Raw genomic sequence first — 56,646 nt, 5'->3', positions numbered from 1 at the left:
CGTTTGAAACGAGACCTGAACGACAAGACCCCGCCCCCCGACGCCACGCCGCAACGGCACCGCCCGTTCGACGAGGAAGAGCCGCACGCCGAAGCGGACGTGCACGCGCACGAGCCGCTCGGCCCCGACGATCAACTGTCGCCGCTGCCGCCGAACCCGTACAAGCGCCATCGCGGCATCACGCGCGCGTGGTTCGCCCTCAAGCATTCGCTGAACGGCTTTCGCGTCGCGATCCGCGAGGAAAGCGCATTTCGCCAGGAGCTCACGCTGGCCGCGCTGATGCTCCCGATCGGCGCATTCGCGCCGGTGCCGGTCGCGTCGCGCGCGCTGCTGATCGGCTCGGTGCTGCTCGTGCTGATCGTCGAGCTGCTGAACTCGAGCGTCGAAGCCGCGATCGACCGCATCTCGCTCGAGCGCCACGAACTCTCCAAGCGCGCGAAGGACCTCGGCAGCGCGGCCGTGACGGTCGCGCTGTTCGCGTGCGTGACGACGTGGGGCTTCGTGCTCGGCCCGGTCGTCGCACGCTGGCTCGGCTTCTAGCCGACGACCGCCCGGCAAACGCCTTTCGCCCCGCCCGCGTGCGGCGCTGCACCATGCGCCGCGCGGGGCCGCGATCACGAAATGCGCCCGATGTGGCGAAACCCCGGTTTATAATCGTCCGCTAGACATAGAACAGCAACCCGCGCCGGACGAATCACGCAGCATCGATTGCAGCGCCCGCCAGTCCGGCACACACAGGGCCGGACGACATGGAAGCGAAACCTCCCCGCCGCACCCGCGAACGGATTCTCGAGTTGTCGTTGAAACTCTTCAACGAGATCGGCGAGCCGAACGTCACGACCACGACGATCGCCGAGGAAATGGAAATCAGTCCAGGCAACCTGTACTACCATTTCCGCAACAAGGACGACATCATCAACAGCATCTTCGCGCAGTTCGAGCAGCAGATCGAACGGCGGCTGCGCTTTCCCGAAGATCATCGTCCGACGATCGACGAAACCTGGTCGTACCTGCAGTACATGGCCGATTTCATGTGGACCTACCGGTTCCTGTATCGCGACCTCAACGACCTGCTCGCCCGTAACCGCACGCTCGAGACGCACTTCAAGCAGATCATCAGCCACAAGGTGCGCTTCGCGCACGACATGTGCGAGCTGCTCGTGTCCGACGCGGAAATGGTCGCGACGCCCACCGAGATCGAAGTCATCGCGACCAACATGGCCGTCATCTCGACCTACTGGCTGTCGTATCAGTACGTGATGCATCCGCGCAAATACAACGACCAGGACGCGATCCGCGAGGAACTGCACCAGGTCAGCATGCACGTGATCTCCGTGATGGCGCCGTACCTGCGCGGCCGTTCGCGCCAGCTGTTCGACGACCTGGTCTCCGGCAAGCTGCCCAAGCGCCAGTTCACCGACTACCTGCCGCCGCGCGACGGCTCGCCGCGCCCGGCCGGCAGCCCGGTCACCACCGGGCAGCCCCCCGCCAAGGATTCCAAGCAATGAAGGCAGTCTGTGTTTACTGCGGCTCGTCGCCCGGCGTGCGGCCCGTCTATGCCGACGCCGCGCGCGCCTTCGGCCGCGCGCTCGTCGATGCGGGCCTCACGCTCGTCTACGGCGGCGGCCGCGTCGGCCTGATGGGCGTGATCGCCGACGAAGTGATGGCGGCCGGCGGCCGTGCGGTCGGCGTGATCCCCGAACTGCTCGTCGACAAGGAAGTCGGCCATACGGGGCTGTCGGAACTGCACGTCGTGCCTGACATGCACCACCGCAAGAAAATGATGGCCGACCTCTCCGACGCGTTCGTCGCGATGCCCGGCGGCGCCGGCACGCTCGAAGAGCTCTTCGAGGTCTACACGTGGGCGCAGCTCGGCTATCACCGCAAGCCCGTCGCGGTCTACAACATCGATTCGTTCTACGATCCGTTGATCTCGCTCTTGCGTCATACGGTCGACGAGGGCTTCATGCGTCCGGCCTATTTCGATGCACTGTGCGTCGAATCCGATCCCGTCGAGCTGATCGAACGGCTGCGCAGCTACCAGCCGCCCGCCCACGACAAGTGGGCGCCCGACGCAGCAAAGTAACCGTCACCCGAACCCGCGCACCATGACCGCACCGTCCGATCGCAAGGCAGTCCTCATCACCGGCGCAAGTCGCGGCATCGGCCGCGCGACCGCCGTGCTCGCGGCCGAACGCGGCTGGGACGTCGGCATCAACTATGCGCGCGACGCGGCAGCGGCCGAACTGACCGCGCAAGCCGTCCGCGACGCGGGCGGCCGCGCGTGCATCGTCGCGGGCGATGTCGCGAACGAGGCGGACGTCGTCGCGATGTTCGATACCGTTGCCGCCGAGTTCGGCCGTCTCGACGCGCTCGTCAACAATGCGGGTATCGTCGCGCCGTCGCTGCCGCTCGCCGAGATGCCGGTCGACCGGCTGCGCCGGATGTTCGACACCAACGTGCTCGGCGCGTATCTGTGCGCACGCGAAGCCGCACGCCGGCTGTCCACCGACCGCGGCGGCCACGGCGGCGCGATCGTCAACGTGTCGTCGATCGCGTCCCGGCTCGGTTCGCCGAACGAGTACGTCGACTACGCGGGGTCGAAAGGTGCGGTCGACTCGTTGACGATCGGTCTTGCGAAGGAACTCGGCCCGCACGGCGTGCGCGTCAACGCGGTGCGCCCCGGACTGATCGAGACCGAAATTCACGCGAGCGGCGGCCAGCCGGGCCGCGCGGCCCGCCTCGGCGCGCAAACGCCGCTCGGCCGCGCCGGCGACGCGCAGGAGATCGCCGAGGCGATCGTCTGGCTGCTCGGCGACGCGGCGTCCTACACGACGGGCGCCCTGCTCGACGTCGGCGGCGGCCGCTAACCTGACGCACGGCGCAACAAATTCGCCGCGGAAAACAATCTGTCGTCACGGCACCACAAATCTCCACAATTTCGTGACGGTTTCAGTAAACATCCGTAATAGTTCCGTGCTCTACTAGCGACCAGTCAGACAGGCGTCATAAACGTCTGTTCTTTGCCGCCTTGATGCGGCCCTTAATGGTCCGACCCATGTCGCCGGACCACCTCGACTCGACCCGAGATCTTTTCCATGCCTGGAACCGCAGCGCCCAGCCGGCGACGCACGCCCGTGCCCGCCTCGGCCGCGCACACCCGCTCGACCGCCGACACCGACGTCACCGCGACGCTCGACGCCGCCGGCACGCCCGTCGTGGCCTCGACCACCTCCGCCAGCACCGCGCGCGACCGCTCGCTCCTGCTCGGCTGGCGGGCCTGGCTGTTCGTCGCTGCGCTGGTGTGTGCGTATACGCTGCCGGGCGTGCTCGGCCACGATCCGTGGAAACAGGACGAAACCTACACGTTCGGCATCATCCAGCACATGCTCGAGACCGGCGACTTCGTCGTGCCGACCAATGCCGGCCTGCCGTTCATGGAAAAGCCGCCGCTTTATGCGTGGGTCGCGACCAGCCTCGCCTGGCTGCTGCAGCGCGTGATGCCGCTGCACGACGCGGCGCGGCTCGCGAGCGCGCTGTTCGCCGCGCTCGCATTCGGCTGCATCGCGCGCGCGGCGCGCGTGGCCAGCCGCGCGGACTCCTGGTTCGACCTGCGCGTGATCGGGCCGGTCGTGCTGAGCGCAGGCACGCTCGTCGTCATCAAGCACGTGCACGACATGATGACGGACGTCGCGTTGTTCGCGGGCACGGCGATGGGGTTCTGCGGGCTGCTCGAACTCGTGATGCAGCAGGTCGCGCGCGCGCAGCAGATGCGGCACGGGCTGCCGGTACGCCCGTCGGCCCGCTGGGCCGCGCCGATCTTCGGCGCGGGCGTCGGCATCGCGCTGATGACAAAGGGGTTGTTCGTCCCGCTCGTGTTCGCGGCCACGCTCGTCTGCACCCTGCTGCTCTACCCGGCCTGCCGCACGCGCTCGTTCGCACGCAGCCTCGGCATCGCCGCGCTCGTGTTCGCGCCGTTCGCGCTGATCTGGCCGACCGCGCTGTTCCTGCGCTCCGAACCGCTGTTCATGACGTGGTTCTGGGATAACAACGTCGGCCGCTTCTTCGGGTTCTCCGTTCCCGAACTGGGCGCGGAAAACGACAAGCCGTTCTTCATCCTGCGCGCGTTCCTGCTCGTCGGCTTCCCGGTCGCACCGCTCGCGATCGTCGCGCTGGCCCGCGGCGCATGGCGCGACTGGCGCACGCCGCGCATCGCGCTGCCCGTACTGTTCACCAGCATCGGGCTCGTGGTGCTGCAAGTGTCCGCGACGTCGCGCCAGCTCTACATCCTGCCGTTCTTCGCGCCGCTCGCGCTGGTCGCCGCGCAGGCGATCGAACGCCTGCCGCGCCGGCTGCATCTCGCGTGGGATTACTTCAGCCGCGTGCTGTTCGGCACGACCGTCGCACTCGCGTGGGCGATCTGGGCCGTCATGGCCGATCCGGCCGCGTCGCGTGCGGATCTCGCGTGGCTCGGCCGCTGGCTGCCGCTCGACTGGACGATGCCGATCCAGCCCGCGCTCGTGATCGGCGCGCTCGCGCTGACCGTCGGCTGGCTGACGCTGCTGCCGAAGTTGCGCACGACGGGCATGTGGCGCGGCGCGCTGTCGTGGGGCGCCGGCGCGCTCGTCGCATGGGGCCTCGTCTATACGCTGCTGCTGCCGTGGCTCGACGTCGCGAAGAGCTATCGTTCGGTGTTCGACGACCTGAACGCGCATCTCGCACTCGAATGGAACGACGGCGATTGCATGGCGAGCCTGCACGGGCTCGGCGAATCGGAAGCGCCGATGCTGTACTACTTCTCCGGCATCCAGCACACGCCGATCGACGACGCAAAGTCGACGCGCTGCACGTGGATGATCGTCCAGGGTGTGCGGGCCGTCGATCCGGCGCCCGGCAGCGAATGGAAACTGTTCTGGACGGGCGCCCGCCCCGGCGACAACGAGGAACTGCTGCGCGTGTACGTGCGTACGCCCGAACAGCACCTGCAGTGACGCAGGACGGCGCGATGCGCCGTCCTGCTTGCCTTCGACTTTCGCCGCGGTAGCCCGCTCCCGTCCGACCGGTGCGCAACCCTTGCGCGATACCCGTCCTTGAGGCACCCGCGTCAATCCGCGGGTTCGCTCCCCTCTTTAGACCACTGCCCGAATCGTCAGAACGACGAACCGGGCTCGCGCAGAAACGCGGTTTCCTCGTCGGTCGATGCACGACCGAGAATCGCGTTCCGGTGCGGAAATCGTCCAAAGCGCTCGACGACGGCCGCGTGCAGCAGCGCGAAGCGGTGATAGCTCTCGCACCCGGCCTCGTCGCGAATGCCTGCGCACAGGCGCACGGCTTCACTTTGGCTCTCGACCGATTCATCGTGCTCGAACGGCAGATACGCGAACGCGCGGTGATGCCCGCCCGGCAACTGCGCATCCCAGCCGGCCGCGACGACGCGGCGCGCGAGCGCCAGCGCCTTCGGATCGGCGGCAAACGCGCGCGGCGTGCCGCGATGGATGTTGCGCGAGAACTGGTCGAGCACGACGATCAACGCCAGCGCACCCGACGGCGACCCGGCCCAGTGATCGCACGCGCCGTCGCACGCAGCGTCGAGCAGCGCGCCGTAGCGCGTGCGCAGCACGTCGTCGAACGCCGCGCCGCCGTTGAACCACACCTTGCGTTCCTGCCCGAATTCGGCCGAACCCGGCTCGCCGAACCAGAAATCCAGAATCTCCCGTGCTTGCGGATCGAGCGCTGCCGCGCCCGTTTTCCCGGTATCGATCGTCATGCAAACTCCAGTACGAGGCGCCGTGTACGCGCACTCTTCTTTTCCAGTTTCGCGACCCGCAGCCCGCCGATTTCGGACGTGTTGCGCACATGCGTGCCGCCGCACGGCTGCAGGTCGACGCTTTCGATGCGCAACAGCCGCACGCGGCCGAGGCCCATCGGCGGCTTCACGCTCATCGTGCGCACGAGTTCGGGCCGCTCGGCCATCTCGTCGTCGGTAATCCATTCGGTCGTGACCGGATGCGCGCCGCCGACCAGGCCGGCGAGACGCCGCTCGACGTCGTCGCGGTCGATCGAATCGGACGTCGCGAAATCCAGCCGCACGTAGTCGGCCGTCACGCTGCAGCCGTCGACCGCGTACGGCAGCACCGCGCACATCAGGTGCGCGGCCGTGTGCAGGCGCATGTGCCGGTAGCGGCGCAGCCAGTCGATCTCCGCGACCACCCGCGTGCCGGGCGCGAGCGTCGCGACGCTCGCTTCCTGCCCCGGCGCCGGCACGTGCACGGCGTCGTCGGGCGTCGCGCCGTCGAACTTCGCCTTGCGCGTATCGGCGATCGCGATCGTGCTGCCGTCGGGCAGCGTCAGCGTGCCGGTGTCGCCGGCCTGGCCGCCGCCGAGCGGATAGAACACCGTGCGGTCGAGCCGGATGCCGTCTTCGCCGACGGCCTGGACGACCGCGTCGCATTGCGTGAGGTACGCGTCTTCGCGAAACAGCGCTTGTGTCGTCATCGGGCGAGCCTCGTATCGATTGGGGAAAACGGCCAGTGTCGCGCCGGGCTGCACGCGCGCCCAGACGCAGATCGTCCCGCGTACGGGCAGCGGCGTACCGGTCGATCAACCGGGCCGGTTGCGCATCCAGTCGGCCGTGTCGTAGAACGAATGCATCAGCCGCTCGCGCAGCGGCTCGGGCAACCCGACATCCTCCATCGCCCACGCCATGCAGCGCAGCCACTGGTCGCGCTCGACCGACGCGATCGGGAACGGCAGGTGCCGCGCGCGCAGCCGCGGATGGCCGAACCGGCTGATGTAGTGGTCGGGGCCGCCAAGCCAGCCGCACAAGAACCAGAACAGCTTGTCGCGCGAGCCGTCGAGCGACTGCGGATGCAGCGCGCGAATCTCCGCGAACTCGGGCTCGAGGTCCATCAGGTCGTAGAAGCGGTCCACCATTTCGCGCACGCGGGCTTCGCCGCCCACGAGCTCGAACGCCGTCGGCTGGGACGGCGCATCGTCATTCACATCGGTCATACGGATAGTCGGAAAACAGGATCGTCGGGGCCGCCGGCGACGCTCATGCGTCGCGCAGCGACTGCAGCGCGGGGCGCCGCAACACATTATGCAGGCTCAGCCAGCCGGCCGCACCGGCGCAGGCAACGCCGGCCGCGATGCCGGCCGGCACGAGCCACGGATCGACGGCAAGCTGGAAGTCGAATACGCGCGACGCAAGCACCCAGCCGACCGCGATCGCGCCCGCCGATGCGAGCACGCCGGCCAGCGCGCCGACCACGACGAATTCCGCGCGCTGCACCGCATTGACCTGCGCGCGCGACGCGCCGAGCGCGCGCAGCAGCGCGGCCTCGCGTACGCGCTCGTCGCGCGAGCCGGCGAGCGCCGTGTACAGCACGAGCACGCCGGCCGCGAGCGTGAACGCGAACAGGAACTGCACCGCGCCGACCACCTGCAACATCATCCGCTGCAATTGCGCGAGGATCGGCGCGACGTCGATGGCGGTCAGGTTCGGATAGCGCGCGATCAGCGGATCGAGCAGCGCGGCATTCGATGCAGGCAAATGGAAGCTCGTCAGGTAGACGGCCGGGAAATCCTTCAGCACCGGCGGCGGCATCAGCACGAAGAAATTGACGCGGAACGAGCCCCAGTCGAGCTTGCGCACGCTCGTGACCGGCGCATCGACCGTCAGCCCCGTCACGTCGAAGCGCAACGTGTCGCCCGGCTTCACGTTCAGCGTCTTCGCGAGGCCGGCCTCGATCGAGATCTGCGGCGTGGCCGCGGTGCCGAACCAGTCGCCTTCGACGATCCGGTTGTCGGACGGCAATTCGGTCGTATACGACAGGTTGAACTCGCGGTCGACGAGCCGGCGCGCCTCCTCGGACGGATACGCATCCGGATTCACCGGCTTGCCGTTGATCGCGACGAGGCGGCCGCGCACCATCGGCGCGGGCACCGCGTCGCGCACGCCGTGCGCGGCCAGATAGGCGGCAACGTCGTCGCGCTGGTCGGGCTGGATGTCGATCAGGAACTGGTTCGGTGCGTCGGGCGGCGTCGACTGCCGCCAGCCCGCGACGAGATCGTTGCGCGTGATCGCGATCAGCAGCAGGCACATCAGGCCGAGCGCCAGCGCGGTGATCTGCAGCGCGCTGGCCGTGCCGCGCCGGTGCAGCGACGCGAGCGCGTAGCGCCAGCCGACGCCGGCGGCCACACGCGCGTTGCGTACCGCACGGGCGGCCGCGAACAGTACGAGCCGCGCGATCAGCGCAAAGCCGACCAGCGCGCCGGCGAAGCCGCCCGCGACGATCAGGCCAAGCTTCAGGTTGCCGGCCGCGACGATCAGCAGCCCCGCGAACAGCACGACGCCGATCGCATACGCAGCCCACGCGGTGCGCGACGCATCGCCCCACTCGCGTCGCAGCACACGCACCGGCGGCACGCGCGTGAGCGGCACGAGCGGCGGCAGCGCGAAGCCGAGCAGCAGCACGAGCGCGGCGCCCATGCCGATCAGCGCCGGCCACAGCGTGGGCGGCGGCAGCGCGACGTCGATCAGGCTGCCGAGTGCGGCCAGCAACGCCCAGTGGCCGCCGTAGCCGAGCACCGCGCCCGCCGCGCCCGATACGATGCCGATCCCGGCGAATTCGAGTGCAAACAGCGCGCCGAGCGTGCGGCGGCTCACGCCGAGGCAGCGCATCGTCGCGCAGCCGTCGAGATGGCGCCGCATGTAGCGTTGCGCGGCCATCGCAATCGCGACCGCCGCGAGCAGCGCGGTCAGCAGCGCGACGAGCGTCAGGAAATGGCGTGCGCGATCCAGCGTCTGCCGCACCTGCGGCTGGCCTTCCTGCAACGACTCCAGCCCGACGCCGCGCAGTTTCCCGCCGTCGACGCGTGCATGCGCAAACGCTTCGAAACGCGCGACGGCCGGTGCGTCGCCGGCGACCAGCAGCCGGTAGGTGACGCGGCTGCCATAACCGGTGAGCCCCGTCGCAGCGAGGTCGTCCGCGCGCATCATCAGCCGCGGCGAAAAATTGACGAACGAAAAGCCGCGATCGAGCTCGCGGGAAATCGACGCGGCGACCGTGAACGTGCGTAACCCGACGCGCACCGTATCGCCCGCCTTCAGGTGTAGCGCATCCAGCAGCGCGGGGTCGGCCCACACGGTGCCGGGCGCGGGAATTGCCGCGGCCTTCTGCGCGACGGTGGCGCCGGCCGGCACGATGTCCACCGCACCGCGCAGCGGATAGCCGGGCGACACGGCCTTCACGGCCGCAAGACGCGACGGTGCGGCATCGGCTGCCTGCCCGCCCGCGGCGGCCGCGATCATGCTGGGGAAAATGGCGGTCGTCGCGGTACGCAGGCCGAGCGCCTGGGCCTGCCGGCCGAACGATGGATCGACGGGGCGATCGGCGCGCACGACGAAATCGGCGCCGAGCATCTGGCGCGCATCGCGTTCGAGCCCCTGACGCAGCCGGTCGGCGAGAAAACCGACGCTCGTGAGCGCCGCGACCGCGAGCACCAGCGCGAGGACGAGCAGCGTCAACTCGCCCGCGCGCCAGTCGCGTGCGGTCATCCGGACAGCCTGGCGGATCAGGTCGCGCAGGCCGAAGCGGCCGGCCTGCGCGCGCCCGTCATGGCCGGATTGTCCGGCCGGCGGCTGCGCCGCGTGTTGCGGCCCCTTCAATCGCGCTTCCCTCCGATCGAATTGAGCCGCGACACCATGTGGTTCGCCATCCCGCGAAAACCGCCCGACACGCCGCGCCACAGGCGCGGCAGCGCCCACGCCGACGCGGCGATGAACGCGGCGAGCAGTACGAGGAACGCGAGCGGAACGAAGAATGCGAGGACAAGCCCGCCGACCACGAGGCCGTCCTCGGTCGACGACGCGACCCAGTTCGAAATCGGTTCGGGAGACAGGTTGATCAAGGCGCGCGTACCGGCCTTCGCGACGTGCGCGGCGCCGGCCAACGAGCCGCCGGCGAGCCCCGCGACCGCGAGCACGGTCGGATCGGCATGGCCGAGTGCACCGGCTGCCAGTACGGCGCCGGCCGGAATGCGGATGAAGGTATGCACGGCATCCCACAGCGAGTCGAACGCGGGGATCTTGTCGGCCAGGAATTCGGTGAGGGTGAGCACGGCCGCCGCGCCGATGACCCACGGCGACATCAGGACGGCCAGCGTATCGGGCAGATGGAGCCAGCCGACCCGCGCGAGCACGCCGGCGATCAGCACCGTCAGGTACAGGCGCAGCCCGCTCGCCCACGCGAGCCCCGCGCCGAGCGAAATGGCTTCGATCATCGCCCTCTCCTTGCACTTTCCGTGCGTTTTGCCGATTGACCGGATCGGGTCGGACAGACCGGCCGCGCGGCGCGTGGCGACCGGCACCGTGTGCCGCGAGAAGCACGACGGTATTCAGGCCCGAATGCGTTCCATTATAGACAGGCTATCCGGGTGACCGGCGCAATTCCGCGGTGCGGCACCCGGGGGCGCATGCGCGCCCGGGATGCCGATACCCGGATGCCGGCGTCAGGCGGCCGACGACAGCTTGAGGCCGATCAGCCCTGCGACGATCAGCGCGGCGCTCGCGACGCGCGCGGCGGTCAGCGCCTCGCCCATCATCACGATGCCGAACACGAACGCGCCGACCGCGCCGATGCCCGTCCACACCGCGTACGCGGTGCCGAGCGGCAACTGGCGCATCGCCACCGCGAGCAGCCCGAAGCTGGCCAGCGCCGTCACGATCGTAAATACCGACGGACCGAGCTTCGTGAAGCCATCCGACGATTTCAAGCCGGCCGCCCAGGCCACTTCCAGCAAACCGGCGATCAACAACCATACCCACGCCATCTCGACGTACTCCGTATCGGATGGGGCCGTCCCCGTTGAAACGAATGACCCGGGGTCGTCCCCGGGCGGCGCCGAGTATAACAAGATGCTTACGGACACGCCGGCTGCGGGCCACGCCGGTGGCCGATCCGGGGCGCGATCGGCCGGGCCCGGTCAGTTCGACACGCGCTTCGGCGCGACACCGCCGACGCAGCGGTCGTCGCGGTACAGCGCCCACTCCTCGCAGACGCGGCCATCCTTGAACATGCACATCCCGACCTGCCCGCTCGGCAGGCTGCGGACCACGTGGCGGCCGCCGAGCTTCTCGCAGTTGACCGACGCGGGATTGGCCATCGCCGCCTGCGCGGGCGGCTGCTGCGCGGGCGGCAGCGGTTGGGCGAACGCGCCGGGCGCAGCGAGCGCCAGCGCACAGATGACGACCAGACGGACGGACATTGCACGCTCCTCGTTTTTGTTCGCGGAACGGTCAGGATAACGGGGAATGAGCGCGGAGTGTGCAAGGCCGGCGCAGGTCGCGAGACTGTCGCGCCGACGCAACCCTGCCGGCGCGCGACGTCATGTGCCGGTACGCCGCTGCCGCCCGGCCCGCTCCGTCACGCGGCGCCGACGAGCCGGTAGCCGACGCCCGTTTCGGTGACGATGTGCTCGGGCTGCGCGGGGTCGAGCTCGAGCTTCTGGCGCAGGTGCGCCATGTAGATGCGCAGGTAGTGATGGCTTTCGACGTGCGAAGGCCCCCACACGTCGCGCAGCAATTGGCGGTGCGTGAGCACGCGCCCCGCGTGACGCACGAGCGTCGCGAGCAGCCGGTATTCGAGCGGCGTCAGGTGCACGATCTCGTTGTCGCGCCACACCTGGCGCAGCGCGAGATCGACGGTCACCGTGCCAAAGGTCACCTTCGGCGATTCGTTCGCGCCGCCCTGGTTGCGCCGGCGCAGCTGCGCACGAATCCGCGCGCGCAGTTCGGACACGCCGAACGGCTTGGTCAGGTAGTCGTCGGCGCCCGCGTCGAGCGCGGCGACCTTCTCCTCTTCCTGCGTGCGCGCGGACAGCACGATCACCGGCACCTCGGACCAGCCGCGCAGTTCGCGGATCACGTCGAGGCCGTCGGTGTCGGGCAGGCCGAGGTCGACGATCACGAGGTCGGGCTTGCGCGTCGCCGCGTCGATCAGCCCTTGCTTGCCCGTCTCGGCCTCGAACACCGCGATGTCCTCCTCTTCGAGCGCGGCGCGCACGAAACGGCGGATCTGCTTTTCGTCCTCGATCAGGACGACGGTCAGGCTGGGTTCACTCATGGTCTGGCAATGACTCGGATGGGGACGATGCGCCCGGCACATCGGATTCTTCGTCGGGCACGGCCGGCGCGGCCGGTGGCGTTTCGACCGGCAGCGTGAACCAGAAGCGCGCGCCCGTCACGTGGCCGTCGGGCGCGGTGCGGTTGAGCGCGCCGATTTTACCGCCGTGCGCTTCGACGATCGCACGGCAGATCGCAAGGCCCAGGCCGATGCCCGGCGTCGCCGATTCCTTTTCGCCGCGCGTGAATTTGTCGAAGATGCGCGTTTCCATTCCGGCCGGCAGGCCCGGGCCGTGATCGTCGACATGGACGCGCACGAACGGCAGCCCGTCGTCGGTCACGCGTTCCGCGCCGATGTCGATCGGCGTATCGGGCGGCGTGTACTTCGCCGCGTTCTCGAACAGGTTGGTGAACAGGCGCTCCATCAGCACCGCGTCCATCTGCAGCAGCGGCAGGTCGGCCGGCAGCGTGACGCGCGCCGGATGACGCGCAAGCACACGCTTGCATGCGGCGAGCGCGGCGCCGACGGTTTCCTCGAGCAGCGACCACTGGCGCTTGAGCTGCAGGCTGCCGGCCTGCAGCCGCGCCATGTCGAGCAGGTTCGTGACGATGCCCGTCATGCGCAGCGCCTCGTCGTGGATGGCGTCGACGAGTTCGCCTTCGCGCTGCGCGAACCGCTCGGCCGCCGTGGCGTCGCCGCCCTGCGCGGCCGCGCGCCCGTTCGCGAGCATCGACGAGAAACCGACGATCGTCGTGAGCGGCGTGCGCAGGTCGTGCGAGATCGCCGACAGCAGCGAGTTGCGCAGCCGTTCGGACTCCATGTTGACGAGCGCATCGCGCGCGATGTCGACGTAGTGCACGCGTTCGAGCGCGAGCGCGATCTGCGCGGCGAACGCGTCGAGCATCCGCTGCTGCTCGGGCACCTCGAGTTCGCGCGGCTCGCGCGACGCGACCGCGAGCACGCCGCGCGTACGCATCGGCGCCTTCAGCGGCAGGTACAGCGCGGCCGTCGCGGGCAGCGTGTCGGTGCCGCGGCCGGCCGGCTTCTGCTGGTCGTACACCCACTGGCCGACGTCGCTGTCGAGATCGGCGCCCGTCAGCGTGACGGCCGCGTCGGGGTCCTCGATCTTCTGCCGCACCTTGTCGGCGCTGTCGGGCAGCAGGAATGCGACGCGCGCGCGAAACACCTCGCCCACGTGGCGGCTGCCGATCTCGACGATCTGCTCGGTCGTCAGCGCCGCGCCAAGCTCGCGCGCCATCGCATAGATCGCGCCGGTGCGGCGCTCGCGGCGCTGCGCGACGCTTGCCTGGCGCGTCAGCGTCGACGTCAGGTGGCTGATCACGAGCGACGTCAGCAGCATCCCGAAGAAGGTCAGCAGGTATTGCGTGTCGCTGACCGAGAACGACATGCGCGGCGGCACGAAGAAGTAATCGAACGCGGCCACCGACAGGAACGACTGCAGCACGCCCGGCCCGCGCCCGAGCCGCACGGCCGAGAACACCACGCCGAGCAGGTACAGCATCACGAGGTTCGTCAGGTCGAGCCGCTCGGATACGAGGTTCGCGACAACGGTGATCGCCGCGCAGATCGCGGCGGCATACGCGTAGTGCCGCGGCGGCGAACGATGCGTGCCGAACTGCGCAAACGCATCGCGCCAGTCGCGCACCCGCGCATCGAGCGGCGCGGCGCGCGCCTCGTCGCTCGCGGACGCACGGATCAGCATCAGGTCGACATCGCCCGCGCGTTCGGCGAGCTGCTCGCCGAACGGCCGCGCGAGGCGGCGCACGAGTCCGGCCTTCGGCGAGCCGCCCGCGACGATCTTCGATACGTTGCGCACCTTCGCATAGCCGATCAGCGCGGCCACCGCGTCGGCGCCGGCGAGCGTGGCCGTCTCCGCGCCGAGTTCGGCCGCGAGCTTCAGCGCATCGAGCGTGCGCTGGCGCCGCGCATCGGGCAGCCGCTGCAGGCGCGGCGTCTCCACGTACACGGCGAGCCAGTCGGCCTTCAGGCTCGCGGCGAGCCGCGCGGCCGCGCGCACGAGCGTCGGCGCTTCGGGGCCGGGCCCGACGCACACGAGCAGCCGCTCGCGCGCCTGCCAGATGCGCTGGATCGAACGGTCGGCGCGGTATTCGCGCATCTGCGCGTCGACGCGATCGGCCGTGCGCCGCAGCGCCAGTTCGCGCAGCGCGATCAGGTTGCCCTTGCGGAAGAAGTTGCGCACCGCGCGCTCGGCCTGCTGCGCGAGATAGACCTTGCCGTCGCGCATCCGCTCGAGCAGCTCCTCGGCCGGCAGGTCGACGAGCGTGACTTCGTCGGCCGCATCGAACACGCGGTCGGGCACGGTCTCCCACACGCGGATGCCGGTGATCGCACCGACCACGTCGTTCAGGCTTTCGAGATGCTGGACGTTGACGGTCGTATACACGTCGATGCCCGCGTCGAGCAATTCGTAGACGTCCTGCCAGCGCTTCAGGTGCCGCGCGCCCTGCACGTTCGAATGCGCGAGCTCGTCGACGAGGATCAGTTGCGGCTCGCGCGCAAGCGCGCCGTCGAGATCGAATTCGGCAAGCGTGCGGCCGCGATAGTCGATGCGCGCGAGCGGCAGCACGTCGAGGCCGTCGAGCAGCGCGGCGGTTTCGCTGCGGCCGTGGGTCTCGACGATGCCGACGACGACGTCGACGCCTTCCTGCAGGCGCTGGCGCGCGGCCTGCAGCATCGCGTAGGTCTTGCCGACACCGGCGGAAGCGCCGAAGAAGATCTTGAGCTGGCCGCGCCGCTGCTTTTCTTCGTCTCGCTGCAGCTTGTCGAGGAGTTGGTCTGGATCGGGACGGTTCATGCGTCAGGAAAGCGGAGCGCCCGGATGCGCGCGAGTACGAGCATTGTTGTTCCAAATCGCCGCAAAAGGCAAAGACGGCGCATGCGCCGTCGGGAAAAAAGCATGTCCGGCGCGGATCGTGCCGCGCCGGACGCCGGTTGTCACCGGAAGCCCGGCCGCGCGCTCAGTGCGCGGCCTGCGCCGCGTCGAGTGCGAGGTTCAGCTTCAGCACGTTCACGCGCGGCTCGCCGAGCACGCCGAACTGGCGGCCCGTCGTGTTCGCGGCCACGAGCTGCGCAACCGCATCCGGCGCCAGGTTGCGCGCCTTCGCGACGCGCTCGACCTGGTACGCGGCGGCGGCCGGCGTGATTTCCGGATCGAGGCCGCTCGCCGACGCCGTCACGAGATCGACCGGCACGGGCTTCGACATGTCGGTGCCGGCATCGTGCAGCGCGGCGATGCGCCCCTTCACCTGGTCGGCGAGCGACGGGTTCAGCGGGCCGAGGTTCGAGCCGCCGGAGCCGGTCGCGTTGTACGGCATCGGCGACGTGGCCGAGAGCCGGCCCCAGAAGTACTTCGGCGCGTCGAACGGCTGGCCGATCAGCGCGGAGCCGACCGCCTTGCCGTCCTTCTCGATCAGGCTGCCGTTCGCCTGCGACGGGAACACGGCCTGGCCGAACACGGTCATCACGGCCGGGTAAGCGAGCCCCGTCACGGCGGTCAGGACGACAAAGAGCACGACGAGCGGGCGAATCAACGTTTTCATGATGTTTCCTTCAAATGCGGCCGGCTCAGGCCCAGCCGAGTGCGGCGAGCGTCATGTCGATCAGCTTGATGAACGGGAATGGCAGCAGCACGCCGCCGAGGCCGTAGACCAGCAGGTTGCGGCGCAACAGCGACGCGGCGCCGAGCGGCCGGTACGTGACGCCCTTCAGCGCGAGCGGAATCAGCGCGACGATGATCAGCGCGTTGAAGATCACCGCCGACAGGATCGCCGACGCCGGCGACGTCAGGTGCATGATGTCGAGCACGCGCAGCTGCGGGTAGGTCGTCACGAACGCGGCCGGGATGATCGCGAAGTACTTCGCGATGTCGTTCGCGATCGAGAAGGTCGTCAGCGAGCCGCGCGTCATCAGCATCTGCTTGCCGATCTCGACGATCTCGATCAGCTTCGTCGGGTTCGAGTCGAGGTCGACCATGTTGCCGGCCTCCTTCGCCGCCTGCGTGCCGGTGTTCATCGCCACGGCCACGTCGGCCTGCGCGAGCGCCGGCGCGTCGTTGGTGCCGTCGCCCGTCATCGCGACGAGCCGGCCAGCCGCCTGGTGCTCGCGGATCGTCGCGAGCTTGGTTTCCGGCGTCGCTTCCGCGAGGAAGTCGTCGACACCCGCCTCCGCCGCGATCGCCGCGGCCGTCAACCGGTTGTCGCCCGTCACCATCACGGTCTTGATGCCCATCTTGCGCAGTTCCGCGAAGCGCTCCTTGATGCCGCCCTTCACGATGTCCTTCAGCTCGATCACGCCGAGCACGCGCGCCGCCCCTTCATGCAGGTCGGCCACCACGAGCGGCGTGCTGCCGCGGCGCGCCACCTCGTCCACCGCGCGGCGCACTTCTTCCGGGAAGCGGCTGCCGTGCGTCTCGACGTAGCGGCGGATCGCGTCGGCCGCACCCTTGCGGATTTCACGACCCGGCAGGTCGACGCCGCTCATCCGCGTCTGCGCGGAAAAGCCGATAAACGCCGCATGCAGCTGCGCCATGTCGCGCTGGCGAATGTTGAAGCGCTCCTTCGCGAGCACCACGATGCTGCGGCCTTCGGGCGTTTCGTCGGCAAGCGACGACAGTTGCGCGGCATCGGCCAGCGCTTCCTCGGTCACGCCCGGCGCCGGCACGAACGTCGACGCCTGGCGGTTGCCGAGCGTGATCGTGCCGGTCTTGTCGAGCAGCAGCACGTCGACGTCGCCGGCCGCTTCCACCGCGCGACCCGACGTCGCGATCACGTTCGCCTGCATCATCCGGCTCATCCCGGCCACGCCGATCGCGGACAGCAGCCCGCCGATCGTCGTCGGGATCAGGCACACGAGCAGTGCGACGAGCGCGGTGATCGTCACCACGTGGCCGGCCTTCATCGCTTCGACCGAGAACATCGAGAACGGCAGCAGCGTTGCGGTGGCCAGCAGCATCACGATAGTCAGCGCAACGAGCAGGATCGTCAGCGCGATCTCGTTCGGCGTTTTCTTGCGCTTCGCGCCTTCGACCATCGCGATCATCCGGTCGAGGAACGCCTCGCCGGGGTTCGCGGTGACCTTGACGACGATCCAGTCGGACAGCACGCGCGTGCCGCCCGTCACCGACGAAAAATCGCCGCCCGATTCGCGGATCACCGGCGCGGATTCGCCGGTGATCGCCGATTCGTCGACGGATGCGACGCCGTCCACGACCTCGCCGTCCGCCGGGATCACGTCGCCGGCCTCGACCAGCACGACGTCGCCACGGCGCAGCTCGGTCGCGGTCGTGATGCGGATCGGCGACTTCGGATGCGGCTCGTTGAGCTTCTTCGCCATCACGTCCTTCTTCGCGCTGCGCAGCGATGCGGCCTGCGCCTTCGAGCGCCCTTCGGCGAGCGCTTCGGCGAAGTTCGCGAACAGCACGGTGAACCACAGCCACAGCGCGATCGCGAGGATGAAGCCCGCGGGCGCCTCGGCCTGGCCGGCGAGCGCCGCGATCCACAGGATCGTCGTCAGGATGCTGCCGACGTACACGCAGAACATCACCGGGTTGCGGAACTGCGTGCGCGGCGTGAGTTTCTTGAACGAGTCCACGATCGCCGGGCGCAGCAGCGCCGGATCGAACATGGACCGTGTTGCGGAATGTTGAGTCATTGCGATCTCTTCAATCTCTTCAGTCTTTTCAAGGTGTCGCCATGCGGGCGCGCGTTACGCGCCCAGCCACATCATCAGGTGCTCGACGCCCGGGCCGAGCGCGAGCGCCGGCACGTAGGTCAGCGCGCCCACCAGCAGCACGGTGCCGAGCAGCAGCACGACGAACAGCGGACCGTGCGTCGGCAGCGTGCCGCTCGTCACCGCGATGCGCTTCTTCGCGGCGAGCGAACCGGCGATCGCCAGCACCGGCACGATCGTGCCGAAGCGGCCGAACCACATCGCGATCGCGGTCATCCAGTTGTAGAACGGCGTGCCGACCGTCAGGCCCGCGAACGCGCTGCCGTTGTTGTTCGCGGCCGAGCTGAACGCGTACAGGATTTCCGAGAAGCCGTGCGGGCCCGGGTTCGCGATGCCGGCCTTGCCCGCATCGGCAAGCACGGCGATCGACGTGCCGACCAGCACGAGCAGCGGCGTGAGCAACACGACGATCGACACCATCTTCATCTCGTACGCTTCGATCTTCTTGCCGACGTATTCCGGCGTGCGGCCGATCATCAGGCCGGCGACGAACACCGCGAGCAGCGCGAACACGAGCATCCCGTAGAGGCCCGAGCCGACCCCGCCGTAGACCACCTCGCCCAGTTGCATCAGCAGCATCGGCACGAGGCCGCCCAGCGGCGTCAGCGAATCGTGCATCGTGTCGACCGCACCGCACGACGCGGCCGTCGTCGCGACCGTGAAGATGCCGGTCTGCGCGATGCCGAAGCGCGTTTCCTTGCCTTCCATGTTGCCGCCCGGCTGCAGCGCGCTCGCCGACTGGTCGACGTGCAGCGCGGCAAGGGTCGGGTTGCCGCCCTGCTCGGCGCTTACCTCGACACCGATCGCGATCACGAACGCGACCGTCATCGCCGCAAGCACCGCGATGCCCTGCCGGCGGTCGCCGATCACGCGGCCGAACACGAGACACAGCGCGGCCGGGATGATCAGGATCGCGAAGATCTGGATGAAGTTCGCGAACGGCGTCGGGTTCTCGTACGGGTGCGCGGAGTTCGCGTTGAAGAAGCCGCCCCCGTTGGTGCCGAGCATCTTAATCGCTTCCTGCGACGCGACCGGGCCCATCGCGAGCGTCTGCTTCGCGAGCGGGGTCGGCACCGTGACCGCATTGCCCTTGTCGTCCTTCACCGGGTTGCCCTGCGCATCGAGCTTCGGCGCCGCGTAGGTGCTCGCCTGCAGCACCGGCACGTCCTGGTACGCCTTCATGTTCTGGATCACGCCCTGGCTCATCAGCAGCGCGGCGATCACGACCGACATCGGCACGAGCACGTACATCGTCACGCGCGTCAGGTCGACCCAGAAGTTGCCGATCGTCTGCGCGGTGTGACGTGCGAAGCCGCGGATCAACGCGATCACGACGACGATGCCGGTCGCCGCCGACAGGAAATTCTGCACAGTGAGGCCGAGCATCTGCGTCAGGTAGCTGACGGTCTGCTCGGGCGTGTAGTCCTGCCAGTTCGTGTTGGTGACGAAGCTGACGGCCGTGTTGAATGCGCCGTCGACCGTCATCGGGCCGAACTGCTGCGGATTGCCCGGCAGGAAGCCCTGCAGGCGCAGCAGGCCGTAGAGGAACAGTGCGCCGAGCGCGTTGAACGCGATCGTCGCGATCGCATACTGCTTCCAGTTCATCTCGCTGCCGGCGTCGACGCCGGCGATGCGGTACAGCACGCGTTCGAGCGGCCCGAACACGCGCACGACCCGCGAGCTGCCGTCCATCACCGCCGACAGGTAGCGCGCGACCGGCACGGCCGCCGCGAGCAGCACGACGATGAACAGCAGCGTCTGCAACAGGTTGTTCGCGTTCATTCGATGTCCTCCGCGCGCAGCAGCGCAAAGACGAGATACGCAAACAGCAGCGCCGTCGAGGCGCCCGCCAGCCAAAGCATCCAGGTCATGCTCGCCCCCCGCGACCGTATTGCACAAGCTTGTCGCAACCGGCGACCAAACCGAGGATCAACGCGGTGAAGAGCACCAGAGCGCCGATGAAAACCCCATCCATTTTTGTGTTCTCCGTCGTCGAAATCAGACGACTAGAACCTTATGGGAACGCACGTAAAGGACGGGTCAAAGGTATCGGGGCGGATATAAAAAACGTGTAAACGCGCGGACGGGGCAAACCGGGAGGCGGGACGGACGGCGCCACGGCGCCGCCCGCGGGGGTGCGTGCCGGCATGGCGCCGGCACGGGGGGATGGATCAGGGAACGAGGATCGTCGAGCCGGTGGTCTTGCGCGCTTCGAGATCGGCATGCGCGCGGCCGACTTCCGCGAGCGGATAGCGCTGGTTGATGCTGGTCTTCACCTTGCCCGACAGGATCACGTCGAACAGCTCGGCGGCCGCGGCTTCGAGATCGGCGCGCTTCGCGATGTACGAGAACAGCGTCGGCCGCGTGAAGAACAGCGACCCGCGCGACGAGAACTCCTTCGAGTCGATCGGCGGCAGCGGGCCCGACGCGTTGCCGAAGCTGACGAAGTAGCCGAGCGGCGCGAGGCAGTCGAGCGAGCCGATGTAGGTATCCTTGCCGATCGAATCGTAGACGACCGGCACGCCGGCGCCGTTCGTGATCTCCTTCACGCGCTGCGTGAAGTTCTCGCGCGTGTAGACGATCGGGTGATCGCAGCCGTGCGCCTTCGCGAGTTCGGCCTTTTCGTCGGAGCCGACCGTCCCGATCACGGTCGCGCCGAGCGCCTTCGCCCACTGGCACACGAGCAGGCCGACACCGCCGGCCGCCGCGTGGATCAGGATCGTGTCGCCGGCCTTCACCGGATACGTGCGGCGCAGCAGGTAGTGCGCGGTCAGGCCCTGCAGCATCACCGACGCGGCATCGTCATAGCTGATGCCGTCGGGCAGCTTCACGAGCCGCTCGGCCGGCATCACGCGCTCCTGCGCGTACGCCCCCGGCGGCTGCCCGACATACGCGACGCGGTCGCCGGCCTTGAGCGCGGTCACGCCGTCGCCGACGGCCGTCACTTCGCCGGCGGCCTCCATCCCGAGGCCGCCGGGCAGCGGTTGCGGATAAAGGCCGGTGCGGAAATACACGTCGATGTAGTTGAGCCCGACCGCGTGCTGCCGGATGCGGACCTCGCCCGCCTTCGGCTCGCCGACTTCGACATCGACCCACTTCATCACGTCCGGGCCGCCCGGCTGGTCGTATCGGATTGCTTTCGGCATCGTTTCGCTCCTCGTCTGTCAATCGGTCAGGAAAAATTCCGGGTCGCCGATGCGCGGGCCGGCCGATTCATGCGGGAACCGGGCCGCAGGCGCGTATCGCGACGCACGATTCTCGCGCGTCGCCGCCGTCCGTGCATGGCCCTGCCGCGAACAGGGGCAATCGGGCGCGGCGCGCGCCTAACAAACGTCCTGCATGTTGCGCGCCAGATCGTCGAGCAGCATCCGCGCGGTGGCGACGTTGGTCGCAACCGGCACGTCGTGCACGTCGCATGCGCGCACGAGCGCGGTGATGTCGGGGTCGTGCGGCTGCGCGGTCATCGGGTCGCGCAGGAACACGACGATGTCGACGCGGCCCTCGGCCAGTTCCGCGCCGATCTGCAGGTCGCCGCCGAGCGGCCCCGACAGCTTGCGCTCGACCTCCAGCCCGTGCGCGGCTGCGATGCGGCCGCCCGTCGTGCCGGTCCCGACCAGCCGGCATTGCGCGAGCGTCGCGCGGTATTCGCCCGCGAGCGCGACGATCTCGTCCTTCTTCGCGTCGTGCGCAATCAATGCGATGCGGGGTTTGCTCATCTCCAGTTCCTTCGTCGTTCGGTTGTTGTCGTGATCGTGAAGCGAAACGCGCGGGTCAGAACGTACCCGGGTACGCACCGCCGTCGAGCAGCCAGTTCTGCCCGGTGATATAGCCGGCATGCACGCTGCACAGGAACGCGCAGGCCGCACCGAATTCCGCGCGCGTGCCGAGGCGGCCGGCCGGGATGTCGTTCGCGCGCCGCGCGCGCATTTCGTCGACCGTCACGCCCTGCGCCTTCGCCGAGGCGGCGAGCGTCGTCGCGATCCGGTCGGTGTCGAACAGCCCCGGCAGCAGGTTGTTGATCGTCACGCCCTGGCCGGCGACCTTGCGCGACAGCCCCGCAACGAAGCCCGTCAGCCCCGAGCGCGCGCCGTTCGACAGCGCGAGCACGTCGATCGGCGCCTTCACGGCCGAACTGGTGATGTTGACGACCCGGCCGAAGCGGCGCGCGATCATCCCGTCGAGGGTCGCGCGGATCAGCTCGATCGGCGTCAGCATGTTCGACTCGAGCGCGCGGATCCAGTCGTCGTGCGAAAAATCGCGGAAGTCGCCGGGCGGCGGGCCGCCGGCATTCGTCACGAGAATGTCCGGCTGCGGGCAGGCGGCGAGCGCGGCCGCGCGCCCGTCCGGCGTCGTGATGTCGCAGGCGACTGCCGTGACCGACACGTTCGCGCCGGCGCGGATCTCCTCCGCGGTCTCCTCGAGCGTGTCGCGCGTGCGCGCGACGATCACGAGGTTCACGCCCTCGGCGGCCAGCGCTTCCGCGCAGCCGCGCCCGAGACCCTTGCTTGCCGCGCATACGAGCGCGGTCTTTCCTTCGATACCGAGATCCATCGTCGACTCCCTGGTGGCGACGCGCGCCGGGACGGCCCCGCGCCGCCGGGGGGCGGGCGAACGGGCGGGCGCGGCGCGCGGATTGTCGTGAGACGTCGATAATATCCGGATCATGCGGCGCGCCTTGGTAAAATTGCGGCCATAAGCGACGGCCGGCTTGCGCCCGCCGCCGCCCCCCGATCCCCTTTTGCCGCCAAGGCGCCCCCGTCATGAAACAGGACAGCCGTTTCCCGAATCTCTTCATCACCGATCACCCGCTGATCCAGCACAAGCTCACGCACATGCGCGACAAGGACACGTCCACGCGCACGTTCCGCGAGCTGCTGCGCGAGATCACGCTGCTGATGGGCTACGAGATCACCCGCAACCTGCCGATCACGACCAAGCGGGTCGAAACCCCGCTGGTGGCGGTCGACGCCCCCGTGATCGCGGGCAAGAAGCTCGCGATCGTGCCCGTGCTGCGCGCGGGCATCGGGATGTCGGACGGCCTGCTCGACCTGGTGCCGTCCGCGCGCGTCGGCCATATCGGCGTGTACCGCGCCGACGACCACCGCCCGGTCGAATACCTGGTGCGCCTGCCGGACCTGGAAGACCGCATCTTCATCCTGTGCGACCCGATGGTCGCGACCGGCTATTCGGCCGTGCACGCGGTCGACGTGCTCAAGCGCCGCAACGTGCCGGCCGCGAACATCATGTTCGTCGCGCTGGTCGCCGCGCCCGAGGGCGTGCAGGTGTTCCAGGACGCGCACCCCGACGTGAAGCTGTTCGTCGCGTCGCTCGATTCCCACCTGAACGAGCACGCGTACATCGTGCCGGGCCTCGGCGACGCGGGCGACCGCCTGTTCGGCACCAAGAACTGAGTGCCGGCACGGCCGCGCGGCGCGCGGCCCGGTCCGCGGCGGCCTGCCCGGCCGTTCGGCCAGATGCGGCGGCCCCGAACCGGCGGTCGCCGCGTGATAAAATCACGCTCCACTCGACACGCGCGGCCCCGCGGCTTCATGCCCGCCGAAACGGCCGCCGATTCAACGACACATTGAAACAATCGCCCGCGCTGCGCGCCCGGGCACGGAGAAAGGTATGGCTGGTCATTCGAAATGGGCCAACATCAAGCATAAGAAGGCAGCGGCCGACGCAAAGCGCGGCAAGATCTGGACCCGCCTGATCAAGGAAATCCAGGTTGCGGCGCGCCTCGGCGGCGGCGACGTCAACTCGAACCCGCGCCTGCGTCTCGCGGTCGACAAGGCTGCCGACGCGAACATGCCGAAGGACAACGTCAAGCGCGCGATCGATCGCGGCGTCGGCGGCGCGGACGGCGCGAACTACGAAGAGATCCGTTACGAAGGCTACGGCATCAGCGGCGCGGCGATCATCGTCGACACGCTGACCGACAACCGCACGCGTACGGTCGCGGAAGTTCGCCATGCATTCTCGAAGTTCGGCGGCAACATGGGCACCGACGGCTCGGTCGCGTTCATGTTCGATCACGTCGGCCAGTTCCTGTTCGCGCCCGGCACGTCGGAAGACGCGCTGATGGAAGCCGCGCTCGAAGCCGGCGCGAACGACGTGAACACGAACGACGACGGCTCGATCGAAGTGCTGTGCGACTGGCAGGAATTCTCGAAGGTGAAGGACGCGCTCGAAGCCGGCGGCTTCAAGGCCGAACTCGCCGAAGTGACGATGAAGCCGCAGAACGAAGTCGAATTCACCGGTGACGACGCGGCGAAGATGCAGAAGCTCCTGGACGCGCTCGAGAACCTCGACGACGTGCAGGACGTGTATACGAACGCCGTCATCATCGAGGAATGAGATGCCGGCCGCCGCGAGCCTGTCGCGGCGGTGGCCTGACCGATTCCGCGGCCGGCGCGCCTGAGCGTGCCGGCCGCCCTGTTTTCTAGTCTGCGGGGAATCCCATGAAACTACTCGTCGTCGGTTCCGGCGGCCGCGAACATGCGCTGGCGTGGAAGCTCGCGCAGTCGCCGCGCGTCCAGATGGTCTACGTCGCGCCCGGCAATGGCGGTACGGCGCAGGACGAGCGTCTGAAGAACGTCGATATCACGTCGCTCGACGAACTCGCCGATTTCGCGGAAAGCGAAGGCGTCGCGTTCACGCTCGTCGGGCCGGAAGCACCGCTCGCGGCCGGCATCGTCAACCTGTTCCGCGCACGCGGCCTGAAGGTCTTCGGCCCGACCCGCGAAGCCGCGCAGCTCGAAAGCTCGAAGGATTTCGCGAAGGCGTTCATGAAGCGCCACGGCATCCCGACGGCCGACTACGAAACCTTCGCCGATGCGGCGGCCGCCCACGCGTACATCGACGCGAAGGGTGCGCCGATCGTCGTGAAGGCCGACGGCCTCGCGGCCGGCAAGGGCGTCGTCGTCGCGATGACGCTCGAAGAGGCGCATGCGGCCGTCGACATGATGCTGTCGGGCAACAAGCTTGGGGACGCCGGCGCGCGCGTCGTGATCGAGGAGTTCCTCGACGGCGAGGAAGCGAGCTTCATCGTGATGGTCGACGGCAAGCACGCGCTGGCACTGGCTTCCAGCCAGGACCACAAGCGCCTGCTCGACGAAGACCGCGGCCCGAACACCGGCGGCATGGGCGCGTATTCGCCCGCGCCGATCGTCACGCCGCAGATGCATGCACGCGTGATGCGCGAGATCATCATGCCGACGGTACGCGGGATGGAGAAGGACGGCATCCGCTTCACGGGCTTCCTGTACGCGGGCCTGATGATCGACAAGGACGGCAATCCGCGCACGCTCGAGTTCAACTGCCGGATGGGCGACCCGGAAACGCAGCCGATCATGGCGCGCCTGAAGAGCGATTTCTCGAAGGTCGTCGAGCAGGCGATCGCGGGCACGCTCGACACGGTCGAGCTCGACTGGGACCGTCGTACCGCGCTCGGCGTCGTACTGGCCGCGCACGGCTATCCGGACGCGCCGCGCAAGGGCGACCGCATCAACGGGATCCCGGCCGAGACCGAACAGGCCGTGACGTTCCACGCAGGCACGACGCTCGGCGACGGCGACAAGCTCGTGACGTCCGGCGGCCGCGTGCTGTGCGTGGTCGGCCTCGCCGATTCGGTGCGCGAAGCCCAGCAGCATGCGTACGACACGATCAACCAGATCAATTTCGAAGGCATGCAGTACCGCCGCGACATCGGTTTCCGCGCGCTCAACCGCAAGAGCGTGTGACGTCGCAACTGCCGCCCCGCCCCAGCGCGGCGGCGGCCCCTCTGCCGGGGTTCGATAGAATGCCCGGCAGATGCCTTTTTTACGGCCCCCGCTTCGGGCGGGGGCACCCAGTCCAGACATGACCGATTCGACCTACGACGTGGCGCGCGTGCGCACGTACCTCCAGGGCCTGCAGACACGCATCGCCGACGCGCTCGGCGCGCTCGACGGCACGCCGCTCGCGACCGATGCGTGGCAGCGCGGGCCGGCCGAACGCCTGCGCGGCGGCGGCTGCACGCGGATTCTCGAAGGCGGCCGCGTGTTCGAACGCGCGGGGATCGGCTTTTCCGACGTCGCGGGCGACGCGCTGCCGCCGTCGGCGAGCGCGGCGCGCCCGCAGCTCGCGGGCCGCGGCTTCGAGGCGCTCGGCGTGTCGCTCGTGCTGCACCCGCGCAATCCGTACTGCCCGACCGTCCACATGAACGTGCGGATGCTGATCGCGACGAAACCGGGCGAGGAGCCCGTGTTCTGGTTCGGCGGCGGCATGGATCTGACACCGGTTTACGGTTTCGAGGACGACGCGCGGCATTTTCACCAGACCTGCAAGGATGCGCTCGACCCGTTCGGCGTCGCGCTCTATCCGCGCTTCAAGAAGTGGTGCGACGAGTATTTCTTCCTGAAACACCGCAACGAGATGCGCGGCATCGGCGGGATCTTCTTCGACGATTTCTCGGAACCCGGTTTCGAACGCTCGTTTGACATGATGCAAAGCGTCGGCGATGCGTTCCTGCAGGCGTACCTGCCGATCGTCGAGCGCCGCGCCGAGCTGCCGTACGGCGAGCGCGAGCGCGACTTCCAGGCATACCGACGCGGCCGCTACGTCGAATTCAACCTCGTGTTCGACCGCGGTACGCTGTTCGGCCTGCAAAGCGGCGGCCGCACCGAATCGATCCTGATGTCGATGCCGCCTGTCGCGAACTGGCGCTACAACTGGCAGCCCGAGCCGGGTTCGCCGGAAGCGCGCCTGTACAGCGACTTCATCGTGCCGCGCGACTGGGTCTGAGCCCGCGCGCCCCGCTGCCCCAAGGAAAGGACGCGTTTCTGGACACCACCGCCCGCCCCGCCCCGCTGCCGCGTCGTATCGGCTTGCTGGGCGGTACTTTCGACCCGATCCACGACGGCCATCTCGCGCTCGCGCGCCGGTTCGCCGAACTGCTCGGCCTGACCGAACTCGTGCTGCTGCCCGCCGGGCAGCCGTACCAGAAGCGCGACGTATCGGCCGCCGAACACCGGCTCGCGATGACGCGCGCGGCCGCCGGCTCGCTGTCCGTGCCGGGCGTGACCGTGACCGTCGCCACCGACGAGATCGAGCACACCGGCCCGACCTACACGGTCGAGACGCTCGCGCGCTGGCGCGAGCGGATCGGTCCGGATGCGTCGCTGTCGCTGCTGATCGGCGCCGACCAGCTCGTGCGCCTCGATACGTGGCGCGACTGGCGCAAGCTGTTCGATTACGCGCACATCTGCGTGTCGACGCGCCCGGGTTTCGACCTGGGCGCGGCGCCGCCGGACGTTGCGCAGGAAATCGCCGCGCGGCAGGCCGGCGCCGACGTGCTGAAGGCCACGCCGGCCGGCCGCCTGCTGATCGATACGACCCTTTCGTTCGACATCGCCGCGACCGACATCCGCGCCCACCTGCGCGAATGCATCGCGCGCCATGCGCAAATGCCCGATGCGTCGGCCGAACATGTGCCGGCCGCCGTATGGGCCTATATTCTTCAACATCGCCTCTACCATTCCTGAATCCATGGATATTCGCAAACTGCAGCGCGTGATCGTCGACGCCCTCGAAGACGTCAAGGCGCAAGACATCAAGGTGTTCAACACCAGCCACCTGACCGAACTGTTCGACCGCGTGGTCGTCGCCTCGGGCACCTCCAACCGCCAGACCAAGGCGCTCGCGTCGAGCGTGCGCGACAAGGTCAAGGAAGCCGGCGGCGACATCGTCAGCTCCGAAGGCGAAGACACCGGCGAATGGGTGCTGGTCGACTGCGGCGACGCAGTCGTGCACATCCTCCAGCCGGCCCTGCGCCAGTACTACAACCTCGAGGAAATCTGGGGCGACAAGCCCGTGCGGATGAAGCTCGGCGGCGGCAAGGCCAACGGCTTTGCCACGGCCAGCGAAGGCGACGAAGACGAAGAGGAAGCCGCACCGGCCCGCCCGGCGCGCAAGACGGCCGCCCGCCGCCGTTAAGCCGTCGCGCGTCATCCGATGAAGCTTTTCATCCTCGCGGTCGGCCACAAGATGCCGGGCTGGATCGCATCCGGCTTCGACGAATACACGAAGCGGATGCCGCCCGAGCTGCGCATCGAGTTACGCGAAATCAAGCCTGAACTGCGTTCGGGCGGCCGCAGCGCCGAAAGCGTGATGGCGGCCGAGCGGCAGAAGATCGAGGCTGCGCTGCCGAAGGGCGCGCGCCTCGTCGCGCTCGACGAGCGCGGCCGCGACTGGACCACGATGCAGCTCGCGCAGGCACTGCCCGGCTGGCAGCAGGACGGCCGCGACGTCGCGTTCGTGATCGGCGGCGCCGACGGGCTCGATCCGGAACTGAAAGCGCGCGCCGACGTGCTGCTGCGCATCTCGAGCATGACGCTGCCGCACGGGATGGTGCGTGTGCTGCTCGCCGAACAGCTTTACCGTGCGTGGAGCATCACGCAGAATCACCCCTACCACCGCGCATGACGTGTCGTCCTCGAGACGGGCGCCGTGCGCGCCCAACGAGATAACGACACCATGCCGTCCAGCACGCCCCCCGCGCTTTTCCCGACCCTTTACCTCGCTTCGCAAAGCCCGCGCCGCCAGGAGCTGCTGCAGCAGATCGGCGTACGCTTCGAGCTGCTGCTGCCGCGCCCCGACGAGGATGCCGAAGCGCTCGAGGCCGAACTGCCCGGCGAAGCCGCCGATGCGTACGTGCGGCGCGTGACCGTCGCGAAGGCCGAAGCCGCGCGTGCGCGCCTCGTCGCGAGCGGCAAGCCGGCCGCGCCGGTGCTGGTCGCCGACACGACCGTGACGATCGACGGCGCGATCCTCGGCAAGCCGGCCGACGCCGACGATGCGCTCGCGATGCTCACGCGCCTCGCGGGGCGCGAGCACGCGGTGCTGACCGCCGTCGCCGTCATCGACGCCGGCGGCGAACTGCTGCCGCCCGCGCTGTCGCGCTCGCTGGTGCGCTTCGCGGCCGCGTCGCGCGACGACTATGCGCGCTACGTCGAAACGGGCGAGCCGTTCGGCAAAGCCGGCGCGTACGCGATCCAGGGGCGCGCGGCAGAATTCATCGAGCGAATCGACGGATCCCATTCAGGTATCATGGGTCTGCCCCTTTTTGAGACCGCCGCGTTGCTGCGCACCGCACGCGTCTCCTTCTGAACTGCACCCATGAACGAAGAAATCCTGATCAACCTCACGCCGCAGGAAACGCGGGTCGCACTCGTCCAGCAAGGCGCGGTGCAGGAGCTTCACGTCGAGCGCACGCTGTCGCGCGGGCGGGTCGGCAACATCTATCTCGGCAAGGTCGTGCGCGTGCTGCCCGGCATGCAGTCGGCGTTCATCGACATCGGCCTCGAGCGTGCGGCATTCCTGCACGTCGCCGACATCTGGCATCCGCGCCTCGCGGGCGAGCCGCAGTCGGGCACGCCGCACCAGCCGATCGAGAAGATCGTGTTCGAGGGCCAGACGCTGATGGTCCAGGTGATCAAGGATCCGATCGGCACGAAGGGCGCGCGGCTGTCGACGCAGGTCAGTATCGCGGGCCGCACGCTCGTCTACCTGCCGCAGGAGCCGCATATCGGCATCTCGCAGAAGATCGAGAGCGAGGCCGAGCGCGAGGCCGTGCGTGCGCGCCTGACGGCCGTGATCCCGCCGGACGAGAAAGGCGGCTACATCGTGCGCACGATTGCCGAGGATTCGACCTCCGACGAACTGGCCGGCGACGTCACGTACCTGCGCAAGACGTGGGCGACGATCGTTGCTCAGGCGCAGCGGCTGCCTGCGACGAGCCTGCTGTACCAGGATCTCGATCTCGCGCAGCGCGTGCTGCGCGATTTCGCGAACGACGACACGACGCGCATCCAGGTCGATTCGCGCGAGACGTACCAGCGCCTCGCGGAATTCGCGGGCGAGTTCACGCCGGCCGTGAGCCCGAAGCTGCACCACTACACCGGCGAGCGGCCGCTGTTCGACCTGTACAACATCGAGACGGAGATCCAGCGCGCGCTGTCGCGCCGCGTCGACCTGAAGTCGGGCGGTTACCTGATGATCGACCAGACCGAGGCGATGACGACGATCGACGTGAACACGGGCGGCTACGTCGGCGCGCGCAACTTCGACGACACGATCTTCAAGACCAACCTCGAGGCCGCGCACACGATCGCGCGCCAGCTGCGGCTGCGCAACCTCGGCGGGATCATCATCATCGACTTCATCGACATGGAGAACGCCGAGCATCGCGATGCGGTGCTGTCCGAGCTGAAGAAGGCGCTGTCTCGCGACCGCACGCGCGTGACGGTCAACGGCTTCTCGCAGCTCGGCCTCGTCGAAATGACGCGCAAGCGCACGCGCGAATCGCTCGCGCACGTGCTGTGCGAACCGTGTCCGACCTGCCAGGGCAAGGGCCAGGTGAAGACGTCGCGCACCGTGTGCTACGACATCCTGCGCGAGATCCTGCGCGAGTCGCGGCAGTTCAACCCGCGCGAATTCCGCGTGATCGCCGCGCAGCAGGTGATCGACCTGTTCCTCGACGAAGAGTCGCAGCATCTCGCGATGCTGATCGACTTCATCGGCAAGCCGGTGTCGCTGCAGGTCGAGTCGAATCTGAGCCAGGAGCAGTACGATATCGTGCTGATGTAACGGTCGTTCGAGTGCGAATGCGCGAAATCCCCGGGCGCGGTACGGATTTCGCGCATCCGGCATGCATCTGCGGACGACTATTCGTCGCGAGTTGCTTCCCATGCAAAGCGCTCGATCGCATCGGTATCCCATCGGCCGATGCGCATCGCTTCCTCCAGCATGCCGAGCGTAAGCGGCACGAGTTCCGGGGCACGATATTTCGACGACAACAGGCCAACGAACGTTCGGACCATATCCAGCGTGTCCGGACCGATGTATCGCCGATACGGGAAATGCTCGACGTCGATCCCGAAGGTCTCGCGCCACTTGTCGATGAATTCGATCGCGTCGATTTCCGTGACGCGGAGGTCCTCTTCCATCCGGCTTGAACGTGACAGCTTCAACGGACCGCCAAAGAGCGGGCGCCCAAGTTCCTCACGCGCGAACGCTTCGAGCCGATCCCATGCCGTGCCGGTCATATCAGAGCACCCTGTCTTCCGGTTTTGCAATGCTGTTGTAGACCTGCACCGTGTTCCACATGACGACTGCCGCACCGGTGGCAAGCACGGTAGCGCCGACAACCGGCACTGCACGCCCGACGAACGCACCGAGGTTACGGGTCGTCGCGATTCGCACACCACCTGCACCGGCTTTCGTGATGGCCCGCAGCCGAATTCCGACGTTGAACGGCAGCGCCTTGCGGGCGGCAATCGACACAACGGATGTACCGGCCACCGCGCCGCGCAGCTTGCCGGGAATCGGTACATCGTTCTGTCCCAACAGGACAGCAGCCGCGGCGCCGAGGTCGTAAAAGCCAAACCGTTTGCAAACCTGATTCACGGCAACCCAAAAAACAGATCCCCAGGCGTGAGATCCACACACCCCTCGTACACATAGCGATTGCCCGACATACGGACCTCGTTGTCGTTCGAATAGCCGCCGACCTTAGCAAAGCCGAACGCGCTCGCCATCCCTGTATCATTCGGTCATGCGTGCAACGGTCCGCTTGACCGGGCCACACGGCGAAAGGCGCATCGAGCATTGGTTTAAGAACAGTTTCCAGACGAGCCCCGCGACAACGACACGTCGCGACGGCTCGACGCTCCACCCTTTCGCCGCCGGCCCCGGCCATGCGGCACGTCGACATGGTGTCCGCGCCAGCCGCCGCGCTATCCTTTCCCACCTCTCATTCATTCATCACACACCATGAGCCAAGGCCACAACCGCCGCCAGCGCAAGAAACTCCACATCGGCGAATTCCAGGAACTCGCGTTCAACGCCACCGCGCATTACCGCAACGAAATGACCGACCTCGAACGCGGCGAGCTGATCGACGCGTTCATCGACTTCGTCGAAGCGAACGGGCTGATGACCGTCGCGTCCGCGGACGAAGGCATCGGCGCCTACGTGATCTCCGGCGCGCCGCGCGGCACCACGACCGACGCCGATCGCGAGCTCGTGCGCGGGTGGCTGGCCGCCCGTCCGGAACTGACGGACGTCAAGGTCAGCGAATTCACCGACGCGTGGTATCCGGACGCCTGATCGCCAGGTTTCACGCTGCGCCAGGCAGCGCCCGCGCCTGCCCGCCCTAACGGCGGGCAGGCCAGCACCGCCCCTCCCTCGCCCCCCCCACCTCCTCCCCCATTCACACGATTCATCCCGTGTCGACCGTGATTACCCCGATTTCCGTATTGAATCGGACGCTTACTTCAATTTAACGATCATTAAAAGACGTCTCGCACTGGCGGACCTACTCTGATCGCCAGGAATCCGGTGTTTTCCGGCGCGATCGGCAAGCAAGACGAAAGAATGCGAACTGCCCGCCCGACAAGTGCTCCGGATTCCGGTACGGGCGAAAACGCGACACGGCGACAGGCAATCAGGGAGACAACCGACCACGCGCCAGCCGCTTCCCGTTCGCAGCGGCGACACATCGGCGCACGCGACGGCCGCCTGACCCACTCCATCAAACGATACGAGGACGACATGACTACGCCGACCATCCATCAAGCAGGACTCCGAATGATCATGATCGCGGCCGGCGTTGCGGCGCTGATGTCGCTGTCCGCGTGCGGCGGCTCCGGCTCGCTGAGCCAGGGCACCGGCGGCGGATCGGGTTCGGGCGACACGACGGCGACGACCGGCGGCACGGGCAACGGCTCCGGCGGCACGTCGGCCAATGGGGTTGGCCAGACGACCGCGGCGTCGAGCAACGTCGTGACGGCCGCAGGCGGCACCGTGTCGGGCGTCGGCACGGTCATCGCCGGCCAGTCGCTGCCCGGCACGAACGCGGCGACCACGCAGGGGCTTGGCACCGTCGTACAGGACGCCGGCGCGGCCGTCACCACGCTCGGCACCGGTCTCGGCTCAGGGCTCGGCCAGCTCGGCGCGTCGTCGAATCCGGTCGGCACGACGGTCGCGAGCACGGGCGGCGTGGTCACGAATCTCGGCGACGCGGTCGCGGCGACCGGCGGCGTCGTGTCCAGCCTCGGCGCCAGCGGGTCGGCGCTGGCGCCGCTCGCGCCCGTCACGTCGCCCGTCGGCGGCGCAATCACGACCCTCGGCAACACGATCGCGGGTGGCGGCGCCACGCTCGGCACGCAGTTGTCGACCGGCCCCGTCGCGCAGGTCACGGGCGCCGCCAGTTCGGCGATCACGCCGATCACGTCGCAGGTCGGATCGGTCACGCAGACCGTTGCGTCGAGCACGCCGCTCGGCGCGCCGCTCACGAACCTCGTGACGACGGTCGGCAACGGTGTCGCGAACGCCGGCACGACGATCGCGAAGACCGGCGGCAATCCGGTGACGACCGGCGTCGGCAACGTGGTGACGGCGACCGGCAACACGGTCGCGACGGCCGGCACGACGCTGCTCGGCGGCGGTGCCGCGACGAATCCGCTCGCACCGGTCACGGGGCTCCTGTCGACCGGCGCGCTCGGCGGCGCGACGGGCGGCGGCAATCCGGCAGGCGCGCTCACGTCGGCGGTCGGCACCGTAACGAGTGCCGTGTCCGGCGCGGCCGGCGGCTCGCCCGTCGCGGGGCTGACGGGCGGCAGCGGCAGCGGCGCGCTCTCGAAGTCGGGCGGCGGCGTGCTCGCTCCCGTAACGACGACGCTCGGGTCGCTGGTCAAGTAAGCCTCACGCCCCTGCGGCGCCCGATCGTCCCCGACGATCCGGGCGCCGCAGCCGCAATCCCGGCCGGCTTCCGCTCGCGTCCGCCCCGCCTCCGATCCCTACCTTTTCCCCACAGTCCGCCTGCAACCGGCCATCGAAATCGGTCCTGAAAGCAAGACACGTTAAAATCTCACCTCGCGTGGTGCGCCGCCCGCACCCGCCATCCATCGCCAGCCGCGTGCCCTCGGGCCGCCCCCGACCCATGGAGTGAGTGTCAATGAGCGGCGGACTCCCGTTTCCCGCATCCCGCAAGTCGTTACCGTCCTCGACGGTCTTCCTGATTCTCGCCGCCGCCGCGCTGCTGTCCGGCTGCGGGCTGCTGCCGGTCCAGAACCCGCCCGCGCCGATCAGCGAGGCGCTCGTCGAGCCCATCGCGGAAACCGCCGGCGAGCCGCTGACGATGCCGCCCGTGCCGGCGCCGACGCAGCCGGAGGAACCGGAAGCGCCGAAGAAGCCGCGTCGCGAGGTGACGCGGCCGAAGCCCCCGCAGCGCCCCGAATCGCCGACACCGCCGCCGCCGCCCCCACCGCCGATCGTCGCGACGCGCCCGCTCGACCGCACCCAGATCCATGCGCTGCTCGACAGCGAAGTCGCGCGCCGCAACGGCAAGGTGATCGGACGCGCGGTCGACATGGTGACCGACGCGAGCGGCAAGCCGCGCGAGATGATCGTCAACCTGCAGGGCTTCATGGGCATCGGCGACCGCAAGGTCATCTTCCCGTGGGCCGTGTTCCGCTTCACGCCGGGCGGCAAACAGGAGCCGATCGTGCTCGACGTGCCGTCGGGCGACCTGCCGCCGGCCGCGCGGCCGAAGGCCGTGCCGCTGTCGGGTTCGGCCGCTGCCTCGCCTGCGACGCGGCTGCCGATGCTCGACAGCGATGTCGAGCGCCCGAACGGCACGAAGATCGGCCGCATCGTCGACGTGCTGATCGACCGCGCCGCGCAGCCGCAGGCTGTCGTGCTCGACCTCGGCGGCCTCGTCAATACCGATCGCCGTTCGATCGCCGCGAGCTGGGGCGCGCTGCGCTTCGTCACGCGCGACAAGGCGCTGCACCCGCAACTCGACCTGAACGACGCGCAGATCAAGGCATCGCCGCCCTACGCGGCCGACAAGCCGGTCATCGCGGTCTTCCCGCCCGTTGCTCCGGCCCCGGCTTCATCTGCGAGTGCCACCCGATGACGATCAAGCATTCCGTCAGCGCTCGCAGTCTGCGGTCCCTCGACTGGCTCAACTTCTTCGTTGCAAACGTTCAGACCGGGTTCGGTCCGTTCATCGCGTCCTACCTCGCGTCGCACAAGTGGACGCAAGGCGAGATCGGCATGGTGCTGTCGATCGGCACGATCAGCGCAATGGTCAGCCAGGTGCCCGGCGGCGCGGCCGTCGATGCGCTGAAGAACAAGAAAGGCGCGGCCGCATGGGCGATCGCAGCCATCATCCTGTCCGCGGTGCTGCTCGCGTCGAGCCCGACGATCGTGCCGGTGATCGCCGCCGAGGTGTTCCACGGTTTCGCGAGCTGCATGCTCGTGCCGGCGATGGCCGCGATCTCGTTCTCGCTCGTCGGCCGCGCCGACCTCGGCGACCGGCTCGGCCGCAATGCACGCTGGGCATCGATCGGCAGCGCGGTCGCGGCGGGCCTGATGGGCCTCACCGGCGAATACTTCTCCGCGCGCGCGGTGTTCTGGCTGACCGCCGTGCTGGCGCTGCCCGCGCTGTTCGCGCTCGCGATGATCCAGCCGACGCACCAGGTGATTCCGCAGTCGTCGAAGCCCGACGATCAGCACGACGAAGCCGGCGAACGCGAAACGCTGCTCGAACTGCTGCGCGACCGCCGGATGCTGATCTTCGCGGCGTGCGTCGTGCTGTTCCACCTGTCGAACGCGGCGATGCTGAATCTCGCGGCCGGCGAAGTCACGGCCGGGATGGGCGAAAACGTGCAGCTCGTGATCGCCGCGTGCATCATCGTGCCGCAGGCGATCGTCGCGATGCTGTCACCGTGGGTCGGCCGCTCCGCGCAGCGCTGGGGGCGCCGGCCGATCCTGCTGCTCGGCTTCTCCGCGCTGCCGGTGCGCGCGCTGCTGTTCGCCGGCGTGAGCAGCCCGTACCTGCTCGTGCCCGTGCAGATGCTCGACGGCATCAGCGCGGCCGTGTTCGGCGTGATGCTGCCGCTGATCGCGGCCGACGTCGCGGGCGGCAAGGGCCGCTACAACCTGTGTATCGGGCTGTTCGGGCTCGCGGCCGGGATCGGCGCGACGCTCAGCACGGCCGTGGCCGGCTACGTCGCCGATCACTTCGGCAACGCGGTCAGTTTCTTCGGGCTCGCGGCCGCAGGGGCGCTCGCGGTGCTGCTGGTCTGGCTCGTGATGCCCGAAACGCGCGTCGACAACGGCGATGCGGCGGCCGACGAGCCGGCGGCCGCCTCGCCCGAACAGGCGCACTGACGGCAGCGCGCCGCCGAATCCCGCTTCTTGGCCGACTCGCAATGGATACGATCAGGACACTCAACGAAGCCCGCCAGCAGATCCAGCAATCGATCTTCGATCTGTTCAAGGGGCTGTCATTCAGCGAACGGCTCGCGCAAGGCGGGCTGATGGCGTTTCAGGCCGTCTGCGGCGCGTGCCTCGCCTATGCGATCGGCCACGCGGTGCACTCGGAGCAGGCCGTGTGGGCGGCAATCACCGCGATCGCCGTCACGCAGCACAACTACTCGGACACGATGTCGCTGTCGCGCGACCAGTTCATCGGCGCGATGGTCGGTGGCGTACTTGGCTTCGCGGGTGCGGCGCTGGGCGGCGATCGTCTCGTCGCGTACGCGATCACGGTCGCGATCGTGATCGTGTGCTGCTGGTGCCTGAACGTTGGCAGCGCGGCCCGGCTCGGCGGCGTGACCGCGACGATCGTGTTGCTGTTTCCGGGCAATGGCCCGCTGTGGGACGTTCCGCTGATACGGCTCGGCGAAGTGACGCTCGGCACCGTGTGCGCGCTGGGGGTGTGCTGGGTGATGTCGAGAATCGAGCGGCGCTGGTTCCGCCACGCCGCGGCAAAGTGACGCGGTGTACCGGTTGCCCGGCGCGCATCGCGGCATGGCGATACGTGCCGGGCGATCGGCAAGGTCAGTCGCCGATCCGCAGCACGATGCCGGAACCGATCTGCACCAGCAGGTGATCTCCGCCGACGCCGACCCATTGATAGCCGCGCGGCGGCTGGCTCAGGTGATAGCCGCGCCAGTCGTCGATCACGTACTGGCGATCGCGGAACTCGGGGGGTAGCCGGTCGCCCTTGTGCCATTCGCGACGCGGCTGGTCGGCCCAGCGCGGCGGCACGTCGTCCTCATGACGCATCTGGCCGGGTGGCATGTGTTTCGGGCCGTGGCCACGCTGCATGCCGTGGCCGCCTTGGTCGTTGTGGTTGTCGTGATCCTGCGCCATCGCGGCCGGCGCGGCGAGACTCGCCGCGATCGCTGCGGCCAGCATCATCCCGTGCATCTTCTTCATTGTGCTTTCCCTCCGTGTTTTCACGTCGAACGAAACCACTCGAACTACCCGATGAAGACTAGCACACGGCATCGCGCGGCCGCATGACCGCGTGTTACGCCGCCTGCTGCTGGTACTGGATCCGGTGCAGGTGTGCGTAGAGGCCGCCGTGACGCAGCAGTTCGTCATGGCTGCCCTCTTCGACGATCTTGCCGGCCTCGAGCACGAGGATGCGGTCCGCGCGCTCGATCGTCGACAGCCGGTGTGCGATCACGAGCGTGGTGCGGCCTTCCATCAGCCGCTCGAGCGCCGCCTGCACATGGCGCTCCGACTCCGAATCGAGCGCCGACGTCGCTTCGTCGAGGATCAGGATCGGCGCATCCTTGTAGATCGCGCGTGCAATCGCCAGCCGCTGGCGCTGGCCGCCGGACAGCCGCATCCCGTTGCCGCCGACCAGCGTGTCGAGCCCGTTGGGCATCGCGGCGACCGCATCGGCGAGGTTCGCGGCCTCGAGCGCGGCCTGCACGCGCGCGCGGTCGGGCGTCTGCCCGTACGCGACGTTCGCGGCGATCGTGTCGTTGAACAGCACGACGTCCTGGCTGACCATCGCCATCTGGCCGCGCAGCGCGTGGAGGTCGTAGTCGGAAACCGGCACGCCGTCGACCAGGATCGCGCCGTCCGTCGGGTCGAAGAAGCGCGGCAGCAGGTTCACGAGCGTCGTCTTGCCGCTCCCGGACGGGCCGGCCAGCGCGATCATTTCACCCGGCGCGACCTTGAACGAGATGCGGTCGAGCGTCGGCCGCTCGGCCGCGCCGTAGTCGAACGACACGTTGCGGAATTCGATCTCGCCGCGTGCCTGCGCCAGCGGCCGCCCGCCGCCCTGCGGCTCGGCCGGCTCGTCGATCAGCCCGAAGATCAGCTCGGCAGCCGTCATCCCGCGCTGCAGCGGCTGGTTGACGTCGATCAGGTGCTTGAGCGGCGAGATCACGAGCAGCATCGACGTGACGAACGCGACGAAGCCGCCGACCGTCGTCTGGTCGTTCGACGATTGCACGACCGCGATCGTGATCACGACCGCAAGCGCGATCGACGCGAGGAACTGCGTGAGCGGCTGCGCGAGGCCGCCCGAGATCGTCATGCGCATCGCGTAGCCGCGCAGGCGCTTGCTCATCGACGTGAAGCGGTCCATCTCGTACGCTTCGCCGTTGTGCACCTTGACGACCTTGTAGCCGCCGACCGTCTCCTCGACGATGTACGACAGCTCGTTGGTGAGCGTCTGGTGCTCGCGGTTCAGGCGGCGCAGGCGGCGGTTGATCTTGCTGACGAGCCAGCCGATGCCGGGCAGGATCACCGCGACGATCAGCGTGAGCCGCCAGTTCAGGTAGAACAGGTAGCCGAGCAGGAAGATCACCGTCAGCGAATCGCGCACGAGCGTGACCATCACGCCGGTCAGCACCGACAGGATCTGGTTGACCTCGAACACGATCGCGTTGATCACCGTGCTCGCGGTTTCGCGCTGGAAGAACGACGCGCCGGTGTGGAGCATCCGCTGGAACATCTCGAGCCGCAGTTGCAGCAGGATGCGGTTCGATACGTAGTTGAGCAGGTAATTGGATGCGTACTGCGACACGCCGCGCACGAGTGCGAGGCCGATCACCGCGATCGGCACGTACCATTTCGCGCTGTCGCTGCCATGCGCGCCGAAGCCGTGGTCGAGCAGCGGCTTGAGCAGCGCCGGAATACCGGCTTCGGTGGCCGCGACGACACCCATCGTCATCACGGCGAGCACGACGATGCCGATCAGCGGCCGGATGTACGGCCACAGGCGCTTGAGGACCGTGACCGGCGAGGTGCCGGTGCCGTCTATCGGTTTGCGAAGAGTGTTCTGGGTTTCCAAGGCAATCCTTCTTGAGCCGCGATGCGGCGCCCGGTGCGTGGCCGCCCGGGCGGTCGCCCCTGTCGGGCGGGTGCCGAAAAGGGCTCAACATTATAGCCGCACCGCCCCGGCGGCACGGGCATGGCCGATGCGGCCGGCGGCGGGGCCGCGGGTATACTGCCGCTCACCGTTTTCTCCGCCTTTCCGACGACTTCATGGCTGAACCCTCCCTCGGCGTCGCCCTCATCGCCCTCAACGCGTCCGCGCGGCTCGCGCAATGCCTCGATGCGCTGTCGTTCGCCGACGATGTCGTCGTCATCGACGGCGGCAGCACCGACGATACCATCGCGATCGCGCAGGCACACGGTGCGCGCGTGATCGTCGAGCGCGACTGGCCGGGCTTCGGCCCGCAGAAAAATCGCGCGCTCGACGCGCTCGGCACCGACTGGATCCTGTCGCTCGATACCGACGAAGTCGTCACGCGGGAGCTCGCGCAGTCGATCCGCGACACGATCCGCGCGCCGGCCGCGCAGGTCTATGCGGTCGACCGGCTGTCGAGCTTCTGCGGCCAGTGGATCCATCACAGCGGCTGGTATCCGGACTGGGTGCCGCGCCTGTTCCGGCGCGGCACCGCGCGCTTCTCGGACGATCTCGTGCACGAACGGCTCGTGTTCGACGGCGCCGCGCAGCGCCTGTCCGGCAAGCTGATGCACTATTCGTACGAGGACTTCGAAACCGTCGTGCGCAAGCTCGACGCGTATTCGACGGCCGGCGCGCGCCAGCGCCGCGCGGCCGGCCAGCGCGGCGGCTTCGGCAAGGCGCTCGCGCGCGGCGCCTGGGCCTTCGTGCGCACCTACGTGCTGCGGCGCGGGTTCCTCGACGGCCGCGCCGGCTTCATGATCGCCGTGTTCAACGCGGAAACCGTGTATTACCGCTTCCTGAAGCTCGGCCACGAAACGGCGCGCTAGGCGCCCGCCCGGCGCGCGGCCGGCCCGGCGTTACAATGCCGGGTTGCGCGCACCGTGCGTGCCCGCCCGAGCGGCTGCGCTGCGTGCCGCCCGCCACGACGACCACCGAATCCGACCGCCATGTTCTCCATCATCATTCCGACCTGGAACAACCTGCCGTACCTCAAGCTCGTCGTCGACAGCCTGCGCCGCCACTCCGCGTACGACCACCAGATCATCGTGCACGTGAACGACGGCTCGGACGGCACGCTCGACTGGGTGCGCAGCGAAGGGATCGAGCACACCGCATCGCCGACCAACATCGGCATCTGCCACGCGGTCAACCTGGCCGCCGCGCGCGCCACGCGCGACTACGTCGTCTACATGAACGACGACATGTTCTGCTGCCCGGGCTGGGACGCGGCGCTCGTGCGCCGCATCGAACAGATGCCGACCGACCTCTTCATGCTGTCGGGCACGATGATCGAGCCGGTCGACACGCGCAACCCGTGCGTCGTCGTCAGCAATTTCGGCCGCGACGCCGAGCAATTCGATGCGGCCGGCCTGGTCGCTGCGACCCCGAAGCTCGCGCGCGCGGACTGGCTCGGCTCGACCTGGCCGCCGACGCTCGTGCACCGCGACTGGTGGAACCGGATCGGCGGCTACAGCAGCGAGCTGTCGCCCGGCATGAGCAGCGACAACGACTTCTCGATGAAATTCTGGGACGCCGGCTGCCGGATCTTCCTCGGTGTCGGCGACAGCCTCGTCTACCACTTCCAGCAGAAAAGCACCGGCAAGATCGTCAAGAACGACGGCCGCCGCCAGTTTCTGAACAAATGGGGTATGACCCAAGCCACGTTCGACCGCTATTACCTGCATCGCGGCGCGCCGGCCGGCACGCAAATCGCGCTCGACACACCGGCCGTGGAAGGCCGCCTGAAGCGCGCGCTGCTGCGCTCGCGGATCAAGCGCGCCTTCAGCTGATCGCACCCCGAAAACAGCACGGAAACGCCGCCTGCTTCGCGTATACTGCGCCGTTCGTCCCGGATCTCCCGCCGGGATGCGCGGTGCGGCGCACGATGTCCGCAAGCCGCGTTCGTTCATTCGACAGGTTCCGATGCTTTCGTTTTCCGCTCCCGCCACGCGGCGCCTGACCGCCGCCCGTGCATTCGCCGTCGCCGCGCTCTGCATGGTGCCCGTCTCGACCGCACTGACCAACGTGTTCTGCGGGCTGTTCGCCGCGGCGCTCGTGATCTCCCCCGAATTCTGGCGTGACCTGCGCTCGTTCGTCACCGATCCGGCTTCGCTCGCGGCACTGCTGATCCTGGCCGCACTGACCGTCAGCGTCACGTATACGGTTGCGCCGCACAACAAGGCGTGGAACTGGGTCGCGAAGTACGACAAGCTGCTGCTGCTGCCATTCGCCGTGCTCGCGTTCCGGCATTCCAGCTGGGCGCCGATCGTGCGGCGCTGCTGGTTCGGCACGCTGTGCGTGATCCTGTTGCTGTCGACGACCAACTATCTCGGCCTGACCGCGATCGGGCCCGCGCACGCGACCGAGCTGCCGCTGTCGCGCGCCTGGGTGTTCAAGAACCACATCGCCGCCGGCATGTTCGGCGCGCTGCTCTTCTACCAGGCGGCCGATCTCGCGCTGGCGGCCCGCACGGCGTTCTCGCGGATCGCCTATGCGGGCATCGCCGCGTGGTCGCTCGTCAACGTGTTCGTCATGCTGCAGGGGCGCACGGGGCAGGTCATCGCGCTGCTGCTGATCCTCGTCGTCGCCGTGCGTTTTGTGCTGTTGCTGCGCCGCCAGTCGGCGCTGCGCGCGGGGCTTGCCGCCGGCGTGCTCGTCCTGGCCGGCGTCGCGCTCGTGGTCGCCGCATGCACGGTTCACAACGGCCGGCTGACCAAGGTCGTGACGGAAGTACAGCAATATCGTCAAAGCGACGCGGCCACGTCGACCGGGCTGCGCCTCGAGTGGTACAAGAAGGGGCTCGAACTGTATCGCCAGCGCCCGGTGATCGGCTACGGCGCGGGCGGCCTCGAATCCGAATTCGAGCGGCTCACGGCCGGCAAGACGGCGGCCGAAGGCCAGCTCACGTCGAACCCGCACAACGAATACCTGCTGATGGCCGTGCAGCTCGGCACGCTCGGCGTGCTGCTGTTCATCAACCTGATCGTGCAGATCGCGCGCGGCAGCCGCGCGCTCGATCCGCGCTCGCGGCACCTGCTGCTCGCGTGGCTCGCGATCTTCACGATCGGCAGTCTCGCGAATTCGCTGCTGCTCGATTTTGCAGAAGGGCACCTGATCGTGCTGCTGGCCGGCATCCTGCTCGGTTGCGGCGAACGCAGCGAGGCGCTGCCGCGCGAGACGTCGGCGATCCGCCGCAGCGCGTAACCCACGCCGGACGGCGCGCTGCCGGCCTGCCGGTCAGGTCCGGCGGCGGACACCCGCCGTCGACGCGCGCGCGCCAGGCGACTCGCCGCGAAACCGGCTCCCCCGAGCAAGAAGAAAAACGCGCGTCGCTCGCGCGTCAGTCGGATCCGGCGCGATGCAGCCGCGACGTGTCGACGATCGCGTCGGCCGGGCCCGGCGGATTCAGCCCGAGCATTTCGGCCGCCGCGGCCTTCACGCGCTGCGTGCCGAGATTGACGAGGCAGTCGCTGCGGCTGTCGACGTGGCGCTCGCAGCCCTCGTGCCGGCACGGCACGCAGTCGCCCTCCCCTTGCAGCAGCCACACGTTCCCGTGCCGCCCCGAGCCGCGCAGCGACCACGGATTCTCGGTCGCGGGCCAATGCTGCGGCCACGGCCCCCAGCGCACGGGATCGGACGGACCGAACAGCGCGATCGTGGCGGTGCCCGTCGCGGCCGCGACGTGTGTCGCGCCCGTGTCGGGCCCGATGAAGAGCCGCGCGCGCCGCACGAGCTCCGCGCTCTCGCCGAACGTCAGGCGCCCGACCAGGTTCAGCAGGTCGCCGCCCGCTTCGGCCGCGACCTGCTCCGCATACTCCCGCTCGCTGTCGCCCGGGCCGCCGGACAGCGCGACCGCGAAGCCCTGCTCGCGCAGCCAGCCGATCATCTCGACCCAGCCGTCGAGCCGCCACTGCTTGTAACGGAACATCGGATACGGATGCAGCACGACCAGCTGCTTGCCGGCGCGGATCGCCGGCGATTCGGCAAGCCGCGCGTCGAAGCGCGCGCGCCGCGCGGGATCGTCGCCGATGCCGGGCGCGACGACCTCGGACACCGGCTCGATGCCGATCACCGGCGCAAGTGCCAGCGTACTGACGACCGTATGCGCGGATTCGTGGTGATTGATCGCGATCCCGTTCAGCATCATCCGCGTGAGCCACGTGACGCGATTCGGATCGACGAGGCCGACCCGCTTGCGGCCGGCGAACCAGCTATAGAAACGCGGCCGGTCGGAACTCAGCGCCGCGCACGCGAGATCGTAGCGGCGCCACATTGACAGCGCGTCGCGCAGCCGCTCGCGGAATCCCGCGCGCTGCGCGACGACGATCACGTGCCGCACGTCCGGATTGTGCTCGAGCACGCCCTCGGTACCGCGAAACACCAGCATGTCGATCTGCGCGTCCGGCCAGCGGGCCTTCAGCGAACGCACGAGCGGCGTCGTCAGCAGCACGTCGCCGATACGGCGCGGTGCGGCAACGAGGATGGTTCTGGGCGGGCGGGCGGAAGAAAACAGGGCCACGGCGATCGTCTAGCTGGCTGAACAAGGCTGGCAATGTACAGGATTTTGCAGCAGCCGGCGCGGCATGGCGCGCCGGCCGTGCAGGCGGCCCCGATGCGGCCCTTCCAGTGGCCCTTCCAGTGGCCCTTCCAGCGGGCCGCGCCGACGGTCGCGACGTGCGGGGTGCGCCCGCGTTACGAGGCGATCGTCATGGCCGCGGGCGCGGCAACTGCCGGTCGCGCGCGTCGCATGTCGGTCACCGGTTCGTCGCGTTGGCCGGCCGGCGGCAGCAAATGGCGCACGGCGCGATCGACCGCGTCGACGCCGATCGCGTCGACGGTCGCACCGGCGCGCAGGATCACGTGCGGCACGCCGAGCGGGTGCCAGCGCAGGTATTTCTCGGGACGGTCCTCGAACAATGCGGCAACCGGCACGCCGAGCGCCGACGCAAGATGCACGGGTGCGCTGTCGGCCGAGACGATGACGTCGAGCAGGCTCGCGGCGGCCACCAGCTCGGCAACCGACGATGGCGCCACATGCTGCGCGTTCACGTCGCGCCACGCATCGTCCTCGGCAGACTTGCCGATCGCCGGATCGCGAAACACGATCACGTCGGCGAACGGCGCAAGCCGCACGCCGAGGTCGCGCCAGCGGTCTGCCGGCCAGCGGCGCTCGGCCGCCTTGTTCGACACGAACAGCCCGACACGCGGCTTCGTGCGTGCGCCGAGCAGGCGATACCACGTATCCTGCAGCGTACGGTCGGGATGAACCGACAGTTCGAGGCGGTCGAGATCGGCCCGGCCGAGTTCGGGCACGAGCCGGAAACCCGACAGCGCCTCGTGGCACATCTGCCGCTGCGCGACATGCTCGGGCTTGCGATCGTCGAATTCGGTCTCGGCATCGTGCCAGCGGCAATCCTTCGCGCGAAGCTGGCGCGCGAACTGCATGCTGCTGCGGTGCATGCCGCCGTTCGGCACGACCACGAGGTCGAACCGCAAGCGGCGCAGGCGGCGTACGAGTCGCATCCGGTCGAAGAAGGCGCGCATCCGCCCGGGACGGTCGTTGCGCTCGCACTGGCGGCTGTAGACGTACGTGTGGATCGCGTGCACGTCCGGGTTGCCGGCCAGCGCGGCCGCGTTGTAGCGGTTCGCGACCACATGCAGCTCCGCACCGGGCCAGCGCTCCTTCAACGCGCCGAGAAACGCCGTCGTGCACAGCATGTCGCCCAGAAAATCAATCCGGATCACGAGGATCCGCTGTGTCGGGTTCCCATTGGCCATGGTCATGTGGTGACAGTCAGTTTTTATCGTCGCGACGGGCCGTTTCACGGCATCCTGGACCGGCGCGGCCGTGACGCGCATTGCTGCCCGCCCTACGGATCCGCCCCTGTTTATGCGCACGAGACCGGCGCCGCTCGCCGGGCAAACCCGCGGCTGGGCGCCGCGTTCGTGCGGCTAGCGCCGGATTGTATAGCGTCCGGATGGCCAGCCCAAGGCCCGATTACCCTCAGACGTGAAAACGGCCCGCCGCACCGCGCGATGGCGATGCGGCGGGCCGCCTGTCGCGACAGCCGTCGAAACGGGACGCGTCAGTAGGTGATTTCGACGACGCTGCCGTCGAACGCCTCACGCAACTCCGCCAGCAGCACGTCGCTCGGCTTCACGCGCCACGCGTCGCCGAGACGCATTTCGCCCTGCGCCCGCGCATTGCTGTAGTGGATCTGGACCGCGAGCCCGTTCGGCAGCGGCGCCTGCGGGCGGCGGCCGCCATCGCGCCCGCCGCCGCGCGGCGCGGGCGCGTCGACCGCATTCGCGGCCGGCTCGTCCTTCGACACGTGCGGCTCCAGCACGCGGCGCAGCGCGACCGCGTCGGCGTTGCCGTTCATCGTCAGCCGCACGGCCTGCGCATAGCGGCTGCGCGCGCGTTCGAGATCCATCACGGTATCGGTCGTGAAGCGGATGCCGCCGGTGAACGCGTCGTTGCGCGCCTGCCCCTGCACGATCAACAGCTCGTCTTCCTTGAACAGCGCCTTGTTGGCCTCGAACTGTTCGTTGAAGATCGTGATCTCGCACTGGCCCGACCCGTCGTCGAGCAGCGCGATCAGCATCTTGCCGCGCTGGGTCATCTGCGTGCGCAGCGACGCGATGATGCCCGCGACGAGCTTGTCGCGCCCTTCCTTCAGGTCGCCGACCTTCTGCCGCACGAAGCGGCGCACTTCATCGCGATAGGCGTCGAACAGGTGGCCGGACAGATAGAAGCCGAGCGCGCCCTTTTCTTCCTGCAGGCGGCGCTTGTCGTCCCACGCGGGTTCGTCGACGAGCGCATGCGCGTGCGGCGACTCGGCGCCCATGTCGAACAGGCCGGCCTGCATCGCGTTCGCTTCGGCCTGGTCGGCCGCTTCCATCGCGAGCGGCACCGACGCGATCAACTGCGCACGGTTCGCGTTCAGCGAGTCGAACGCGCCGGCGCGGATCAGCGCCTCGACCGTGCGGCGATTGACGACGCGCCGGTCGATCCGTTCGCAGAAGTCGAACAGGTCGGTGAATGCCTTTTCCTCGCGGGCGCGCAGGATTTCCTCGATCGCATTCTGGCCGCTGCCCTTCACCGCGCCGAGGCCGTAGCGGATCGTGCGCGAGCGCTTGCCGTCGGCTTCGGCGACCGGCTCGAACCGGTAGTGCGACTGGTTGATGTCCGGCGGCAGCACGACGAGGTTGTTCACGGCGCAGTCGTCGAACAGGATCTTCACCTTGTCGGTGTCGTCCATCGCGAGCGTCATGTTGGCCGCCATGAATTCGGCCGGATGATGTGCCTTCAGCCACGCTGTGTAATACGCGAGCAGTGCGTACGCGGCCGCGTGCGACTTGTTGAAGCCGTAGCCCGCGAACTTCTCCATCAGGTCGAAGATCTCGTCGGACTTTTCGCGCGTGAGGCCGTTCGTCGCCGCGCCCTCGGCGAAGATCTCGCGGTGCTTGGCCATCTCCTCGGGCTTCTTCTTGCCCATCGCGCGACGCAGCAAGTCGGCGCCGCCGAGCGAGTAGCCGCCGATGATCTGCGCCATCTGCATCACCTGCTCCTGATAGACCATGATGCCGTAGGTCTCTTTCAGGACGGGTTCGACGCGCGGATCCGGATAGTCGACCTTCTCGCGGCCGTGTTTCCGTGCGCAGAAGCTCGGGATCAGGTCCATCGGGCCCGGACGGTACAACGACACGAGCGCGATGATGTCCTCGAAGCGGTCGGGCTGCGCATCCTTCAGCATGCCCTGCATCCCGCGGCTTTCCAGCTGGAACACCGCGACCGTGTTGGCCTTCTTCAGGATCTGGAACGACGCGGCGTCGTCGAGCGGCACCTGCGCGAGCGACCAGTCGGCCTTCGACGGATCGAGGCGGCGGATGTAGCGCTCGGCCCAGTCGAGGATCGTCAGGGTCGTGAGACCCAGAAAGTCGAACTTCACGAGGCCGACGGCTTCGACGTCGTCCTTGTCGTACTGGCTGACCACGCCGCCGTCGTCGCCCTGCGTGTACAGCGGGCAGAAATCGGTCAGCTTGCCGGGCGCGATCAGCACGCCGCCCGCGTGCATCCCGACGTTACGCGTGAGACCCTCGACGCGCTGCGCGAGATCGAGCAGCTGGTGCACTTCGTCCTCGTGGTCGTAGCGCTCCTGCAGCTGCGGCTCCTCTTTCATCGCGTCGGCGATCGTCACGTGCTTGCCCGGCTTGAACGGGATCAGCTTGGCGATGCCATCGGTGAACATGTAGCCGAGGTCGAGCACGCGGCCGATGTCGCGCACGGCCGCCTTCGCGGCCATCGTGCCGAAGGTGGCGATCTGCGACACGGCGTCCGCGCCGTACTTCTCCTTCACGTACTGGATCACGCGGTCGCGGCCGTGCTGGCAGAAGTCGATGTCGAAGTCGGGCATCGACACGCGTTCCGGGTTCAGGAAGCGCTCGAACAGCAGGTTGTAGCGCAGCGGATCGAGATCGGTAATGCCGAGCGCGTACGCGACCAGCGAACCGGCGCCCGAGCCACGGCCCGGACCGACCGGCACGCCGTTGTTCTTTGCCCAGTTGATGAAGTCCGCGACGATCAGGAAGTAGCCGGGGAAACCCATCTTCGTGATGGTTCCGCACTCGAATTCGAGACGCTTGTAGTACGTGTCGCGCTGCGCGTCGCGTTCGGCTTCGGCCGGATACAGCTGCGCCAGACGGGTCTCGAGCCCTTCCTTCGACAGCTGGACGAGGTAATCGTCGAGCGACATGCCGTCCGGCGTCGGAAACAACGGCAGCTTCGGCTTGCCGAGCTCGAGCTTCAGGTTGCAGCGCTTCGCGACTTCGACCGTGTTCGCGATCGCCGACGGCAGGTCGGCGAACAGCGCGGCCATGTCGTCCTGCGTGCGGAAATACTGGTCGGTCGTGAAACGCTTCTGGCGCCGCGGGTTCGCGAGGATGTCGCCTTCCGAGATACACACGCGCGCCTCGTGCGCGGTGAAATCGTCGTCGGTCATGAACTGCGTCGGGTGCGTCGCGACGACCGGCAGCTTCAGCGCCGCGGCGAGCGTCGCGGCCTGCTGGATGTACGCCTCGGCACCCGGCTGGCCGTAACGCTGCAGCTCGATGTAGAAGCCGCCCGGGAACACTTTCGCCCAGCGCTCGGCGTGACGGCGCGCGGCTTCCTCGTTGCCTGCGGCGAGCGCGAGCCCGATGTCGCCCTGTTGCGCCCCCGACAGCGCGAGCAGCCCCTGCGCGAGCTCGCCGTCGAGCCAGCTCGCGTCGAGCTCCGCGCGGCCGCGGTACTGGTTCGTGAGCCACGCCTTCGACAGCAGCTCGCAGAGATTCAGGTAGCCGACCTTGTCCTTGACGAGCAGCAGCAGCCGCGACGGCTTGTCGCGATCGTCCGGATTGGTGATCCAGACGTCGCAGCCGGCGATCGGCTTGATGCCCTTGCCGCGGGCTTCCTGGTAGAAACGGACGAGGCCGAATGCGTTGCCGAGATCGGTGAGCGCGAGCGCGCCCTGACCGTCTGCGGCCGCCGCCTTGACGATGTCGTCAATGCGCACGATGCCGTCGGCAATCGAGAATTCGGAGTGAACGCGAAGATGGACGAAGCGGGGATCTGACATGGGCGCTATTGTAGCCGCCCCGCCGCGCAGGCTGCCCAAAAAATCCCCGCGCCGGCCGTTCGGCCGATGCACGCGGCGACGCGTCGCGCGGCTGGCCAAACGGCCGGATGCCGATGCACGCGCGGTTTGCGGGATAATACGGTTTTTCGAATCAACGCCCCGGCTTCGCACCCTTTTTTGCGGGCCGCCGTGCGGCCGTTTTCCCGTCGGACCATCATGACCATCGTCAACCTCGCCGCCTACCACTTCGTGTCGCTCGACGCGACCGAGCAATGGCGCCCGCTCGTCACCGCACGCTGCAACGAACTCGGCCTGCGCGGCACGATCCTGCTCGCGCCGGAAGGCATCAACCTGTTCATCGCCGGCACGCGCGAAGCCACCGACGCATTCATCGCGTACCTCCGCCACGATCCGCTGTTCGAAGGCAAGTTCGCGACGCTGCAGTTCAAGGAAAGCCTGTCCGACTCGCAGCCGTTCCGCCGCATGCTCGTGCGCCTGAAGCGCGAGATCATCACGATGAAGAAGCCCGCGATCAAGCCGGAACTCGGCCGCGCGCCGTTCGTCGACGCGCAGACGCTAAAGACATGGCTCGACCGCGGCCACGACGACACGGGCCGCCCGGTCGTGATGCTCGACACGCGCAACGCGTTCGAGGTCGACGTCGGCACGTTCGACGACGCGCTCGATTACCGGATCGACAAGTTCAGCGAATTCCCGGAAGTGATCGACGCGAACCGCGCCGACCTCGAAGGCAAGACGGTCGTGTCGTTCTGCACGGGCGGCATCCGCTGCGAGAAGGCCGCGATCCACATGAAGGAAATCGGCATCGAGAATGTGTACCAGCTCGAAGGCGGGATCCTGAAGTATTTCGAGGAAGTCGGCGGCGCGCACTACCACGGCGACTGCTTCGTGTTCGACTACCGCACCGCGCTGAACCCGCAACTCCAGCCCACCGAGAACGTCACGTGCTTCGCGTGCCGCGCGGTCGTCACGCCGGAAGCGCAACAATCGCCGAGCTACGTGCCCGGCAAGTCGTGCCCGGCCTGCGCGCAGGCAGCCAGCGCCGCATAAGCGCGCGCCCCGCGCCCCGATGAACGGCTATCGCGGCCGCTTCGCACCGTCGCCCACCGGCCCGCTGCATTTCGGCTCGCTGGTCGGCGCGCTCGCGAGCTGGCTCGACGCACGCGCGCACGGCGGTGCATGGCTCGTGCGCATCGAGGATCTCGACGGCCCGCGCACGGTACCCGGCGCGGCCGACGACATCCTCGCGACGCTCGCGCATTTCGGCATGACGCCCGACGAGCCGCCCGTGTGGCAAAGCACGCGCGATGCGGCCTACGCGGCTGCGCTCGAGCCACTCGTCGCGGCGGGGCGCGTCTATCCGTGCGGTTGTACGCGCAAGGAAATCGCCGACTCGCTGCGCGCCGCGCATGAGCGCCACACGACACTCGCGTATCCAGGCACCTGCCGCACCGGCCTGCACGGCAAGCCCGCGCGCGCATGGCGGCTGCGTGTGCCCGACGGCGACGACGCGATCGTCACGTTCGACGACCGCTGGCAACACACGCAATCGCAGAACCTCGCAACCGAAGTCGGCGATTTCGTGCTGAAACGCGCGGATGGCCAATGGGCCTATCAGCTCGCGGTCGTCGTCGACGATGCCGACGCCCGCATCACGCATGTCGTGCGCGGCGCCGACCTGCTCGATTCGACCGCGCGCCAGATCCATCTGCAACACTGCCTCGGCGTGCCGACGCCCGCGTACCTGCACGTGCCCGTCGTCGTCGATGCGAACGGCGAGAAACTCAGCAAGCAGACGGGTGCGACCGCGCTCGAACGCGACGATCCGCTGCCGGCGCTGCGGGCTGCCGCCGCGCATCTCGGCCTCACGGACGATGGCGATCTGTCGAGCCAGACGATGGACGCGTTCTACGTGGCCGCGACCGATGCGTGGGCGCGTCGCTTCGGGCTTCGCGCCGGTTGAATCGCTGGCAGGAACGGGGCCCGTACCGGCCGCGTTTCTGTCTCCGTCAGCGCCGAACCCGATCGCATGAATACGTGACGGAAGCCCGGGCGCCACGCCCGCCGGCGACCCGCCATCGAAATCCCCTGCCCCGCGCGGCCAGCCATCGCTGTCCCGCGCACGCCCCATCCCGATCGCGTCGCCCAATGAAAAACGGGCACATGCTCATCGCATGCACCCGTTTCCGCGGCAGTGTTCGCGCACCGCCTCGACCGCTTGAACCGTCCGGTTACGCCGACGGCTTGCGCGGCATCCCGAACCCGCCGAGCAGCGCGGCAACCTGGCGCTTCGGCCCTTTCTTCTCGGGCTGCTGCGCGGGCTGTGCGTCGTCCGCCTGCTTCGCCGGCGCCGACGGCTCGTACGGCTTCAGGAAGAAATCGTCGACCGGCGCTTCGTGGCGACGGGGACGACCACCGCGCTCGGCAGCGGCCGACCGGTGTCCCGACGCCCCGCGATGCTCGTCGCGATCGCGACGACCGCCCCGTTCGCCACCGCGTTCGCTGTGGCGATCGCCGCCACGGTCGCCGCCACGCTCACCACCGCGCTCACCGCCACGGTCGTCGTGACGCTGGCGTGCCGGCTTGTTGAGCGTGAGCGTCTGCACTTCAAGCGGACGCTTGATCAGCTTCTCGATATCGGCAAGCTGCTTGCGCTCGTTCGGGCTACACAGCGACAGCGCGTCGCCCGTCGCACCCGCACGGCCGGTACGGCCGATCCGGTGCACGTAGTCTTCCGCACTGAACGGCAGGTCGAAGTTGATCACGGCCGGCAGCTCGGCGATGTCGAGGCCGCGGGCGGCCACGTCGGTCGCGACCAGCGCCTCGATCTCGCCGCGCTTGAACGCGTCGAGCGCCTGCATCCGCTCGAGCTGCGTCTTGTCGCCGTGGATCGCCGACGCGACCACGCCATCGCGTTCGAGGTTGCGCGCCAGGCGGCTTGCGCCGATCTTGCTGTTGCAGAACACGATCACCTGCTTCAGGCCGCGATCGCGCAGCAATTGCACGACGGCCGCCTGCTTGTCGCCTTCGGCGACGTCGTAGACGATCTGCGTGACGTTGGCGTTCGTCGAGTTGCTGCGTGCGACCTCGATCGTCTGCGGGTTGCGCAGGTAGGTCGATGCGAGCTTCTTGATTTCGCCCGAGAACGTGGCCGAAAACAGCAGCGTCTGGCGTTCCTTCGGCAGCAGGTTCAGGATGCGCTGCAGATCGGGCAGGAAGCCCATGTCGAGCATCCGGTCGGCTTCGTCGAGCACGAGAATCTGCACCTGGCCGAGGTTCGCCGTCTTCTGCTGCACGTGGTCGAGCAGACGGCCCGGCGTCGCGATCAGGATCTCGACGCCGCGGCGCAGCTCGGCCGATTGCGGGTTCATGTCGACACCGCCGAACACGACCGCGCTGCGCAGCGGCGTGTGCTTCGCATACGCGTGCACGTTCGCGGCGACCTGGTCGGCGAGTTCGCGGGTCGGCGTGAGGATCAGCGCACGCACCGGATGGCGCGCCGGTGACGCGCTCGTGTTGGCTTGCGGCAGCAGGCGCTGGATGATCGGCAGCGAGAAACTCGCGGTCTTGCCGGTACCCGTTTGCGCGGCGCCCATGACGTCGCGGCCGGCGAGCACGACCGGAATGGCCTGTGCCTGGATCGGCGTCGGCGTCGTATAGCCCTGCTCCGCAATGGCTTTCAGGATATCGGCGGCAAGGCCGAATTGATCGAAGGTTGCGTCGACGGGCTTGGCGACAGAATCGGACATGGTGGCGTTTCGCTCAAAAGGCGCGGCGGGGACATCGTGCGTCAGGCCAGCCGGGCCTGCGCTCATCACAATTCGGAAATAGACGGAGCCACGGCGCGCCGCGCGGCGCCGCTCTGGCGCTTGGGACCGGTTCAATGCGAACGCTGGACGCCAGGCCGTGCGGACTCCGTTCGGCGCGAATGCCGACGGAAAGGGCCGTATTGTAGCACTGCGCGGCCAACTGTCCGTGACAACGCCGCGAACGGCCGCAACGGCGGTTCGCGCGGCGTGCCCGTGCAGGCCCGCGCGGGCGACGGATGACCCGATCGTGCTGTCCCGATCGGCCGGCGAGCAATATCAGGGGTCCGATCCCGGATGATCGTATCCCGACGCCTGCCGCTGCCCGCGCACCGGGCCTTCAGGCCCGGCTCGCGGTCAACCCACGTGACTACGCTCCGCGATCGCGCCCGGCGCTCAGCCCTTCTTCTTTTTCTTCTCGACCTGCACGCAGTCGCCGAGCAGCGGCGGCGACTTCTCGTCGGCGATCTCGTCGCGCAGCGTCGCTTCCTTGCCCTTCGTCCACCACGTATAGCGGCCGGCCTGGTAGCGCGCGCCCGACGCCGACACGGTGTCGACGAACAGCATCTGCTTCCCGTTGACCGGCACGAGCGCGAAGCTCTGGCCGTTGCCCGCGAGCCAGTACGACACGCGCACGGGCTGCTTCTGGTTCGCGCACTGGTAAATGGTCTGCTGGCGCGCATCGGCGTCGATTTCCTCGACGGTCAGTTGCGCGGCATGCGCGACGGAAACGGCGGTGCCGGCCAGCGCGAGCGCGGCGAGGGTTTGGCGAATCATGCAGGTCCTCTCACGAGACGGATGGAAACGCGCCCTCGCGGGGCGCGCGGTTATTGTTGATGGGCGATCGCGCCGGTTGCGGGGATCAGGGATCGATGACGCCCGCGCACGCATCGGTCGGCGCCGCGGCGACATGGCCGACGAGCGGCACGATCTTGAGCCCCGCCGAGGCCACGCGGCACGGTGCGGCCGCGAGGCCGCAACCCGCGAGATTCGCGACGAGCACCAGCGCGACGCCCAGCTTTCCGATACTCAACCACCTCGACACCATCGTCCTCTCCTCGTTCCATCAGCGGGCCGACACTGGCCGGACGGCCGCGGCGGCGCGCTTCGCGCGTTCGCGGGCTTCGTCGACGGTCGCGCCGGTCGCCAGCGCGACGCCCATGCGCCGCTTCGCAAAACTTTCCGGTTTGCCGAACAGGCGCAGGTCGGCCCCCGGCACCGCGAGCGCGTCGCGCACGCCTTCGAACGCGATCCCACGCTCGTCGAGCCCGCCGTAGATCACGGCCGACGCAGCCGGCGTCCCGAGCGCCGGATCGACCGGCAGCCCGAGAATCGCCCGTGCGTGCAATTCGAATTCCGACTGGCGCTGCGATGCGAGCGTGACGAGGCCCGTATCGTGCGGCCGCGGGCTCACTTCCGAGAACCACACGTCGTCGCCGCGCACGAACAGTTCGACGCCGAACAGCCCGCGCCCGCCGAGCGCCTCGGTGACCTTGTGCGCGATCTCGCGCGACTTCTCGAGCGCCGCCGCGCTCATCGGCTGCGGCTGCCACGACTCGACGTAGTCGCCCGCGACCTGCACGTGGCCGACCGGCTCGCAGAAGTAGGTGCGCGTGGCGAGCGTCGCCGGATCGATCGCGCGCACGGTCAGCTGCGTGATCTCGTAGTCGAAATCGACGAAGCCTTCGACGATCACGCGGCCGTGATTCACACGTCCGCCCGCCATCGCGTAATCCCATGCGGGCTTCACGTCGGCTTCGGTCTTCACGACCGACTGCCCCTTGCCCGACGACGACATCACGGGCTTCACGACGCACGGCATGCCGATCTTCGCGATGGCCGCGCTGAAGGCCTCGAACGAATCCGCGAACGCATACGGCGACGTCGGCAGGCCGAGTTCCTCGGCCGCAAGCCGGCGGATCCCTTCGCGGTTCATCGTGAGCTGCGTCGCGCGCGCGGTCGGGATCACTTCGGCGAGGCCGGCCGCCTCGATCGCGGCGAGCGCGTCGGTGGCGATCGCCTCGATCTCGGGGACGATCAGGTGCGGGCGCTCGGTCTCGACGATCGCCCGCAACGCGGCGGCGTCCGTCATGTCGATCACGTGCGCGCGATGCGCGACCTGGTGGCCCGGCGCATCCGGATAGCGGTCGACCGCGATGACTTCGACACCGAGACGCTGCAACGCGATGATGACTTCCTTGCCGAGCTCGCCGGCGCCGAGCAGCATGACGCGCGTGGCCGAGGGTGAAAGCGGCGTACCGAGCCGCTGACCGATCTGCATGTGATTTCCCGCTTCAGGTGGAGGACGAAAACGGCTCCGATGTTAACACGTGCGATCGCGCCGGTTTTGGGCGTTTCGGCGCGCCGGCGCCCGGCCGCTCGCGGCTCGTGGACGGGCTGCGAACGTTTTCATCCGCGAAGTGTCGGCTCGCCTGCCGCGGGGCGGGTGCGTTACTCTTACGCCTTGATCAGAATCCGATGAGGAACGAGGCTCATGTCCCACCTGTCCGCAGCCGCACGCGCGCGCACCGGCCTGCTTCGCCCGTTGCGCGCGCCGTTCTGCGCGTTGACGCTTGCCACGCTTCTCGCCGCCTGCGCGATGCCGACCCATCCCGATTCCGCCGCCCCCGCGCCCGACCCGTACAACCCGGCCGCCGTCCAGCTGCTCGACGACACCAGCTGGGAGCTCACCAGCTGGGTGAACGCCGACGGCTCGCAACGTGCGATCCCGCACGGCGACAACGGCGAGCCGATCAAGCTCGCGCTGTCGACCGAATCGGGCATCCGGCGCGCCAGCGGGTTCTCGGGCTGCAACCGCTACATGGGCACCTACGCAATCAAGAACGGCTTGCTGAGCTTCGGCCCGCTCGCCGGCACGCGGATGGCGTGCCCGAACACGCTCGGCGGCCAGCTCGAGCACGCGTACCTCGACGCGCTTGCGCACGTCGACAAGACCGGCGTGCAGATGCGCGAGCCGCAGCAACTGCAGATCGTGACCAACGCCGGCGCCACGCTGACCTTCACGCACCGGAGCCCCTGATGCATCGCGCACGCGAAGGCCGGCCGACCGCCTTCGCGTCGCGCGCGTGTGCCGGACGCACATGCCGCACGGCGTGAAACGAATTCACGCCGCCCGAGAATCTTGTTCGCCGGCCGGTTAAACTCGGCGGGTCGCGCCTCGCGCGCCCCTCCCCACTCCTGTTTCAAAGCATGCACACGGTTGTCTTCGGCTGGTTCGGCATCTCCGCCGTCTGGTTCCTCCTTCTCTTCTGGCGTCTCGTACAGGCGATGCTGCCCGGCGGCGGCGGGCTCGCCGGCCGCGGCTCGATCCGCCTGTGGCTCGGCTTCGCCGCGGTATTCGCCGCAAGCTGCACGCTGACGAGCCCGCTGTCGGGTCCCGACACGAATGCGCTCGGCCATGCGTTCTCGGCCGGCTTCGCCCACGTGCTCGGGCCGATCGGCACGCCGGTCGCGATGGTCGTGCTGTTCTTCGCCGGGCTGCCCTGGCTGACCGGTATCGGCTGGCGGCAGTTCGCCGCGTGGGTCGACACGTCGTTCGGCGTCAAGCTGTCGCGCGACGGCGGCGACGACGACGTGCGTGGGATCGCCGACCTGCCGCGCAGCGCGCTGCATCGCGACGACGACATCGTGCAACCGACCACCGCGCACACCGTCAACTCGATGGCGCCGCGCCAGAACGGCCGTTATTCGCGCCCGACGCTGTGGAAACCCGACCCGCAGGCGCGGCCGAAGCCACGTAGCAAGACGCCGCAGCATCCGCTTGCGGAACCCGTCGCGCCATCGGGCTGGCTGAAGCCCACCGCACCCCAGCGCACGCCGGTGGCGCAACCCGCGCCGATCCCGGCCAGCGCGATGCCGCCGCCCACGACCGGCAGCACCGCCAGCCTCGCGCGCGCGGCGGCGAACGCGCAGATGTCGCGCCCCGACCCGGCCCCGCTTCCTGCCGGATTCGAACCCGTCCGGCCGCGGCCGACCGCCGCGCGACCGGCAGCCACGGCTGCGCTGAAGCAGACTGCTCC

The 56,646-nt window shown here is 68.6% G+C and carries 52 protein-coding genes and 2 pseudogenes (1 of these 54 only partly in view); 27 read left to right on the top strand and 27 right to left on the bottom strand.

The features are described from left to right. From BLA15945_RS27120 to BLA15945_RS27095, 6 genes are all read left to right on the top strand, one after another. Nucleotides 1-7, top strand: the final stretch of a protein-coding gene (locus BLA15945_RS27120) for a glycosyltransferase family 4 protein (protein ID WP_059233588.1). The gene continues 1,028 nt to the left of window position 1, outside the view; 7 of the gene's 1,035 nt are visible here — the last part of the coding sequence; its start codon lies off the left edge, out of view; its stop codon occupies nt 5-7. Continuing rightward, entirely contained in the window at nt 4-540 is a 537-nt protein-coding gene (locus tag BLA15945_RS27115; RefSeq protein ID WP_174993817.1) for a diacylglycerol kinase, read from the top strand. The genes BLA15945_RS27120 and BLA15945_RS27115 overlap by 4 nt, the downstream gene beginning before the upstream one ends. Nucleotides 541-749: 209 nt before the next feature. Beyond that, nucleotides 750-1,508, top strand: a complete 759-nt coding sequence (locus BLA15945_RS27110; RefSeq protein WP_059233586.1) for a TetR/AcrR family transcriptional regulator — start codon at nt 750-752, stop codon at nt 1,506-1,508. Continuing rightward, the gene (locus BLA15945_RS27105) at nt 1,505-2,086 is read left to right on the top strand and encodes an LOG family protein (protein WP_059233585.1); all 582 of its coding nucleotides are present in this window, start codon (nt 1,505-1,507) and stop codon (nt 2,084-2,086) included. Before BLA15945_RS27110 ends, BLA15945_RS27105 begins: the two co-directional genes overlap by 4 nt. Before the next feature lie 22 nt (nt 2,087-2,108). Then, on the top strand, nt 2,109-2,870 hold the full coding sequence (locus BLA15945_RS27100) for an SDR family oxidoreductase (RefSeq protein WP_059233584.1): 762 nt from the start codon (nt 2,109-2,111) through the stop codon (nt 2,868-2,870). 228 nt (nt 2,871-3,098) lie between these two features. After that, complete coding sequence (locus BLA15945_RS27095; RefSeq protein ID WP_059233583.1) at nt 3,099-4,991, top strand: ArnT family glycosyltransferase; 1,893 nt, start codon at nt 3,099-3,101, stop codon at nt 4,989-4,991. 158 nt (nt 4,992-5,149) lie between these two features. Here the strand turns inward: BLA15945_RS27095 and BLA15945_RS27090 are convergent, their stop codons facing one another. The 16 genes from BLA15945_RS27090 to BLA15945_RS27015 form a co-directional block, all read right to left on the bottom strand. Continuing rightward, nucleotides 5,150-5,767, bottom strand: a complete 618-nt coding sequence (locus BLA15945_RS27090; protein WP_059233582.1) for a DUF924 family protein — start codon at nt 5,765-5,767, stop codon at nt 5,150-5,152. Beyond that, nucleotides 5,764-6,495, bottom strand: a complete 732-nt coding sequence (locus BLA15945_RS27085) for an alanyl-tRNA editing protein (protein ID WP_174993816.1) — start codon at nt 6,493-6,495, stop codon at nt 5,764-5,766. Before BLA15945_RS27085 ends, BLA15945_RS27090 begins: the two co-directional genes overlap by 4 nt. 105 nt (nt 6,496-6,600) lie before the next feature. Further along, complete coding sequence (locus BLA15945_RS27080) at nt 6,601-7,011, bottom strand: group II truncated hemoglobin (RefSeq protein ID WP_174993815.1); 411 nt, start codon at nt 7,009-7,011, stop codon at nt 6,601-6,603. A gap of 43 nt (nt 7,012-7,054) precedes the next feature. Continuing rightward, a complete protein-coding gene (locus tag BLA15945_RS27075; RefSeq protein WP_174993814.1) occupies nt 7,055-9,670 on the bottom strand; it encodes an ABC transporter permease in 2,616 nt (871 codons plus the stop codon). Next, nucleotides 9,667-10,284: a DUF4126 domain-containing protein gene (locus BLA15945_RS27070; RefSeq protein ID WP_034190778.1), complete on the bottom strand. Its 618-nt coding sequence runs from the start codon at nt 10,282-10,284 to the stop codon at nt 9,667-9,669. Before BLA15945_RS27070 ends, BLA15945_RS27075 begins: the two co-directional genes overlap by 4 nt. Before the next feature lie 228 nt (nt 10,285-10,512). Further along, nucleotides 10,513-10,833 carry a quaternary ammonium compound efflux SMR transporter SugE gene (gene sugE, locus BLA15945_RS27065; protein WP_027786846.1) on the bottom strand — a complete coding sequence of 107 codons (321 nt, stop codon included), beginning with the start codon at nt 10,831-10,833 and terminating at the stop codon, nt 10,513-10,515. Between the two features lie 153 nt (nt 10,834-10,986). Next, the gene (locus BLA15945_RS27060) at nt 10,987-11,268 is read right to left on the bottom strand and encodes a putative hemolysin (protein ID WP_059233578.1); all 282 of its coding nucleotides are present in this window, start codon (nt 11,266-11,268) and stop codon (nt 10,987-10,989) included. Between the two features lie 158 nt (nt 11,269-11,426). Beyond that, a complete protein-coding gene (gene kdpE / locus BLA15945_RS27055; RefSeq protein ID WP_059233577.1) occupies nt 11,427-12,125 on the bottom strand; it encodes a two-component system response regulator KdpE in 699 nt (232 codons plus the stop codon). Beyond that, a complete protein-coding gene (locus BLA15945_RS27050; RefSeq protein ID WP_059233576.1) occupies nt 12,118-14,961 on the bottom strand; it encodes a DUF4118 domain-containing protein in 2,844 nt (947 codons plus the stop codon). The genes kdpE and BLA15945_RS27050 overlap by 8 nt, the downstream gene beginning before the upstream one ends. Nucleotides 14,962-15,124: 163 nt before the next feature. Continuing rightward, nucleotides 15,125-15,706 carry a potassium-transporting ATPase subunit KdpC gene (kdpC, locus tag BLA15945_RS27045; protein ID WP_059233575.1) on the bottom strand — a complete coding sequence of 194 codons (582 nt, stop codon included), beginning with the start codon at nt 15,704-15,706 and terminating at the stop codon, nt 15,125-15,127. Nucleotides 15,707-15,731: 25 nt separating this feature from the next. Further along, nucleotides 15,732-17,816, bottom strand: coding sequence for a potassium-transporting ATPase subunit KdpB (gene kdpB, locus BLA15945_RS27040; RefSeq protein ID WP_059233574.1), 2,085 nt, complete (start codon nt 17,814-17,816; stop codon nt 15,732-15,734). A gap of 54 nt (nt 17,817-17,870) precedes the next feature. Beyond that, nucleotides 17,871-19,676 carry a potassium-transporting ATPase subunit KdpA gene (gene kdpA / locus BLA15945_RS27035; protein WP_174993813.1) on the bottom strand — a complete coding sequence of 602 codons (1,806 nt, stop codon included), beginning with the start codon at nt 19,674-19,676 and terminating at the stop codon, nt 17,871-17,873. Next, nucleotides 19,673-19,765, bottom strand: a complete 93-nt coding sequence (gene kdpF / locus BLA15945_RS27030; protein WP_006752209.1) for a K(+)-transporting ATPase subunit F — start codon at nt 19,763-19,765, stop codon at nt 19,673-19,675. The genes kdpA and kdpF overlap by 4 nt, the downstream gene beginning before the upstream one ends. Before the next feature lie 300 nt (nt 19,766-20,065). Beyond that, a complete protein-coding gene (locus BLA15945_RS27025; protein ID WP_059233572.1) occupies nt 20,066-21,040 on the bottom strand; it encodes a quinone oxidoreductase family protein in 975 nt (324 codons plus the stop codon). A 177-nt stretch (nt 21,041-21,217) separates the two neighbouring features. Next, nucleotides 21,218-21,610 (bottom strand): methylglyoxal synthase, encoded by a 393-nt coding sequence (locus BLA15945_RS27020; RefSeq protein ID WP_059233571.1) that lies wholly within the window; start codon nt 21,608-21,610, stop codon nt 21,218-21,220. 55 nt (nt 21,611-21,665) lie between these two features. Beyond that, entirely contained in the window at nt 21,666-22,445 is a 780-nt protein-coding gene (locus tag BLA15945_RS27015; RefSeq protein ID WP_059233570.1) for an SDR family oxidoreductase, read from the bottom strand. 209 nt (nt 22,446-22,654) lie between these two features. Between BLA15945_RS27015 and upp the strand changes: the two genes are divergently transcribed. From upp to rng, 9 genes are all read left to right on the top strand, one after another. Beyond that, nucleotides 22,655-23,305 carry a uracil phosphoribosyltransferase gene (gene upp / locus BLA15945_RS27010; protein WP_006481871.1) on the top strand — a complete coding sequence of 217 codons (651 nt, stop codon included), beginning with the start codon at nt 22,655-22,657 and terminating at the stop codon, nt 23,303-23,305. 217 nt (nt 23,306-23,522) lie between these two features. Then, a complete protein-coding gene (locus tag BLA15945_RS27005) occupies nt 23,523-24,251 on the top strand; it encodes a YebC/PmpR family DNA-binding transcriptional regulator (RefSeq protein ID WP_059233569.1) in 729 nt (242 codons plus the stop codon). 104 nt (nt 24,252-24,355) lie between these two features. After that, a complete protein-coding gene (gene purD, locus BLA15945_RS27000) occupies nt 24,356-25,636 on the top strand; it encodes a phosphoribosylamine--glycine ligase (protein WP_059233568.1) in 1,281 nt (426 codons plus the stop codon). A 118-nt stretch (nt 25,637-25,754) separates the two neighbouring features. Beyond that, nucleotides 25,755-26,678: an oxygen-dependent coproporphyrinogen oxidase gene (gene hemF / locus BLA15945_RS26995; RefSeq protein ID WP_059233567.1), complete on the top strand. Its 924-nt coding sequence runs from the start codon at nt 25,755-25,757 to the stop codon at nt 26,676-26,678. After that, a complete protein-coding gene (locus BLA15945_RS26990; protein ID WP_404823587.1) occupies nt 26,669-27,418 on the top strand; it encodes a nicotinate-nucleotide adenylyltransferase in 750 nt (249 codons plus the stop codon). The genes hemF and BLA15945_RS26990 overlap by 10 nt, the downstream gene beginning before the upstream one ends. Before the next feature lie 4 nt (nt 27,419-27,422). After that, on the top strand, nt 27,423-27,869 hold the full coding sequence (gene rsfS, locus BLA15945_RS26985; RefSeq protein ID WP_059233565.1) for a ribosome silencing factor: 447 nt from the start codon (nt 27,423-27,425) through the stop codon (nt 27,867-27,869). An 18-nt stretch (nt 27,870-27,887) separates the two neighbouring features. Further along, nucleotides 27,888-28,358: a 23S rRNA (pseudouridine(1915)-N(3))-methyltransferase RlmH gene (gene rlmH, locus BLA15945_RS26980; protein WP_006484265.1), complete on the top strand. Its 471-nt coding sequence runs from the start codon at nt 27,888-27,890 to the stop codon at nt 28,356-28,358. 51 nt (nt 28,359-28,409) lie between these two features. Further along, nucleotides 28,410-29,042 carry a Maf family protein gene (locus tag BLA15945_RS26975; protein WP_059233564.1) on the top strand — a complete coding sequence of 211 codons (633 nt, stop codon included), beginning with the start codon at nt 28,410-28,412 and terminating at the stop codon, nt 29,040-29,042. Nucleotides 29,043-29,051: 9 nt separating this feature from the next. Then, entirely contained in the window at nt 29,052-30,521 is a 1,470-nt protein-coding gene (gene rng / locus BLA15945_RS26970; RefSeq protein ID WP_059233563.1) for a ribonuclease G, read from the top strand. 77 nt (nt 30,522-30,598) lie between these two features. Here rng and BLA15945_RS26965 read toward each other — a convergent pair whose 3' ends face one another. After that, nucleotides 30,599-30,979 carry a DUF1493 family protein gene (locus tag BLA15945_RS26965; RefSeq protein ID WP_174993812.1) on the bottom strand — a complete coding sequence of 127 codons (381 nt, stop codon included), beginning with the start codon at nt 30,977-30,979 and terminating at the stop codon, nt 30,599-30,601. Between the two features lies 1 nt (nt 30,980). After that, a pseudogene (locus BLA15945_RS26960) lies at nt 30,981-31,411 on the bottom strand (STM2901 family protein). 295 nt (nt 31,412-31,706) lie between these two features. On the opposite strand from BLA15945_RS26960, the gene BLA15945_RS26955 reads away from it, so the two are divergent. From BLA15945_RS26955 to BLA15945_RS26935, 5 genes are all read left to right on the top strand, one after another. Beyond that, nucleotides 31,707-32,042: a YggL 50S ribosome-binding family protein gene (locus BLA15945_RS26955; RefSeq protein ID WP_059233561.1), complete on the top strand. Its 336-nt coding sequence runs from the start codon at nt 31,707-31,709 to the stop codon at nt 32,040-32,042. A gap of 444 nt (nt 32,043-32,486) precedes the next feature. Then, on the top strand, nt 32,487-33,635 hold the full coding sequence (locus tag BLA15945_RS26950) for a collagen-like triple helix repeat-containing protein (RefSeq protein ID WP_059233560.1): 1,149 nt from the start codon (nt 32,487-32,489) through the stop codon (nt 33,633-33,635). A gap of 256 nt (nt 33,636-33,891) precedes the next feature. Beyond that, nucleotides 33,892-34,854 (top strand): PRC-barrel domain-containing protein, encoded by a 963-nt coding sequence (locus BLA15945_RS26945; RefSeq protein ID WP_059233559.1) that lies wholly within the window; start codon nt 33,892-33,894, stop codon nt 34,852-34,854. Continuing rightward, on the top strand, nt 34,851-36,113 hold the full coding sequence (locus tag BLA15945_RS26940) for an MFS transporter (RefSeq protein ID WP_059233558.1): 1,263 nt from the start codon (nt 34,851-34,853) through the stop codon (nt 36,111-36,113). Before BLA15945_RS26945 ends, BLA15945_RS26940 begins: the two co-directional genes overlap by 4 nt. Nucleotides 36,114-36,154: 41 nt before the next feature. Continuing rightward, the gene (locus BLA15945_RS26935; RefSeq protein ID WP_059233557.1) at nt 36,155-36,721 is read left to right on the top strand and encodes an FUSC family protein; all 567 of its coding nucleotides are present in this window, start codon (nt 36,155-36,157) and stop codon (nt 36,719-36,721) included. Nucleotides 36,722-36,785: 64 nt separating this feature from the next. On the opposite strand, the gene BLA15945_RS26930 is transcribed toward BLA15945_RS26935, so the two are convergent. Together BLA15945_RS26930 and msbA are read right to left on the bottom strand one after the other, a co-directional pair. Next, the gene (locus BLA15945_RS26930) at nt 36,786-37,166 is read right to left on the bottom strand and encodes an RcnB family protein (protein ID WP_059233556.1); all 381 of its coding nucleotides are present in this window, start codon (nt 37,164-37,166) and stop codon (nt 36,786-36,788) included. 94 nt (nt 37,167-37,260) lie between these two features. Next, on the bottom strand, nt 37,261-39,042 hold the full coding sequence (gene msbA / locus BLA15945_RS26925) for a lipid A export permease/ATP-binding protein MsbA (protein ID WP_059233555.1): 1,782 nt from the start codon (nt 39,040-39,042) through the stop codon (nt 37,261-37,263). 194 nt (nt 39,043-39,236) lie between these two features. Between msbA and BLA15945_RS26920 the strand changes: the two genes are divergently transcribed. The 3 genes from BLA15945_RS26920 (at nt 39,237) to BLA15945_RS26910 (ending at nt 42,366) form a co-directional block, all read left to right on the top strand. After that, on the top strand, nt 39,237-39,989 hold the full coding sequence (locus tag BLA15945_RS26920; protein WP_174993811.1) for a glycosyltransferase family 2 protein: 753 nt from the start codon (nt 39,237-39,239) through the stop codon (nt 39,987-39,989). Between the two features lie 120 nt (nt 39,990-40,109). Continuing rightward, nucleotides 40,110-40,952 carry a glycosyltransferase family 2 protein gene (locus tag BLA15945_RS26915; RefSeq protein WP_174993810.1) on the top strand — a complete coding sequence of 281 codons (843 nt, stop codon included), beginning with the start codon at nt 40,110-40,112 and terminating at the stop codon, nt 40,950-40,952. A gap of 133 nt (nt 40,953-41,085) precedes the next feature. Further along, the gene (locus tag BLA15945_RS26910; protein WP_174993809.1) at nt 41,086-42,366 is read left to right on the top strand and encodes an O-antigen ligase family protein; all 1,281 of its coding nucleotides are present in this window, start codon (nt 41,086-41,088) and stop codon (nt 42,364-42,366) included. Nucleotides 42,367-42,502: 136 nt separating this feature from the next. Here the strand turns inward: BLA15945_RS26910 and BLA15945_RS26905 are convergent, their stop codons facing one another. From BLA15945_RS26905 to dnaE, 3 genes are all read right to left on the bottom strand, one after another. Continuing rightward, a complete protein-coding gene (locus BLA15945_RS26905) occupies nt 42,503-43,681 on the bottom strand; it encodes a glycosyltransferase family 9 protein (protein WP_174993808.1) in 1,179 nt (392 codons plus the stop codon). Between the two features lie 173 nt (nt 43,682-43,854). Beyond that, nucleotides 43,855-44,940, bottom strand: a complete 1,086-nt coding sequence (locus BLA15945_RS26900) for a glycosyltransferase family 9 protein (protein ID WP_174993832.1) — start codon at nt 44,938-44,940, stop codon at nt 43,855-43,857. A 308-nt stretch (nt 44,941-45,248) separates the two neighbouring features. Next, nucleotides 45,249-48,779, bottom strand: a complete 3,531-nt coding sequence (dnaE, locus tag BLA15945_RS26895; RefSeq protein WP_059233551.1) for a DNA polymerase III subunit alpha — start codon at nt 48,777-48,779, stop codon at nt 45,249-45,251. Nucleotides 48,780-48,995: 216 nt separating this feature from the next. Here dnaE and BLA15945_RS26890 point away from each other — a divergent pair, with 216 nt between their 5' ends. Further along, complete coding sequence (locus tag BLA15945_RS26890) at nt 48,996-49,850, top strand: sulfurtransferase (protein WP_174993807.1); 855 nt, start codon at nt 48,996-48,998, stop codon at nt 49,848-49,850. 19 nt (nt 49,851-49,869) lie between these two features. After that, nucleotides 49,870-50,763 (top strand): tRNA glutamyl-Q(34) synthetase GluQRS, encoded by an 894-nt coding sequence (gluQRS, locus tag BLA15945_RS26885; RefSeq protein WP_174993806.1) that lies wholly within the window; start codon nt 49,870-49,872, stop codon nt 50,761-50,763. A gap of 268 nt (nt 50,764-51,031) precedes the next feature. Here gluQRS and BLA15945_RS26880 read toward each other — a convergent pair whose 3' ends face one another. From BLA15945_RS26880 to purT, 4 genes are all read right to left on the bottom strand, one after another. After that, complete coding sequence (locus BLA15945_RS26880) at nt 51,032-52,615, bottom strand: DEAD/DEAH box helicase (protein ID WP_174993805.1); 1,584 nt, start codon at nt 52,613-52,615, stop codon at nt 51,032-51,034. A 387-nt stretch (nt 52,616-53,002) separates the two neighbouring features. After that, nucleotides 53,003-53,383, bottom strand: coding sequence for an MliC family protein (locus tag BLA15945_RS26875; RefSeq protein WP_059233547.1), 381 nt, complete (start codon nt 53,381-53,383; stop codon nt 53,003-53,005). Between the two features lie 85 nt (nt 53,384-53,468). Then, on the bottom strand, nt 53,469-53,654 hold the full coding sequence (locus BLA15945_RS26870; protein ID WP_059233546.1) for a DUF6726 family protein: 186 nt from the start codon (nt 53,652-53,654) through the stop codon (nt 53,469-53,471). 18 nt (nt 53,655-53,672) lie between these two features. Next, nucleotides 53,673-54,887, bottom strand: coding sequence for a formate-dependent phosphoribosylglycinamide formyltransferase (purT, locus tag BLA15945_RS26865; protein ID WP_059233545.1), 1,215 nt, complete (start codon nt 54,885-54,887; stop codon nt 53,673-53,675). 213 nt (nt 54,888-55,100) lie between these two features. Between purT and BLA15945_RS26860 the strand changes: the two genes are divergently transcribed. Beyond that, complete coding sequence (locus tag BLA15945_RS26860; RefSeq protein WP_059233544.1) at nt 55,101-55,646, top strand: META domain-containing protein; 546 nt, start codon at nt 55,101-55,103, stop codon at nt 55,644-55,646. Nucleotides 55,647-55,816: 170 nt separating this feature from the next. Continuing rightward, nucleotides 55,817-56,646: pseudogene (locus BLA15945_RS26855) on the top strand (DNA translocase FtsK); the annotation flags it as partial.

It is taken from the genome of Burkholderia arboris (assembly GCF_902499125.1).
Taxonomy (GTDB): domain Bacteria; phylum Pseudomonadota; class Gammaproteobacteria; order Burkholderiales; family Burkholderiaceae; genus Burkholderia; species Burkholderia arboris.
The sequence above is the reverse complement of the archived record's forward strand: the minus strand, read 5'-3'. Positions and strand labels throughout refer to the sequence as shown.

Coding starts and splice junctions, on each gene's coding strand:
- BLA15945_RS27110 (WP_059233586.1), top strand. CDS start 750: ATGGAAGCGAAACCTCCCCGCCGCACCCGCGAACGGATTCTCGAGTTG.
- BLA15945_RS27105 (WP_059233585.1), top strand. CDS start 1,505: ATGAAGGCAGTCTGTGTTTACTGCGGCTCGTCGCCCGGCGTGCGGCCC.
- BLA15945_RS27100 (WP_059233584.1), top strand. CDS start 2,109: ATGACCGCACCGTCCGATCGCAAGGCAGTCCTCATCACCGGCGCAAGT.
- BLA15945_RS27095 (WP_059233583.1), top strand. CDS start 3,099: ATGCCTGGAACCGCAGCGCCCAGCCGGCGACGCACGCCCGTGCCCGCC.
- BLA15945_RS27090 (WP_059233582.1), bottom strand. CDS start 5,767: ATGACGATCGATACCGGGAAAACGGGCGCGGCAGCGCTCGATCCGCAA.
- BLA15945_RS27085 (WP_174993816.1), bottom strand. CDS start 6,495: ATGACGACACAAGCGCTGTTTCGCGAAGACGCGTACCTCACGCAATGC.
- BLA15945_RS27080 (WP_174993815.1), bottom strand. CDS start 7,011: ATGACCGATGTGAATGACGATGCGCCGTCCCAGCCGACGGCGTTCGAG.
- BLA15945_RS27070 (WP_034190778.1), bottom strand. CDS start 10,284: ATGATCGAAGCCATTTCGCTCGGCGCGGGGCTCGCGTGGGCGAGCGGG.
- sugE (WP_027786846.1), bottom strand. CDS start 10,833: ATGGCGTGGGTATGGTTGTTGATCGCCGGTTTGCTGGAAGTGGCCTGG.
- BLA15945_RS27060 (WP_059233578.1), bottom strand. CDS start 11,268: ATGTCCGTCCGTCTGGTCGTCATCTGTGCGCTGGCGCTCGCTGCGCCC.
- kdpE (WP_059233577.1), bottom strand. CDS start 12,125: ATGAGTGAACCCAGCCTGACCGTCGTCCTGATCGAGGACGAAAAGCAG.
- BLA15945_RS27050 (WP_059233576.1), bottom strand. CDS start 14,961: ATGAACCGTCCCGATCCAGACCAACTCCTCGACAAGCTGCAGCGAGAC.
- kdpC (WP_059233575.1), bottom strand. CDS start 15,706: ATGAAAACGTTGATTCGCCCGCTCGTCGTGCTCTTTGTCGTCCTGACC.
- kdpB (WP_059233574.1), bottom strand. CDS start 17,816: ATGACTCAACATTCCGCAACACGGTCCATGTTCGATCCGGCGCTGCTG.
- kdpA (WP_174993813.1), bottom strand. CDS start 19,676: ATGAACGCGAACAACCTGTTGCAGACGCTGCTGTTCATCGTCGTGCTG.
- kdpF (WP_006752209.1), bottom strand. CDS start 19,765: ATGACCTGGATGCTTTGGCTGGCGGGCGCCTCGACGGCGCTGCTGTTT.
- BLA15945_RS27025 (WP_059233572.1), bottom strand. CDS start 21,040: ATGCCGAAAGCAATCCGATACGACCAGCCGGGCGGCCCGGACGTGATG.
- BLA15945_RS27020 (WP_059233571.1), bottom strand. CDS start 21,610: ATGAGCAAACCCCGCATCGCATTGATTGCGCACGACGCGAAGAAGGAC.
- BLA15945_RS27015 (WP_059233570.1), bottom strand. CDS start 22,445: ATGGATCTCGGTATCGAAGGAAAGACCGCGCTCGTATGCGCGGCAAGC.
- upp (WP_006481871.1), top strand. CDS start 22,655: ATGAAACAGGACAGCCGTTTCCCGAATCTCTTCATCACCGATCACCCG.
- BLA15945_RS27005 (WP_059233569.1), top strand. CDS start 23,523: ATGGCTGGTCATTCGAAATGGGCCAACATCAAGCATAAGAAGGCAGCG.
- purD (WP_059233568.1), top strand. CDS start 24,356: ATGAAACTACTCGTCGTCGGTTCCGGCGGCCGCGAACATGCGCTGGCG.
- hemF (WP_059233567.1), top strand. CDS start 25,755: ATGACCGATTCGACCTACGACGTGGCGCGCGTGCGCACGTACCTCCAG.
- rsfS (WP_059233565.1), top strand. CDS start 27,423: ATGGATATTCGCAAACTGCAGCGCGTGATCGTCGACGCCCTCGAAGAC.
- rlmH (WP_006484265.1), top strand. CDS start 27,888: ATGAAGCTTTTCATCCTCGCGGTCGGCCACAAGATGCCGGGCTGGATC.
- BLA15945_RS26975 (WP_059233564.1), top strand. CDS start 28,410: ATGCCGTCCAGCACGCCCCCCGCGCTTTTCCCGACCCTTTACCTCGCT.
- rng (WP_059233563.1), top strand. CDS start 29,052: ATGAACGAAGAAATCCTGATCAACCTCACGCCGCAGGAAACGCGGGTC.
- BLA15945_RS26965 (WP_174993812.1), bottom strand. CDS start 30,979: ATGACCGGCACGGCATGGGATCGGCTCGAAGCGTTCGCGCGTGAGGAA.
- BLA15945_RS26955 (WP_059233561.1), top strand. CDS start 31,707: ATGAGCCAAGGCCACAACCGCCGCCAGCGCAAGAAACTCCACATCGGC.
- BLA15945_RS26950 (WP_059233560.1), top strand. CDS start 32,487: ATGACTACGCCGACCATCCATCAAGCAGGACTCCGAATGATCATGATC.
- BLA15945_RS26945 (WP_059233559.1), top strand. CDS start 33,892: ATGAGCGGCGGACTCCCGTTTCCCGCATCCCGCAAGTCGTTACCGTCC.
- BLA15945_RS26940 (WP_059233558.1), top strand. CDS start 34,851: ATGACGATCAAGCATTCCGTCAGCGCTCGCAGTCTGCGGTCCCTCGAC.
- BLA15945_RS26935 (WP_059233557.1), top strand. CDS start 36,155: ATGGATACGATCAGGACACTCAACGAAGCCCGCCAGCAGATCCAGCAA.
- BLA15945_RS26930 (WP_059233556.1), bottom strand. CDS start 37,166: ATGAAGAAGATGCACGGGATGATGCTGGCCGCAGCGATCGCGGCGAGT.
- BLA15945_RS26920 (WP_174993811.1), top strand. CDS start 39,237: ATGGCTGAACCCTCCCTCGGCGTCGCCCTCATCGCCCTCAACGCGTCC.
- BLA15945_RS26915 (WP_174993810.1), top strand. CDS start 40,110: ATGTTCTCCATCATCATTCCGACCTGGAACAACCTGCCGTACCTCAAG.
- BLA15945_RS26910 (WP_174993809.1), top strand. CDS start 41,086: ATGCTTTCGTTTTCCGCTCCCGCCACGCGGCGCCTGACCGCCGCCCGT.
- BLA15945_RS26900 (WP_174993832.1), bottom strand. CDS start 44,940: ATGGCCAATGGGAACCCGACACAGCGGATCCTCGTGATCCGGATTGAT.
- dnaE (WP_059233551.1), bottom strand. CDS start 48,779: ATGTCAGATCCCCGCTTCGTCCATCTTCGCGTTCACTCCGAATTCTCG.
- BLA15945_RS26890 (WP_174993807.1), top strand. CDS start 48,996: ATGACCATCGTCAACCTCGCCGCCTACCACTTCGTGTCGCTCGACGCG.
- gluQRS (WP_174993806.1), top strand. CDS start 49,870: ATGAACGGCTATCGCGGCCGCTTCGCACCGTCGCCCACCGGCCCGCTG.
- BLA15945_RS26880 (WP_174993805.1), bottom strand. CDS start 52,615: ATGAGCGCAGGCCCGGCTGGCCTGACGCACGATGTCCCCGCCGCGCCT.
- BLA15945_RS26875 (WP_059233547.1), bottom strand. CDS start 53,383: ATGATTCGCCAAACCCTCGCCGCGCTCGCGCTGGCCGGCACCGCCGTT.
- BLA15945_RS26870 (WP_059233546.1), bottom strand. CDS start 53,654: ATGGTGTCGAGGTGGTTGAGTATCGGAAAGCTGGGCGTCGCGCTGGTG.
- purT (WP_059233545.1), bottom strand. CDS start 54,887: ATGCAGATCGGTCAGCGGCTCGGTACGCCGCTTTCACCCTCGGCCACG.
- BLA15945_RS26860 (WP_059233544.1), top strand. CDS start 55,101: ATGTCCCACCTGTCCGCAGCCGCACGCGCGCGCACCGGCCTGCTTCGC.